A 56,683-nucleotide genomic window follows, 5' to 3' on the forward strand; every position below is an offset into this window, starting at 1 on the left:
CGGGGCTGACGCGGCTCGACCGACGCGGCCCGACCGACGCGGCCAGGCGGACGCGCCGGGGCGATCCGACGCCACCACCGGAATTCGACCTCTGGTTTATGCGCCATGGCGCACGAACCAGAGGTCGAATTCGGGCGGGTCAGGGCTGCGGGCGGTTGAGGGCGCTGCAGACCGCGTGCAGCGAGGCCCGCACGGTGGAGGAGTTGATGCCCACGCCCCACCTCACCTCGCCGCCGACAGCGCACTCGACGTAGGCGGCGGCGAGCGCGTCCTCCCCGGCGGAGAGGGCGTGCTCGGCGTAGTCGAGCACCCGGATGTCGTGGCCCAGGGCGTTCATGCCGTCCACGAAGGCCGAGATGGGGCCGTTGCCGTGCCCGGAGATCTGCCGGTCCTGGCCGTCGACCGTGACGCTCGCCTCGAGCCGGACGTCGTCGGCGTCACCCTCCACGTGCGAGCTGGTGAAGTCGTGCAGGACGATCGGCCCGTCCTGCTCGAGGTATTCGTGCTGGAAGGACTCCCAGATCTGCGTGGGGGTCATCTCCCCGCCCTCGGTGTCGGTGTGCCGCTGGACCGCCTGGCTGAACTCGATCTGCAGGCGCCGGGGCAGGTCGAGCTTGCGCTCGGTCTTCATGACGTAGGCCACGCCACCCTTGCCGGACTGGCTGTTGACCCGGATCACGGCCTCGTAGGTGCGCCCGATGTCCTTGGGGTCGACGGGCAGGTAGGGCACCTCCCACCGGAACGCGTCGACCTCGGCACCAGCGGCGGAGGCGTCCCGCTCCATCGCCTCCAGGCCCTTCTTGATCGCGTCCTGGTGGCTGCCGGAGAAGGCGGTGAAGACGAGGTCGCCGCCGTAGGGGTGCCGCTCGGGCACGGGCAGCTGGTTGCAGTGCTCCACGGTGCGCCGGATCTCGTCGATGTCGGAGAAGTCGATCATCGGGTCGACGCCCTGGCTGAACAGGTTCATACCCAGGGTCACCAGGCAGACGTTGCCGGTGCGCTCACCGTTGCCGAACAGGCAGCCCTCGATCCGGTCGGCGCCCGCCAGGTATCCCAGCTCGGCAGCGGCCACGCCGGTCCCACGGTCGTTGTGGGGGTGCAGCGACAGGATCACGTGCTCCCGGTGGTCCAGGTGGCGGCTCATCCACTCGATGGAGTCGGCGTACACGTTGGGCGTGGCCATCTCCACCGTCGCCGGCAGGTTGATGATGACCGGGGTCTGCGCCGTCGGGACGAAGACCTCCATCACCGCGTTGCAGACGCGGGCGGCGAACTCCAGCTCGGTGCCGGTGTAGGACTCGGGGGAGTACTCGTAGAAGACGTCCGTGCCCGGAGGCAGCTGCTCCTCGTACTTCTTGCAGGCGCGCGCACCGCGCACGGCGATGTCGACGATCTCGTCCTCGCTCGCGCCGAAGACGACCCGCCGCTGCAGCGTGGACGTCGAGTTGTAGAGGTGGACGATGGCCTGCCGGGCGCCGGCGATGGCCTCGTAGGTGCGCTCGATGAGGTGCTCCCGGGCCTGGGTCAGGACCTGGATCACCACGTCGTCGGGGATCAGGTCCTCCTCGATGAGCATGCGGACGAAGTCGAAGTCGGTCTGGCTGGCGGCCGGGAAACCGACCTCGATCTCCTTGTAGCCCATGCGCACGAGCAGCTCGAACATGCGGCGCTTCCGGTCCGGGGTCATCGGGTCGATGAGCGCCTGGTTGCCGTCACGCAGGTCGACCGCGCACCACCGTGGTGCCTCGGTGATGGTGCGGCTCGGCCAGGTGCGGTCCGGCAGGTCGACCGCCGGGAAGGGGGCATACCGGTCGATCGGCATGCCGCTGGGCTGCTGGGGGTTGGGGTGATGCACCGCAGAGGTGTCGGTGGTGATGACGCTCACGAGAGGATCTCCTCGCTGGGGGCTGGTGGGCTGGTGTCCGTGGCAGCAGCGACTCCGCAGCGAGGGCCGGACCTAGGAGGTCTCGCTGCGGCAGCCGAGGAGGAGCAGGTGAGTCATCGCCTGCGACTCTAGCTCATGACGATGACGTCGCGTCAACCCGGGACCGCGCGTCGCGCCGCTCCGCGACCACGCTGGTGAGGACGGTGACCGCGAGGATGCCGACGATGACCAGCAGCGAGGCCAGGGTGGGGACGGTCGGCACGCCCTCCCAGACGCCGTGCGCCCAGTGCAGCACGAGCTTGACGCCGATGAAGGCCAGGATGAGCGACAGGCCGTAGCCCAGGTGGCGCAGCTGCCCCAGCGCCCCCTCGAGCACGAAGTAGAGGGCGCGCAGGCCGAGCAGGGCGAAGGCGTTGGTGGCGAAGACCAGGTAGGGGTCACCGGTGATGCCGTAGACCGCGGGCACGGAGTCGACGGCGAAGACGACGTCGGTGCCGAGGATCGCCAGGGCGACCAGCGCGAAGGGGGTGAGCGCCCGGCGGCCGCCCTCCCGCACGGTGAAGCGGGTGCCCCGGTAGTCGTCGGTGACGGCGAAGAAGCGACGGGTGAGGCGGACGGCAGGCAGCTTGGCCACCTCCACGTGGCTGTCCGTCCGGGCGTCCTTGAGCACCTTCCAGGCGGTCGCCAGCAGGATGAGACCGAAGACGAGGAAGGTGACGGCGAAGTTGGCGATGAGGGCTGCGCCCAGGGCGATGAAGATGCCGCGCAGGACCAGCGCGCCGATGATGCCGATGAGCAGCACCCGCTGCTGCAGCTCGCGGGGCACGGCGAAGGCGCTCAGGATGAGGATGAAGACGAAGAGGTTGTCGACCGACAGCGACTTCTCGACGAGGTAACCGGTGTAGTACTCCAGCCCGGTCTGGCTGCCGAAACGCTGCCAGATCCAGAGCCCGAAGAGCAGCGGCAGCGCGAGGTAGAAGACCGACCAGGCCAGCGCCTCCTTCATCGACACCGCGTGCGGCCGCCGGGTCAGGACCATGTCGAAGGCCAGCAGCAGGACCACCCCGCCGAAGGTGATGGCCCACAGCACCGGGTCGGCGATGCTGCTGGTGGAGGTGGTCTCGGCCGGGGCCAGGGGCAAGAACATCACGAAGGGTCCTCTCGATCACGACGCGCGGATCGAGGTCTCTTTCACCCTGGCACCAGGCGCGCGCCGAGCGGGGCTCGGGCCCCGCGTAGTGGCCGACGCGACGTTCGGGAAATACTCCCCTCGAAGGGGCAACGATAGGAACGGCCGGGGCCGGGTGTCAACGTGGCGCCTCGTCTGCCGTATGCCGCCTGTCCCTGCCGCGCGCCGCGACGGCGCCCCTGCCGTATGCCGCCTGTCCCTGCCGCGCGCCGCGACGGCGCCCCTGCCGTGCGCCGCCTGCCGAGAAGGTGCCCCCGCCGCTCGGGGTCAGTCCACGGCGTAGGTGACCGTCGGCTTCCAGGAGGGACGGCCGCGCTCGAACGCCGCGATGTCGTCCTCGTGGCCCAGGGTCAGGGAGATGTCGTCCAGGCCGTTCTCCAGCCGCCACGCGACGTAGTCGTCCACCTGGAAGGGCGCGGTGATGTCGCCGCAGACGACGCCGCGGCCCGGCAGGTCGACGGTGATCTGGGTGCCGGGCTCGGCCTCGAGCTGCTTCCAGATGAGCTCGATGTCGCCCTGGTCCAGCTGCGCCGTGAGCAGGCCCTGCTTGCCCGAGTTGCCGCGGAAGATGTCGGCGAACCGGCTGGAGAGCACCGCGCGGAAGCCGTACTGCTGCAGCGCCCACACGGCGTGCTCGCGGCTGGACCCGGTGCCGAAGTTGGGACCGGCGACCAGGACGCTGCCCGCGCCGTAGGTCGGCTGGTTGAGGACGAAGTCGGGGTCCTCGCGCCAGCGCGAGAAGAGGCCCTCCTCGAAGCCGGTGCGCGAGACCTGCTTGAGCCAGTGCGCGGGGATGATCTGGTCGGTGTCGACGTCGGAGCGCCGCAGCGGCACGCCGATCCCCGTATGCGTGGTGAACGGCTCCATCAGACCAGTGCTCCCTGGGTCGTGCCGGCAGGGCTCAGGTCGGCCGGGCCGGAGAGCGTGCCGCGGACGGCGGTGGCCGCCGCGACCGCGGGCGACACGAGATGGGTCCGCCCGCGTGCTCCCTGACGACCCTCGAAGTTGCGGTTGGAGGTCGAGGCGCAGCGTTCCTCCGGGGAGAGCTGGTCGGGGTTCATGCCGAGGCACATGGAGCACCCGGCGAGCCGCCACTCGGCCCCCGCGTCGACGAAGACCTGGTCCAGCCCCTCGGCCTCGGCCTGCTGCCGCACCGCGTGCGACCCCGGCACGACGAGCACCCGCACCCCGGGAGCGACGGTGCGGCCCCGCAGGACGTCGGCAGCCAGCCGGAGGTCCTCGATCCGCCCGTTGGTGCACGAGCCGAGGAAGACCGCGTCCACGGCGATCTCCCGCATGGGTGTCCCGGCCTCCAGCCCCATGTAGGCCAGGGCCCGGCGCGCGGTGTCCTGGGCGTCCTCGTCACCGGCGTCGGCCGGGTCCGGCACCGCCTGACCGAGCTGCACCGACTGCGCCGGGTTGGTGCCCCAGGTGACGTAGGGGCTCAGGCTGCTGCCGTCGATGACGACCTCGGCGTCGAAGACCGCGTCGTCGTCGGTGCGCAGCGCGCGCCAGGCCTCCACCGCGGCGTCCCAGTCGGCCCCGGTCGGTGCGTGCGGGCGACCCTGCACGTAGTCGAAGGTCGTCTGGTCCGGGGCGATCATGCCGGCCCGGGCCCCCGCCTCGATCGACATGTTGCAGATGGTCATCCGGCCCTCCATCGACAAGGCCTCGATCGCCGGTCCGCGGTACTCCAGCACGTAGCCCTGCCCGCCACCGGTGCCGATCCGGTTGATGACCGCGAGGATGATGTCTTTGGCGCCCACGCCGTCGGGCAGCGAGCCCTCGACCGTGATCGCCATCGTGCGGAACGGCCGCAGCGGCAGCGTCTGGGTGGCCAGCACGTGCTCCACCTCCGAGGTCCCGATGCCGAAGGCGAGCGCCCCGAAGGCGCCGTGCGTCGAGGTGTGGCTGTCCCCGCACACGATGGTCATCCCGGGTTGCGTCAGCCCCAGCTCGGGGCCGATGACGTGCACGATGCCCTGCCCCAGCCGGCCCCGCTCGTGGTGCACGATGCCGAACTCCTCGCAGTTGGTGCGGAGCGCGTCGAGCTGCGTGCGGGAGGTCAGGTCCGTCACCGGGCCGAGCGTGGTGGGGACGTTGTGGTCCTCGGTCGCCAGCGTGAGGTCCGGGCGCCGGACCGGGCGGCCCTTCTCGCGCAGCCCGTCGAAGGCCTGCGGGCTCGTCACCTCGTGCACGAGGTGCAGGTCGATGTAGAGCAGGTCCGGCTCGCCCTCGACGGAGCGCACCACGTGCTGCTCCCAGAGCTTCTCGGCCAGGGTCCGTCCAGCTCGTTCGGACACGGTCCGACCCCTTCCATGTCGCCGTGGTGGCGGGTGAGAGACAATGCGCTCAACTGTAAGCCCAGTCGTTGACGTGACGTCACGGAGGTCGTCTGTGCCCACCCGCTCCCATTCCCTCGCCGTCCTGCCGGGAGACGGTGTCGGCCCGGAGGTGACCGCCGCCGCGCTGGAGGTCCTCGACGCCGCGCAGCAGCGTTTCGGTTTCACGACCGAGCGCACCGTCGTCCCCCTGGGCGCCGAGCACTACCTCGAGACCGGCGAGCTGCTCACCGAGGACACGGTCGCGCAGCTGCGCGAGCACGACGCCATCCTCTTCGGCGCGATCGGCAGCCCGAAGGTGCGTCCGGGAATCCTCGAGCGGGGGATCATCCTCGCGCTGCGCGGAGCCATGCGGCAGGCGGTCAACCTGCGCCCGGTCCGGCTCTACCCCGGCGTCCCGACCCCGATCGCCGGTCTGGAGCCGCAGCGCTGCGACCTGGTCATCGTGCGGGAGAACACCGAGGGCGCCTACGTCGCGCAGGGCAGCACCGTGCACCGCGGCACCCCGGCCCGCACCGCGGTGCAGGAGTCGGTCAACACCTGGTATGCCGTCGAGCGCGCCGTCGAGTTCGCCTACCGGCTGGCCTCGGTGCGGCGCGGGCGGCTCACGCTGTGCCACAAGACCAACGTGCTGGTCGAGGCCGGGTCGCTGTGGCTCGACGTCATGGAGGAGGTCGGGCAGCGCTTCCCCGACGTGGAGACCGACTACGTCCACGTCGACGCGATGTGCATGCACCTGCCGGTGAGCCCCGAGCGCTTCGACGTCGTCGTCACCGACAACCTCTTCGGCGACATCGTCACCGACCTGGGCGCGGTCGTACAGGGCGGCCTGGGGGTCGCCGCCAGCGGCAACCTCAACCTGGAGGGGACCGGCACGAGCATGTTCGAGCCCATCCACGGGTCGGCGCCGGACATCGCCGGTCGGGGCTGGGCCAACCCGGCAGGCGCCTGCCTCTCGCTCGCGCTCCTGCTGGGCGAGCTCGGCGAGGGCGAGGCCGCCGCCACGGTGGAGGGCGCCACCGCCGCCGTGCTGGGGAAGCTGCCGGCGCTGGCCGGGGAGGCGATGGGCGCGAGCACCGGAGAGCTCGGTGCGCGGATCGCCGCAGCGGTCGCCGAGGGGAGCACGAGCCCGGTCCCGGGCAGCCTCATGGGCCAGCTGGCCCGGGTGAGGACTGCGTGAACGACCTCTACCCCGCCCGGGCGACCATCGACCTGGACGCCATCGCGCACAACGTGGGGGTCCTGCGGGAGCGCGCGGGCTCGGCGGAGGTCATGGCCGTCGTCAAGGCCGACGCCTACGGCCACGGGCTGGTCCCGAGCGCCGGGCGGCGCTGGCCGGGGGCGCGGCGGCGCTGGGCGTCGCCCAGCCCTACGAGGCCCTGGCGCTGCGCGCCGCCGGGGTGGAGGCGCCCGTGCTGTGCTGGCTCACCGCACCGGGGACCGATCTGGGCCCGCTGGTCCGTGAGGGTGTGGAGGTCGCCGCCTCGGCCCGCTGGACGCTGGACGCCGTGGCAGCGGCGGCCCGGGAGCAGGACCGGGTGGCCGTCGTCCAGCTCAAGGCCGACACCGGCCTGGGGCGCAACGGCGCCTATGCCCTGCCGCTCCGGTCGGGCCCGGACACGGACTGGTCCGACCTGGTGGCGCACGCCGCTGCGCTCCAGGCAGAGGGCGTGCTGCGGGTGCGCGGTGTCTTCAGCCACTTCGCGCACGCCGACGCGCCCTCCCACCCCACGGTCCGGGGGCAGCAGGAGACCTTCGCCCGGGCCGTCGCCGTGGCGGAGGAGGCGGGGCTGCGCCTCGAGGTCCGGCACCTGAGCAACTCCGCGGCGACCCTGACCACCCCGGAGGCCGCCTGGGACATGGTGCGCCCCGGCCTCGCCGTCTACGGGCTGACGCCGGTGCCCGAGGTGGGCTCGGCGCAGGACTTCGGGCTCCGGCCGGCGATGCGGGTCGTCGCGCGCTCCGTGCTCGCCAAGCGGCTGCCCGCCGGCCAGGGGATCTCCTACGGGCACGCCTACGCCCCGTCGCGCGAGACCACCGTCCTCGACGTCCCGATCGGGTATGCCGACGGCATACCCCGTCACGCCTCCGGTGCCGGTCCGGTCCAGGTGCGCGGGCAACGGTTCTCCGTCTCCGGCCGCGTGTGCATGGACCAGTTCGTCGTGGACGTCGGCGACCTGGACGTCGACGACGGCGAGGAGGTGGTGCTGTTCGGTCCGGGAGACGACGGGGAGCCCACCGCGCAGGAGTGGGCCGACGCCGCGGGGACCATCAGCTACGAGATCGTCAGCCGTCTGGGGTCCAGGGTGCCGCGCGAGCACGTCGGGGCGATCGCCAGATGACCCCGGAGCACGAACGGCGGTGGACGCTGCCGACGGCGCAGGACACCCGGGACCTCGGGCGCGAGCTGGGCGCGGTGCTCCGCGAGGGCGACCTGGTGGTGCTCACCGGCGACCTCGGGGCGGGGAAGACGACCTTCACCCAGGGGCTGGCCGAGGGTCTGGGCGTCCGGGGCCCGATCACCTCGCCGACCTTCGTCATCGCCCGGGTGCACCCGTCGGTGACCGGGGGGCCGGACCTCGTGCACGTCGACGCCTACCGGCTCTCCGGCGGCGCCGAGCTGGACGACCTCGACCTGGACGCCTCGCTGGAGGAGTCGGTGACGGTGGTCGAGTGGGGGGAGGGGCTGGCCGAGAGCCTGGCCGCGCAGCGGCTCGAGGTGCTGCTGCAGCGCTCCGGGAGCGAGGACGAGGAGGAGCAGGAGCGCGTCGCGGTGCTGCGCGGGGTGGGGGAGCGCTGGGCCGACGGACTCGCCGAGGTGGGGCAGGAGCGATGAGCGCACCGACGATCCTCACGGTATGCACCGGCAACGTGTGCCGCTCCCCGCTGCTGGAGCGGATGCTCCAGCGCGACGTCGACGGCGCGCACGGACCCGGACGCGTCGCCGTCCGCTCCGCCGGGACCGGGGCGCTCGTCGGCGCGCCCATGGACGAGCGGTCGGCCGAGATCCTTGTCGGGCTGGGTGGCGACCCGACCGGGTTCGTGGCCCGGCGGCTCACCGCCGAGCTGGTGTCCGACGCCGCTCTCGTCCTCGCCGCGACGCCGACGCACCGCTCGCAGGTCGTCCAGCTGGACCCCCGTGCGCTGCGGCGGACCTTCACCGCGCAGGAGTTCGCCGGGCTGGTCGCGGCCGTGCCGGACGAGGACCTCCCGACGTGGGAGGAGCCGGCCACGGCTCTGGCCGAGCTGTGCACGGCGGCCCGGGCCGCCCGGGGCGCCGCGACCCGCCCGGCCGGCGAAGGTCTGGTCGATCCCTACCGGCAGCCGGACGCGGTCTACGACCGGCTCCGGGCCCAGGTGGTGGAGCTCAGGCCGCTCCTCGCCCGCGGTCTCGCCCGCTGAGCCGGGAGGGTTCCGGGCGCAGCAGCCGGGGCCAGCGGCGCGGGCGTCGGCGGGGCAGCCGGAGCAGCGCGACGGCGACGAGGGCCTGCGGTTCGAGGTGCCCCAGCTCGCGGGAGTCGGTGCCGTGCCCGTCGGAGAGCACCCAGAGCGCTCCGTCGTGACGGATGCCCGCCAGCCGCTTGACCGCCAGGGGCCGGGGCCTGCCGGCGTGGTCCGGCGGCAGTCGGACCACGACGACGGAGCCAGGACGCGGCCGGCCACCGTGGCGGACCAGCAACCGGTCACCGGGCGCCAGGATCGGCAGCATCGAGGATCCGGTCACGCGCGCCACCCCCACCGCGCCGGGGTGTCCCCACGTGTCACTCACACGCGGTAGGGTAGCGAGCGACCCAGGGGTGACATCGGGTCGACGATGGGATGAGCACGAGATGTCCAAGGAGCGGACATTTTCTGCGTGTGGGGTAGACGCCATCGTGGGTGGGTGCTTTACTGTGAGGTAGGTAAAGATTTAGTAAGGTCAGGCTGATAGGGGATCGGCCGCATACCGCAGGGACAGGATGGGAATTGCCGTGACCGTGATCGCAGGCACCGCAGCACGTGAGGCGTCGGGGACGTCGATGAGAACAGTCGACGCCAGCTACCCCTTCGTCATCCCGGACTCGCTCCAGGGGATGGTGGACCGACCGAGCGGCGGTCGCAAGACGCCGCACCGTGCCCGGCGCTACCTCGCGCCCTACCTCAGCACCCTCAAGGTGCTCGACCTCGTGCTCATCACCGTGGCGGTCCTGGCCGCTACGTGACCCGCTTCGGGCTGGACGAGTCCATGCAGCGGGTCTCCGGCATCGGCTACGGCTACATCGCCTTCACCCTGGTGCTCGTCTGGGTGCTCGCCCTCCACGTCCAGCGGGCCTACGACGGCCGCACCGTGGGCCACGGGGTGCAGGAGTACCGCCAGGTCTTCGCCGCCTCCACCTGGGTCTTCGCCGCCGTCGCCATCGTCGGCTTCGCCTTCCGGCTCGAGATCGCCCGTGGCTTCGTGATCGTGGCCTTCCCGCTGGGGACGTTGATGCTGCTCGCCGGCCGCTGGGGCGCCCGGCGCTGGCTGGTGGCCCGTCGCAAGAGCGGCCAGCTGTCCGACCGCGTCATCCTCGTCGGTGACGCGAACCACGTCGCCGGGCTCGTCACCGCGCTGCGCCGCAGCCCGGACGCCGGCTACAACGTCCTGGGCGCCTGTGTCGACGACGCCGAGGGCACGGTGCAGGGCGTGCCGGTGCTCGGCCCGGAGTCGGACGTGCTGCTCCAGGCCCTGGACCACCACGTCGACGTCGTGGCGGTCTCCTCCTCGGCCGGCCTCGGGACCACCGGGCTGCGCCAGCTCGGGTGGGCGCTGGAGTCCACCGACATCGACCTCGTCGTCGCCCCCGGCATCATGGACGTCGCCGGTCCCCGCGTGCTCACCCGCCCGGTGCAGGGCCTGCCGCTCATCCACGTCGAGGCCCCGCGCTTCGTCGGTCCCGAGCGGGTGCTCAAGAACGTCATGGACCGGCTCATGGCCCTGGCGGTCACGCTGGTCCTGCTGCCGGTCATGCTCGCCGTGGCGCTGGCGGTCAAGCTCGAGGACCGCGGCCCGGTGCTCTTCCGTCAGGAGCGCATCGGCCAGGACGGTCGCAGCTTCTCGATGTTCAAGTTCCGCAGCATGGTCATGGACGCCGAGGCCCGGCTCGCCGAGCTGAGAGACTCCAACGAGGGCGCCGGCCCGATGTTCAAGATGCAGCGCGACCCGCGGGTCACCCGCGTGGGCGCCTTCATCCGGCGCTACTCTCTGGACGAGCTGCCCCAGCTGCTCAACGTGCTGCGCGGCGAGATGAGCCTGGTCGGACCCCGTCCGCCGCTGCCGCGCGAGGTCGCCGAGTATGCCCGTGACACGCACCGCCGTCTGCTGGTGCGGCCCGGCATGACCGGCCTGTGGCAGATCAGCGGCCGCAGCGACCTCTCCTGGGAGGAGGCGGTGCGCCTCGACCTCTACTACGTGGAGAACTGGAGCCCTCTCCTCGACGGCATGATCATGTGGCGCACCGCGCGGGTCGTGCTCGGCTCCGAGAGCGGCGCCTACTGAGCGAGCCCGCCTCGGCTAGGGTGCCTGGGTGAGATCCCGCGTCGCCTATCTCGGCCCGGCCGGCACCTTCACCGAGCAGGCCGTGCGCCAGTGGGACGTCGGTCGAGCTCACGAGGCGTGGCCGGCGCCCACCGTTCCGGCCGCGATCGCCGCGCTGCGCGAGGGCGACGCCGAGGCGGCGGTGGTCCCCTTCGAGAACTCGGTGGAGGGGTCCGTGCCCGCCACCCTCCAGGCCCTCCTCGAGGACGCCCGGGTGCGGATCTGCGAGGAGATCCTCGTCGAGGTGCAGTTCGACCTCCTGGCCCGCGGCAGCACCACCCTCGGCCAGGTCGACGTCGTGGCCACGCACCCGCACGCGGCGGCCCAGACCAGGGACTGGTTGGCGCAGCACCTGCCGCGGGCCGAGCTCGTCCAGGAGTCCTCGACCGCGCGCGCCGCGCAGGCGGTGGCCGAGGGGCGCTACGACGCCGCGATCGCCTCGCCCGAGGCAGGGGCGGCCTACGGGCTCACCCCCCTCGCCCGGCGGATCGCCGACCGGGACGGCGCCCTGACCCGGTTCGTCCTGCTGCGCCGTGACGCACCGGTGCCCCCGCCGACCGGGGCGGACCGCACCACCCTCGTCGCCCTCATCTGGCAGAACCGGCCGGGCGCGCTCCTCGAGCTGCTGGAGCAGTTCGCCGTCCGGGGGATCGACCTGACCCGGCTGGAGTCCCGCCCGACCGGTGAGGGCCTGGGGGAGTACTGCTTCTGGATCGACGCCGACGCGCACCTGTCCGAGGCACGGATGAGCGAGGCGCTGCTGGGGCTGCGGCGCACGTGCCGGGACGTGCGCTTCCTCGGCTCCTACCCCCGCGCAGACGGCCGGCTGCCCGCGGTGCCCTTGCACGCGGACGAGCAGGCGTACCGCGAGGCGCGGGAGTGGCTCGAGAGCCTGTGACCCGGTCCGGCGCCGCTCAGCGGTCCAGCTGGAGCCAGCGGGTCCAGCCGCCGTTGAGGACGAGCCAGGCCATGAGGCCGTAGCCCGCCTGGCCGGGGTGCACGGTGTCGCCGGCGGCGAGGTCGGACTGCCATTGGTCGTGGCTGAGCAGGGGGGCGAAGCAGTCGACGTAGGGCACGCCGCGGCGGGCGCAGACGTCGGCGAGCGCGTCCGCGAGCACCTGCAGCTTCGCGTTGACCTCGGCGTCCAGCGTGGGCGTCGGGCCGACGACGAAGGTGGCGATGCCCGTCGAGCTGGCCTCGTCCAGCACGTTCGCCAGGTTGAGGCGGGAGCGAGCCGTCGTCACCCCCTGGTCGACGTCCTCGGCCCCGACCCCGATGACGAGGCGACGCTCGGAGCGTCCGGCCCAGCGGGGCGGGCACTCCGCGCGCCAGCGGTTCATGACGTCCGCCGAGCTCGACCCGCGCACCCCGAGGTTGTAGCTAGTGAGCGACCCCCCCTCCGCGGTGCCGCTGAAGTCGGTGCGGCCCACGACACGGTTGACCCAGCCGAGCGCGCGCGGGTCGCCGTAGCCGGCCACGAAACCGTCGCCGACGAAGCACAGACCGACGTCCCGCGGGCCGTCCGCGACCTGGAAGTCGGCGCTGGGGGTGTATTCCAGCTCCACCCGCCCCTCGCGCTCAGCGCTGCTCACTGCTCACCTTCCTCGTCGTGGGTCAGGGCACGGTGCCACGACTGGGTGACGTACTTCGTCTCCCAGCCCAGTGAGCGGTAGAGCCCGTCGGCACCCGTGGGGGAGTCGGCGTCGACCTCCAGGCCGACCGAGGCACGACCGCGCGCGGCCGCGTCGGCGATCACCGTGCGCAGCAGCCCCTTGGCCACACCACGGCCTCGCGCGCGACGGTGGACGCGATGTAGTCGATGTAGGAGCTGTCCGGGCTCGCCGTGCCGTCCTCGCCGACGCCGCCGCGGCTGATCGAGGCCACCACGGCCCCGGCCGGCTCGCCGTCCACCGTGGCCAGCCACCAGTGGTCCCACCGGTGACCGGGGTCCTCGCGGAGCCGGGCGACGAACTCCTCGAAGGTCTCGCGGTAGGAGTTGAAGTGGTCGGCGAAGGACTGCTCCAGGACGAGGTGCACCGCGCGCAGATCCTCCTCGTCCGGCATACCCCCCCCGTCGTCCTGGCGCACGCGATGGATCTGGACCCCCTCGCGCAGCTCCGGTGACCCGGCGTCCTCGTCCGGGTCCACGGGGCGGGTCATCTGCCACCAGTCCCGGACGTGGTCGTAGCCCGCCGCACGCAGCCAGCGCTGCTGTCGCTCGTCGTCCGCGAAGGCCCCGGAGTCCAGCTGGGTGCGGTCCATGGCGCGCTCCGCGAGCAGCTCCCGGCCGAGCTCCTCGACCCGGGCGAAGGCCCACTCGGCGAGCGGGTCGGCCTCCTCGTCCGGCAGGTCAGGGTCGAGGGTGACCCCGACGAGCACACGACCGGCGGCGCGGTCGTGCAGGCTCAGCCACGCGCGGGCATCTCCTTGGGCGTCCCGGACCATCTCGTGCCGGTGCGTGCTCGCCCCGCGTCCGCTGACCTCGGCCCGGACGGTGTCGCTCTGCGCGCCCGGCCAGCCGCGGGCCTCGCGCTCGTGCCGCCGGAGCAGCCGCACCAGGTCGTCGAGATCCTCCTCGCCCGGGGTCGACGCCGTCAGGCCGTCCGGGAGAGCGACGGGGCCGGTGGCGGTCCCGCTCATGCGCGACCGGAGAAGGCCTCGTCGTGCAGGGCTGCCTGCTCGACGGCGTGCACCTTGGCCGACCCGGTGGCCGGGGAGGCCGAGGCCGGGCGGCTGACGACGCGCAGCGGGCGGTCCTCGCCGTGCTGCTGCAGCGCCTCGGGCAGGTTGAGCGCCATGAACGGCCAGGCGCCCTGGTTCTTCGGCTCGTTCTGCACCCACACCAGCTCTGCCTCGGGGTACTGCGAGGTGAGATCGGCGAGCTGCTTGCCGGGCACCGGGTAGAGCTGCTCCACCCGCAGGATCGCGGTCCGCTCGTCCTCGCGCTTGGTGCGCTCGTCCTCGAGGTCGTAGACGAGCTTGCTCGAGGCGAGCAGCACCCGCTCGACCTTGCTCTTGTCCAGCTCCACGCGGTCGGGCAGCACCGGCTCGAAGGTGCCCTCGGTGAAGTCCTGCACCGAGCTGGCGGCGGCCTTGAGCCGCAGCATCGCCTTCGGGGTGAAGACGATGAGCGGGCGCCGCGGCCGTGCCATCGAGTGGGCGCGCAGCAGGTGGAAGTAGGACGCCGGGGTGGAGGGGTAGGCCACCTTCATGTTGTCCTCGGCGCACTGCTGCAGGAAGCGCTCGATCCGGGCCGAGGAGTGGTCCGGCCCCTGACCCTCGTAGCCGTGCGGCAGCAGCAGGACCACCGAGCTGCGCTGGTCCCACTTCTGCTCCGAGGCGCTGATGAACTCGTCGACGACGACCTGGGCGCCGTTGACGAAGTCGCCGAACTGCGCCTCCCACAGCACCAGCGCGTCGGTCTTCTCCACCGAGTAGCCGTACTCGAAGCCCATGGCCGCGAACTCCGAGAGCAGCGAGTCGTAGACCTCGAAGGTGGCCTGTTCCTTCGCGAGGGAGTGCAGCGGTGTCCAGGTCGAGGCGGTGTCGTTGTCGGTGAGGACGGCGTGCCGCTGCACGAAGGTGCCGCGGCGGCTGTCCTGCCCGGCGAGCCGGACCGGCGTCCCGTCCTGGACCAGGGAGCCGAAGGCCAGCAGCTCGGCCATGCCCCAGTCGATCCCACCCTCGCGGGTCATCTCCTGGCGCGAGGTCAGCAGCTTGGCCAGCTTGGGGTGGACCGTGAAGCCCTCCGGTGGGCTGCCGAAGGCGTCGCCGATGGCCTCGACCGTGCTCTTCTCGATCGCGGTCGGGCGCTGCGGTGCCGCCTGGTCGCCCTCGTCCTGCGCGTGCGGACGCTCCAGGCCCCCGCCGCCCTCGTCCTCCTTGAGCGCTTTCTTGGTCTCGGTGAAGACGTTCTCGAGCTGCTTCTGGTAGTCGCGCAGCGCCGCCTCGGCCTCGTCGACCGTGATGTCGCCGCGACCGATGAGCGACTCGGTGTAGAGCTTGCGGACCGAGCGCTTGGCCTCGATGAGGTCGTACATCAACGGCTGGGTCATCGAGGGGTCGTCGCCCTCGTTGTGGCCCCGGCGGCGGTAGCAGACGAGGTCGATGACGACGTCGGTGCCGAACTCCTGGCGGAACTCGTAGGCCAGCTCCGCCACCCGCACGACGGCCTCGGGGTCGTCCCCGTTGACGTGGAAGATCGGGGCCTGCACGGTCCGCGCGAGGTCGGTGCAGTAGACCGAGGAGCGGGAGTGCTGCGGTGCCGTGGTGAACCCGACCTGGTTGTTGATGACCACGTGCAGGGTCCCGCCGGTCCGGTATGCCGGGAGCTGGGACATCTGCATCGTCTCCAGCACCACGCCCTGGCCGGCGAAGGCGGCGTCCCCGTGCATGAGCACCGGCATCACCGTGCTGGGGTCCGCGCCGGTCTCCCGGCTGAGGCGGTCCTGCTTGGCCCGGGTGATGCCCTCCAGGACGGGGTTGACCGCCTCCAGGTGGGAGGGGTTGGCCGCGAGGTAGACCCGGGTGGTCTTGCCGTCCTCGGTGGTGAACTCACCCTCGGTGCCGAGGTGGTACTTCACGTCACCGGATCCATGCACCGAGCCGGGGGACTGCTTGCCCTCGAACTCGCGGAAGATCTGGCCGTAGGACTTGCCGGCGAGGTTGGCGAGCACATTGAGGCGGCCGCGGTGGGGCATACCGATCGTCACCTCGGTCAGCCCGTCGTCCGCGGCGCGGTTGAGCACCTTGTCGAGCAGCGCGATCACCGACTCGCCACCCTCGAGGCTGAACCGCTTCTGGCCGACGAACTTGGTCTGCAGGAAGGTCTCGAAGGCCTCCGCCGCGTTGAGTCGGCGCAGGATCCGCAGCTGCTCGGCCGGAGCCGGCTTCTCGAACGGGACCTCGAGCTTCTTCTGGAACCACCGGCGCCGGTCGGGGTCCTGGATGTGCATGTACTCCACGCCGACGGTGCGGCAGTAGGTGTCGCGCAGGATGCCCAGGATGCGCCGCAGGCTGAGCCGCGGCTTGCCGCCGAAGCCGCCGGTCGGCACCTCGCGGTCCAGGTCCCAGAGCGTGAGCCCGTGGTTCTCGATGGCCAGGTCCGGGTGACGGCGCTGGCGGTACTCCAGCGGGTCGGTGTCGGCCATGAGGTGGCCGCGGACCCGGTAGGCGTGGATGAGTTCCTGGATGCGGCTCGGCTTGGAGATGTCGTCGTCGTGCGTGGCCGCGATGTCGAGGTTCCAGCGGATCGGCTCGTAGGGGATCCGCAACGAGGTGAAGATGTCGTCGTAGAAGCCGTCCTGCCCCAGCAGGAGCTGGTGCATGATCTTGAGGAACTCACCGGACTGCGCACCCTGGATGATGCGGTGGTCGTAGGTCGAGGTGAGGGTGAGGATCTTGCTCACGGCGTTGGCGACGATCCGCTCGCTCGCCGCACCCTGCCACTCCGCGGGGTAGTCCAGCGACCCGACGCCGATGATGGCGCCCTGCCCCTTCATGAGCCGGGGCACGGAGTGCAGCGTGCCGATGCCGCCGGGGTTGGTGAGGCTGATCGTCGTGCCCTGGAAGTCCTCGATGGTGAGCTTGCCGTCGCGCGCCTTGCGCACGACGTTCTCGTAGGCGCTCCAGAAGTCGTAGAAGCTCATCGCCTCCGCGCTCTTGATGCTCGGCACGAGCAGCTGGCGGGTGCCGTCGGACTTGGGCACGTCGATGGCCAGGCCGAGGTTGACGTGCGCGGGCTCGACGAGGGTCGGCTTGCCGTTCTCCACGGAGAAGCCGTTGTTCATCGCCGGCATCGACTTCAGCGCCCGGACCATGGCGTAGCCGATGAGGTGGGTGAAGCTGACCTTGCCACCACGCTGCGCGCGAGATGGTTGTTGATGACGGTGCGGTTGTCGATGAGCAGCTTGGCGGGCAGGTTGCGTGCGCTGGTCGCGGTCGGGACCTCCAGCGAGCTGTCCATGTTGGACACCACCCGCGCCGCCGCCCCACGCAGCGGGACGAGCGTGACGTCCTCCTGCGGGCCGCTCTTCTTCGGGGCAGGGGCCTCGCGGGACATCGGCGCCTTGGCGCCCTTGTCCTCATTATTGCCGCCACCGCCGCTCTTGTCCTTGCCGCTGCTGCTGCCGCCGCTCTTCCCCCCGTCGGTCTTGGTGTCCGGGGTGCTCGCCTTGTCGTCGTCCTTGGGCGTGGGCTTGCTCATGTCCTGGGAGCTCGCCTCGCCGTCGGTGCTGCCCTTGCCCTTGCTGCTGTCCTCATCCTTGCCGGACTTCGTGGACCTGCCGCCGGAGGTGGACGACCCCTTCTCCCGCGGCGGTGCCGGCGCGACCTTGGGTCCGCTGGCGGGCGCGGTGCGGGTCGAGGCCCCGCCGTTGCTGTCGGCGGACCGGCGGCTCGGCTGCGCCGAGGACGACGAGTCCTTCGACCCGGCGCCGGCCCCCGACCCGTTGCTGCCGGAGGAGCCGTTCTCGAAGTAGCGACGCCAGGCCGGGTCGACCGACCCGGGATCCTCGTCGAACTGCTCCCGCATGTCCTCGACGAGCCACTCGTTGGCTCCGAAGTCGACGGTGGTGTCGCTGCTCTGCGGGTTGGCCACGGGGTCTGCGCCTCATCTCACGTCCGGGGACTGCCGCACGCGCGCCGACAAGCGCACGCGCCGCCCTCAGCCTATCTCCTGCGTCACGGAAACGCAGGAGGTGGTCCGAGGGCGGCGCGGGCGCGTCAGGCGACGTCGCGACGGGTGGTGACGACCCACCCGATCACCGTCATGACCAGGGCGTAGCCCAGCAGCACCAGCGCACCCACCCACCACGTGAGCAGGTCACCGCCGCCGAAGACCGCGGCGGCCTCGGCGTCCACGCCGGCGAAGAGGTCGAGGGCAGCCGTCGTGGCCTGGCTCGGGAAGTAGCGCGCGGCCTCGGCCACGGGGTCGAGGAACTGGATGAGGAAGCTCAGCAGCGGCTCGACGAGCAGGGCGATGGCGATGCCCGCGAAGAGGGCCATGACCTGGTTGGTGATGAGCACGCCGAGCCCGAACCCGATGAGGCCCCAGAGCACGAGGACGAGGAGCAGCCGCAGCAGGGTCAGCACCAGACCGCCTGCGTCGGGGAAGAGGGCGACGTCGCCGGAGAGCAGGATGAGCCCGCCGCCCACGAGGCTGCCCGCGATGAAGGCCAGCCCGTTGAGGGTGACGACGACCGCCAGGGCGAGCAGCTTGCCCAGGATGAGCCGGCCCCGCCGCGGGGTGCTCAGCAGCGTGCCGGTGATCGTCTGGTGCCGGAACTCCCCGCTCATCGACAGGATGCCGAGGACGAGGGCCAGCAGGTAGCCGAACTGGAAGCCGCCGGTGTAGACCAGCCGGGCGATCGCGGTCTCACCGAAGGCCTCGACCGGGGCGATCGTCTGCCCGTCCGGCCCCGGGATCTCGCCGAAGCTCACGAGGGCGAAGCCCTGCAGCGCGGCGAAGAGACCACCGACGAGGAACATCGCCACCGGCATGGTCCAGGAGATGCGGGTGGTGCTGGTCTTGCGCAGCTCGGCGCGCACGAGCGTCATCATCAGGCGGCCTCCGTCCCGGTCGAGCGGTTGCGGTTGCGGTGCTCGGGCGACTCGGTCAGCTCCAGGAAGAGCCGCTCGAGGTCGGTCCGGAGCGGTCTGAGCTCGTGCACCGGCTGCCCCGCCGCCAGCGCGACGTCGCCCACGGCGGCCAGGTCGCCGGTGTGGACCCGCAGCGCGCCCTCGCCCTGGTCGGGCGCGACCTCGACCTGCAGCCCGGCCTGCTCCAGGGCGTGGCCCAGCACCCGGATCGGCGGTGCGCGCCAGCACGGCCGGCTCGCCGTGCAGCTCGTCCATGGTGCCGCGGCGCACCAGCCGGCCGTTGGCGATGATGACGACGTCCTCGACGGTCTGCTCGACCTCCCCGAGGAGGTGGGAGCTGACGAGCACGGTCTTGCCCTGCTCCGCGGCCAGGTGGCGCATGAAGCCGCGCATCCACCGGATACCCTCGGGGTCCAGGCCGTTGGCCGGCTCGTCGAGCAGCAGCACGTCCGGATCGCCGAGGAGCGCCGCCGCGAGACCGAGCCGCTGGCGCATCCCCATCGAGTAGCCACCGGCCTTCTTGCGGGCGGCCGCCGGGATGCCGACCAGGCCAAGCAGCTCGTCGACCCGGGAGTCCGGTATGCCGTGCGTGGCGGCGAGGACCCGGAGGTGGTTGCGCCCGGTGCGCCCGGGGTGGAACCCGGTCGCCTCCAGGGCCGCCCCGACCGTGGTCATCGGCCGCGGCAGGTCGGCATACCGCCGCCCGCCGATGAGCGACTCACCCGCCGTGGGGGAGATCAGCCCGAGCAGCATCCGCAGGGTCGTCGTCTTGCCGGCGCCGTTGGGTCCGAGGAAGCCGGTCACCCGCCCGGGGGCCACCTCGAAGGTCAGGTCGTCCACGGCGGTGAAGCTGCCGAAGCGTTTGGTCAGTCCCCGGACGCTGATCCCCGTCCCCGGCGTCTGCTGCGCATCTGGTGTCGTCATGCGTCCAGTCAACCAGCGCGCGGGGAGGTCGGGCATCAGACCCCGGTCGGAGATCGGGCGGGCCCGCGTCCTCCCTGAGTCGGAACCGGTCGGGCCCTCAGTCGATCCGGACCGCGACGGTCTTGGTCCGGGTGAAGCCGGCGAGCGCCTCGATCCCCTTCTCCCGGCCGTAGCCCGAGGCCTTGACCCCGCCGAAGGGCAGCTCCACCCCGCCTCCGGCGCCGAAGGTGTTGACGAAGACCTGGCCGGCCTCCAGCGCTCCCGCGAGGCGGTGCGCCCGGGACAGGTCGCGGGTCCACAGCGCCGCGATGAGCCCGTATGCCGTGCCGTTCGCGAGCGCCAGCGCCTGCGCCTCGTCCTCGAAGGGCGTGGTGACCAGCACCGGCCCGAAGACCTCCTCCTGGGCGATGGGCTCCCGGGGGTCCACGCCGTCGATGAGCGTGGGGAGCCAGAAGGCGCCGTCCGCGCCGCGGTCGGTGGGAGCCGAGCCCCCGACGACCAGCTCGCCGCTGCGGGCGCCCTCGACGTAGCCGCGGACCCGCTCCTGCTGCCGCAGCGAGACGAGCGGGCCGAGGTCCGGGTCGTCCAGCCCGCGGCCCAGCGTGGTGGCGCGGAAGCGCTCGGCGACGGCGTCGACGAGGTCGCGCCGGACCGAGGAGTGCACGACGAGCCGGGAGCCGGCCGAGCAGGTCTGTCCGGCGTTCTGCAGGATGCTGCGGGTGATGGCCGCGGCCGCGGCCTCGAGGTCGGCGTCGGCGAAGACGACGTGGGCGGACTTGCCGCCTAGCTCGAGCACGGCCGGCACCACCCGCTCGGCGGCGGCCCGGGCGACCGCGCGGCCGGTCTCCGTGGAGCCGACGAAGCCCAGGTGGGCCACCTGCGGGTGGGCGGTGAGGGCGGCCCCGGCCTCCGCGCCCAGCCCCGGCACGACGCCCACCACACCGTCCGGCACGCCGGCCTCCGTCGCGAGCGCGGCGAGCGCGAGGGCGGTCCGGGGCGTCTCGTCCGCGGGCTTGAGGACGACGGCGTTGCCGGTCGCGGCGGCAGCGCCATGGAGCGGGAGGCCAGCTGCAGCGGGTAGTTCCAGGCGACGACGCTACCCACGACGCCGTAGGGCTCGCGCCGGGTGTAGGCGTGCAGCTCCGGCCCCAGGGGGATCGCGTCGCCGTAGAAGGCCTCGACGACCCGGCCGTAGTAGCGCAGGTAGCGCGCCGCCACCGTCGCGTCGGCGCGGGCCTGGGACAGCGGCTTGCCGGTGTCCTCGGACTCGGTGCGGGCCAGCTGCTCCCGGTCGCGGTCGACCAGCGCGGCCCAGCGGGTCAGAGCGTCGGCGCGGTGCTCGGGGGAGGTCGCCGCCCACGCCGGCTGGGCCCGCGCCGCGGCCCGCACCGCCCGGTCGACCTCGTCCGGACCGGACCGCGCGACCTGCCCCAGGACCGAGCCGTCGGCGGGGTCGATGTTGTCGTAGGTCTGCGCGACCGGGAGCTCGGTGCCGTCGACGAGGGGGAGCGCGGTGGGCATACCGGTCACGGTATGGCCCGGACCGGGGTGGGCTCGAGCGGGCTCACCGCAGGTGCAGGGTCGGGCCTCCCCCCGCGGCCGGCACGGTCCGGCCGATCAGGGTGCCGACGCCGTCCGGCACCTCGCCGACGAGCAGCAGGCCGCCGCTGGTCTGGGCGTCGGCGAGGAGGAGAAGGTCGTCCTCGTCGACGCCGGCGCCGGTCTCGAGGTGGGGCCGCACCCAGTCCAGGTTGCGCCGGCTCCCGCCGGGCAGGTAGCCCGCCGTCAGGCTCTTCCGCGCGCCGGGGATCGTGGGCACGGCGGTGACGTCGATCTCGGCCGCGACGCCGGAGGCGCGGCACAACTTCCACAGGTGCCCCAGCAGCCCGAACCCGGTGACGTCCGTGCCGGCGCGCACCCCCGCGCCGACGGCGGCGGCCGAGGCCTCCCGGTTGAGGGCCGTCATGGTCGCCACCGCCTCGGGGAAGACCTCGCCGGTCCGGCCGTGGCGGTTGCTGAGGATGCCGGTGCCGAGCGGCTTGGTGAGCGTGACGGGCAGGCCGGGGTCCGCGGCGTCGTTGCGGATCAGCGCGTCGGCGCGGGCGGTCCCGGTCACGGCGAGTCCGTAGAGCGGCTCGGGGGCGGTGATGGAGTGACCGCCGGCGAGCGGGCAGCCCGCGAGGGCGGCGACCTCGGCGCCGCCGCGGAGCACCTCGCGGGCGAGGTCGTCGTCGAGGTCCGAGGGCCAGCCGAGCAGGTTGATCGCCAGCACCGGGGTGCCGCCCATGGCGTAGACGTCGGAGAGCGCGTTGGCGGCCGCAATCCGGCCCCAGTCGGTGGGGTCGTCGACGACGGGGGTGAAGAAGTCGGCGGTCGACAGCACGGCGGTCCCGCCGTCCAGCCGCACGGCGGCCGCGTCGTCGCCGTGCTCCAGCCCGACGAGCAGCCGGTCGGCGACGTCACCGTCCGGGGTCTTCAGCCCGTCGACGAGCCGTTCCAGGCGCGGCCGGGATCTTGCAGGCGCAGCCGCCGCCGGCGGCCAGCGCGGTGAGTCGCGGGGCGGTCGAGGGTTCTGCGGTCGTGCGCTCGGGCATACCGGGACTCTAGGAGACGTGGACGGGGCCTTCTGGGGCGCGGCGCCCAGATCGCCACGTCCACCCTGCGCAGCGGATCAGGTGAGCAGCGTGCGGGTGCCCTCCGGGTCGCGTCGGGTATGCCGCGCGCGTCCAGGTGCTCGAGCAGCGCGATCGTCACCCGCCGGCTGACACCAAGGGCTTCGCGCGCCGCGCTCGTCGTCCATGGCTGCGGCAGGTCGGCGAGCGCCCTCAGGGCCCGGGCCGGGGCGTCCGGGCCGAGCAGCACCTCGCCCGGCAGCCGGAGCAGCGCACCGCGCGCGCTCGCGGTCGCGATCTCCCGCCGTCCCACGCCCAGGACCTCGATCTCGGGCCGGGTGGGGGCGTCCAACGGGTCGTCGGCGAGCCGCCCCAGGAGCGCGGCCAGGCCCGGCGGGTCGCCCGGGAGCGCCCCCGAGGTCGTCGTGGGTCCGGGGCTGCTGCCGGGCGAGGGCCCTACGCGGTCGTCGCGGACCACCAGGCTCGCGCGTGCCGCGACCGCCTCCAGCACGAGCCGGTCGGGCACCCCGACCTGGCGGCGCAGGGTCGCCAAGGTGGTGCCGAGCGGCAGCCAGGGGTCGAGCGGGTCCGCGGCCGCCCGGTCAGCCACCAGCGTGGTCAGCGCCCCCACCCACAGGTCGGCGGTCGCCGCAGCGACGCGGCGGCCGCCCAGCTCCACGCCGGTGACTGCGCTCGTCGCCACGGCGTCCGTCCCCCGCGTCGGCGCGCGGTCCGCACCCCGTGACGCTCCGCCCGACGTGTCCGCGCCCGGAGATCCGCGCAGAGCCGCCGCCCGCCGCCGGGCGGCGCCGCTGCGCCGCAGCGGCGGGGCCACCGGGTCGAGCACCTCCGCCCCGACGATCGCCCCCTCGCGGCCCGGGTCCCGCAGGATGAGGCGGTCGCCCAGCACGAGCGGCAGCGGGAGCTCGGTGTGCAGCCGGGCGTGGTGCCCGTCGAGGGTGCGCAGCCTGCCGGGCACGGAGACCGTCCCGGCGTGCACCGTCACCTGGGCGGGCAGGGCATCGACGCCGTCGTCGAGCAGCACGTCGCTGGTGTCCGTGCGCCACCACGGCCGCTTCGCGCCCAGCAGCGACTGTCCCCGACCGACGTCGGACAGGTCCACCCCGCGCAGGTTGAGCGCGACCCGCGCCGCGCCCTCCACGCGCCCGACGTCCTCACCCAGGGTCTGGACCCCGCGCACCACCACCTCGCGGGGCCGCGACCCGTCGGGCGGGGTCAGCAGCAACCGGTCCTGCGCCGCGACCGTCCCCGCGGGCAGGGTCCCCGTGACGACGGTGCCGGCGCCGCGGACGGTGAAGGCACGGTCGATCCAGAACCGGACCGGCGCGTCGGCGGGCGGAGCGGGCATCCCCGCCGCGCAGGAGTCCAGCAGCTCGCGCAGCTCGACCAGACCGGCGCCGGTGCGGGCCGACACGGAGGTCGCCGGGATGCCCGCGAGGCTCGTCCCCACGAGCCGCTCCCGCGCCTGCCCCAGCGCGACGGTCGGGTCGGCGAGATCCGCACGGGTCACCGCGAGCACCCCGTGCCGCAGCCGCAGCGCGTGCGCGGCACGCAGGTGCTCCTCCGACTGCGCGCTCCAGCCGCCGTCGGCGGCGACGACGAGCAGGACCGCGGCCACCGGCCCCAGACCGCTGAGCATGTTGCCGATGAAGCGGCGGTGACCGGGCACGTCGACGAAGGCCAGGGCGCCGGAGCGGGGGAGCGCGGTCCAGGCATACCCCAGGTCGAGGGTGAGGCCGCGGCGGCGCTCCGCCTCCCAGCGGTCCGGCTCCATGCCGGTCAGCGCGCGGACCAGGGTTGACTTGCCGTGGTCGACATGACCCGCGGTGGCGACGACGGTCATCGCCCGGGCTGCGCCGCGCGGGCGGCGGCGACCACGGCCCGCACGAGCACGTCGTCCTGCTCGGTCGGCACGCACCGCGGGTCGAGCAGGCAGACCCCGTCGTGCACCCGCGGGAGCACCACCGGGCGCCCGGCCCGCAGCGGGGCCGCCAGCGGCTCGGGCACGGCGACCGCCCAGCCGGCCAACGGTATGCCTGGCGCGCCACCACCGCCCACGCGCCCGTCGTGCGGGACCACCTCGGCGGTGATCCCGTGGTCGCGCAGCGCGGCGGCGAGACGCTCGGCACGCTCGCGCAGCTGCCCGTCCCGGGCCCGGCGGGCCAGCGTCACCGGCGTGGTGGCACGCTCGCGCACCGTCGCGGCGAGCGCGGCGAGGGTGAGCTTGTCGACACGCAGCGCGCGCGCCATCGGGTGGCGGCGCAGCCGGGCCACCAGGTCGGCCCGGCCCAGGACGACCCCGGCCTGCGGGCCGCCGAGGAGCTTGTCGGCGCTCGCGGTGACCAGCCCGGCCCCGGCGCGCAGCGTGGTGCGGGCATCCGGCTCCTCGGGCAGGTCGACGTCCGGCTCGAGCAGGCCGCTGCCGAGGTCCACGACCAGCGGCCGCTGCCGGGCGTCGGCGAGCCCGGCCAGGTCGGCCACGGGGACGCTGCTCACGAAGCCCTCCACCCGGAAGTTGCTGGGGTGCACCTTGAGCAGCGCGCCGACGTCCGCGCCGGTCCGGTCCAGGGCCTGCTCGTAGTCGCGCAGGTGGGTGCGGTTGGTGGTGCCGACCTCGCGCAGCCGTGCCCCGCCGGACTCGACGAGGTCGGGCAGCCGGAAGCCGTCGCCGATCTCGATCATCTCGCCCCGGCTCACGACCACCTCGCGACCGGCGGCGAGCGCGGTGGTGGCCAGCAGCAGCGCGGCCGCGCCGTTGCCCACGACGAGCGCGTCCTGCGCCTCGGGCACCGCGGCGAGCAGCGCCTCGAGAGTCCCTGCCCCTCGCCGCCCGCGGCGCGGTGGTGAGGTCGAGCTCGACGTCGGTGTAGCCCGCCGCGTCGACGAGGGCCGCCCGGGCCGCCTCGCTCAGCGGTGCACGACCGAGGTTGGTGTGCACGACGACACCGGTGGCGTTGAGGACCGGCCGCGTCCCCGGGCCCGGGTCGAGCGCCGCCAGCTGCGCCGCGACGGTCCGTACGACCGCGCCCGGGTCGAGGTCACCGGCACGGGCACGTCGCTGCACGTCGGCGACGAGCGGCACCGCCCTGTCACGTCCCACCTCGGCCACGTGCGGGGAGACGGCGGGGTCGCGCAGCACCGCGTCGGTGGAGGGTATGCCGCGGCGCGGGTCGACCACCCGCCTCACCCCGCCAGCGTCCGCCGCAGGTGGCGATACCACTCGCTGGTGAAGACGTCGCCCGGGTCGTGCTCGTGCTTCTTCTTCAGGAAGGCGGGCAGCCGCGGGTGGGCGGCGAGCAGCTGCTCCCGGGTCGCCCAGCGGTGGTAGGTGAGGTAGAACGACCCGCCGCGCTCCAGCGCCCGGTCGATGATGCGGCGGAAGTCGTCGGCGGCCTTGGTGATCCCCGCCTCGTCGTGCTGGACGTGCAGGTTGACGATGATGCAGGCGCGCAGCCCCTGCGCCCACGGCAGGAAGCTCTCCTCGTCGAGCTCGATGAGCCGCACGGTGCCGTAGATGCACTCGACCTCGTGCGCCCGGAAGTCCTCGCGGCAGGCCCGCATGAAGGAGCTCAGCTCGGTGCGTGGCACGTAGACCTCGGTGATCATCTCGCTGGCCGGCGGGCCGTCGAGCGAGTCGTGGTAGCCGTCGACGTAGACCCCGAGCTGCTGCCGGTCGGAGCGGTAGACCTGCCCGTCGGTGCCCAGGTAGTGCTCGGAGTAGAGGTCGAAGGCCCGGGCCTTGTCGGTGTGCGCGAGGGTCAGCAGCTGCTGCCACCGCTGCGCCGTGAGCTCGCGAGGGTCCGCGGTGAGCGGGACGTCGTCGGGCACGGGGGCATACGCCGCGAGCACCCCGCGGTCCAGGAAGCCCGGGGCGGCCGGGTCGGTCATGAACTGGAAGTCGCCGTAGGTGTAGCCGCGACCGAGGCGCTCCTCGAAGGAGGTCTCGATCTCCTGCAGGTCGACGACCTCGACGTCCCGGCGCAGGTGCTGGCGCCGCACGAGCCGCAGCGTCACCTCGGTGATCACCCCGAAGAGGCCGTAGCCGCCGATGGCCAGCGCGAACAGGTCGTAGTCCTCCTCCCGCGAGCAGTGCCGCACCTCGCCGTCGGCGTCCACGAGGACGAAGGACTCGACGTCGTCGACGAAGGGGCGGAAGCGCAGGCCGCGACCGTGCACGTTGGCCGACAGCGCCCCACCGAGGCTCAGCCGGTCGGCGCCGGTCTGTTTCTGCCGGAAGGTCAGGGGTGTGTCGAGCCCCGCCGACCGGCGCTCCAGCTCGGCCACCAGCGCGGGCCACTGGATCCCCGCCCCGACCGTCAGCAGGCGACGCTCCGGGTCGAAGGAGCGCACCCCGGTGAGCCGGGAAAGGTCGAGCTGCACGGCGTCGGCGCCGAACTGCTGGCCGCCCATGGCGTGCCGCCCGCCGCACACCGAGACCGGCAGGCCCCGGTCCCGGGCCGCGCGCACGGCGTCGACCACCTCGGCGGTCGAGGTCGGCTCCAGCAGGGTGCGCACCCGGGTGGCGTTGAGCCGGGAGTGCAAGTCGTTGAGGGTCACGGGCTGGTCCGGCACCGGCATACGGCTTCTCCTTCCGCGAGGTCCCCCTCGAGCCCGAGCGGGTCGAGGTAGCGCGTGCGCAGGTCGGCGCCGTCGAGGATCTCCTCGACCTCCAGCCCGAGCGGGGCGGCGAATCCGGGGACCGCGTCGACGGGCAGTCCCCAGGTGAAGGGCTCGTGCTGGCGGTCCAGCCAGGTGTCGACCCACCCACCGGCGCGGTGGAAGCGCAGCCGACCGGCGTCGTCCGGGTGCACGAAGGTCCAGAGCACCTGCGAACCGGTCGGGAGCTGCGCGCAGGCGCCCAGGACGTCCCGCACCGCCTCCTCGGTGAGATACATGCTCACGCCCTCGAGCACGACGACGGTGCGCAGCACCCGGTCGAGCTCGTCGACGTCCCGCAGCGAGCGGGTGGACAGGTCGACCGGGAGCAGCCGGAGGTTCGCCGGTATGCCCTTGCCCAGCGCCCGCCGCTTGACCGCCTGGGTGGCCGGGTGGTCCACCTCGACGCACCGGACGTGGGGGAGGTCGCTGGCGACCCGGGTGGCGAGCGTGTCCAGCCCGACGCCGAGGACGAGGAGCTGCTCGGCCCCCTCGGCGACGGCGGGGAGCAGGTCGCGCTCGCGCGGTCGGCGGGAGAGGAAGACGGTGCTGAGCGCCACGAGGAGGGCGGTGCTGCTGGTGCGACCCTGCTGCACGGCCACCACCCCCTCGCGGCGTCGATGTCGCGGGGCAGCCTAGCAAGGCGGGAGGAGCGGAGGCGGACAGGAATCGAACCTGCCAACGACGACGAGTCGCCGTTCCGCGGGGTTGAAACCCGGGGGGCCCACCAGGAACCCTGACACCTCCCTCGCAGACCTGTTGCCTGCGCACCCTCGGTGAGGAGGGGAGCGCCCCCGGCAGGATTCGAACCTGCGCACCCGCCTCCGGAGGGCGGTGCTCTATCCCCTGAGCTACGGGGGCAACAGCCGACCACTCTAGCAGCGCCCGTGGGGTGGCCGAAATCCCGGTTCAGGCCCGGCATACCGCGCCCCTAGACTGGTGCGGGTGACCCCTGAACAGCTCGCTGCAGCGATCCATGCCGTGCTGACCGAGGCCGTCGGCACCGGCGACCTGGCCCTCGCCGAGGCCGACCTGCCGGCCGTCGGGGAGCTGCGCGTGGAGCGGCCGCGCAGCCGCGAGCACGGGGACTGGGCGAGCAACGTCGCGATGCAGCTGGCCAAGCGCGCGGGTATGCCCCCGCGCCGGCTCGCCGAGATCGTCGCCGGGCGGCTGCAGCGCGTCGACGGGGTCGCGGCGGTCGACGTCGCCGGGCCGGGCTTCCTCAACATCACGCTGGACGCCGCGAGCGCGGGTGAGCTGGCCCGAGGCATCGTCGAGGCGGGTGAGGCCTACGGACGGGGAGAGACCTTCGCGGGGGAGCGCATCAACCTGGAGTTCGTGTCCGCCAACCCGACCGGGCCGATCCACCTCGGAGGCACCCGGTGGGCCGCGGTCGGGGACGCGCTCGGCCGGGTGCTGGAGGCCAGCGGCGCGGAGGTGACGCGGGAGTACTACTTCAACGACCACGGCGCGCAGATCGACCGTTTCGCCCGGTCTCTCCTCGCCGCGGCCCGGAAGGAGCAGGCCCCCGAGGACGGCTACGCCGGTGCCTACATCGACGACATCGCCGCCGAGGTCGTCCGGCAGCACCCTGAGGTGCTCGAGCAGGACGAGGCGCAGGCCCAGGAGACCTTCCGGCAGGCCGGCGTCGCGCTGATGTTCGACGAGATCAAGGCCTCGCTGGAGCACTTCGGGGTGAACTTCGACGTCTTCTTCCACGAGAACTCGCTGCACGAGTCCGGGGCGGTCGAGCGGGCCGTCCAGCGGCTGCAGCAGCAGGGGGAGATGTTCGAGCAGGACGGCGCCCTGTGGTTGCGCACGACCGCGCACGGTGACGACAGGGACCGGGTCGTCATCAGGAGCGACGGACGACCCGCCTACATCTCCGGGGATCTCGCCTACTACCTCGACAAGCGGGAACGCGGCTGCGACCGCGCCATCATCATGCTCGGCGCCGACCACCACGGCTACGTCCAGCGGATGATGGCGATGTGTGCGGCCTTCGGCGACGAGCCGGGGGTCAACCTCGAGATCCTCATCGGCCAGCTGGTCAACCTCGTCAAGGACGGGCGGCCCGTCCGGATGTCCAAGCGTGCGGGCACCGTCGTCGTCCTCGAGGACCTCGTCGGGGCGGTCGGCGTGGACGCCGCGCGCTACGCGCTGACCCGGAGCTCGTCGGACACCAGCATCGACATCGACCTGGACCTGCTGGCCCGCCGGACCAATGACAACCCCGTCTTCTACGTGCAGTACGCCCACGCCCGTACCTGCAACGTCGCCCGGCTCGCCGGCGAGGACGGGGTGCGTCGCGAGGACGGCTTCGACCCGGCGCTGCTGGACCACCCGACCGAGTCGGTCCTCCTTGCAGCGCTCGGGGACTTCCCCCGGGTCGTGGCGCAGGCGGCCCAGCTGCGCGAGCCGCACCGGGTGGCGCGCTACCTCGAGGACCTCGCGGGCCACTTCCACAAGTGGTACGACGAGTGCCGCGTCCGGCCGATGAGCGCCGACGAGGAGATCACCGACCTGCACCGCACCCGCCTGTGGCTGAACGACGCCACCCGGCAGGTCCTCGCCAACGGGCTCACGCTTCTCGGCGTCACCGCGCCCGAGCGGATGTGAGCCGGGGCGCTGCCCGGCTGCGCTCGCACGCACCGTGACCGACCCGTCCCCGACCCCTGGAGCACCCACGTGTCCTCGTCCACCTCGACCTCCGCGACCTCGTCAGGGTCCTTGCCGCTGCGCGTCGCCCTGCTCGGCGGCGGGACCGTCGGCGCGGCCGTCGCCCGCGCCTGCTGCAGCACCCCGACCGGTATGCCGCCCGCCTGGGCCGCCCGGTGGAGCTGCGGGGCGTTGCGGTGCGCGACACCCGGCGGGAGCGGGAGGGCATACCCTCCGCGCTGCTGACCGACGACCCCGGCACCCTGGCCGAGCGCGCCGACGTGGTCGTCGAGGTGATGGGTGGCCTGAAGCCCGCCGGTGAGCTGATCGGTGGCGCGCTGCGCCGCGGCGTCCAGGTGGTCACGGCCAACAAGCAGCTCATCGCGCGTGAGGGCGTGGAGCTGCACGCGCTGGCGCAGCAGCACGGCGGCGGGCTGCACCTCGAGGCGGCGGTCATGGCCGCGGTGCCGGTGATGTCGGTGGTGCGTGAGGCCCTGGCCGGGGACGAGATCACCCGCATCCGGGGCATCGTCAACGGCTCGACCAACTACGTCCTCGACCTCGTCGCCCGGGAGGGGGTCCCCTTCGCCGACGCCGTGCGCCAGGCCGGTGAGCTGGGCTACCTCGAGGCCGACCCCACCGAGGACCTGGAGGGACTCGACGCCGCGGCCAAGATCGCCATCCTCGCCCGGACCGCCTGGGGTGTGCCCGCGCCGCTGGACGAGGTCGACGTCACCGGGATCTCGGGGCTGACCGACGCCGACTTCGCCGCGGCCGCCGAGCAGGGCGGGGTGCTCAAGCTGGTCGCGACCGCCGAGCGGGTCCCGGGGGGCCGGGTGCGCACCACGGTGCGCCCCGAGGTGCTCCCGGCCGCCGACCCGCTCGCCCAGGCCCGCGGCGGCACCAACGTCGTCGAGCTGGACGCCGCCCTGGCCGGACCGGTGCGGCTCGTCGGGGCCGGAGCCGGCGGGGACGAGACCGCCTCCGCCGTGCTCGCGGACATCGTGCGGGCCGGCCTCGCGGTCGCGGGCTCGTGACCGGTCGGTCCGGTATGGATCGGCGCGCCGTGCGTGTTATCTTGAGGGCGTCTCGTGACACACGCCGACCGGTTCTGGCCGGCTCCGAGGCACCTCACACGCACGGGCCTTGCGACCATCAGTGACGTGTCCTGATCCGTAGGCCGCACTCCGGTCCAATCCCGTGCGAGACCGACCGTGGTGCCGTCCACGCGCACCACGACACCTCAGACCCCGACACGGCACAGGCCGAGGGGGAAGGAATCCCACGTGACTGAGATCACCGACGCCGGCGCGACCCGCACGGGCGCGCTGAGCACCCTGCGCCTGGCCGAGCTGCAGCAGCTCGCGTCCGGCATGGGCATCACCGTGAACCCCAAGATGCGCAAGGCCGACCTCGTGTCCGCCATCCGGGAGCGGCGTGGGGGCGCTGCCTCCAGCAACGGTGCGGCGCGTCCGGAGGCCGGCCAGGACCGGTCCGCCGACGACACCCGTCCGTCGCAGGAGCGGCCGGCCGTGCAGGACGGCGGCGCCACGGGTCTGGAGGCCGCGCTCGACCGCGCCCAGGCCGAGCGGGAGGAGACCGGCGCCGCGGGCGGCGGGTCCCGCACCCGCCGCAGCCGCCGGGGCGGGTCCTCCTCGGGTGCGCCGCGCTCGGCGCAGGAGCGCGGGCAGGAGCAGGCCCAGGACCAGGTTGGCGCCACGCAGGCCGAGGAGCGCGGGGACCAGCGCCGTGACGACCGCGCCGGCGGGTCGGCAGACCGCCAGGGCGAGCAGCGCGACCGGCAGCAGGGGCAGCGCGACCGCCAGGGCGACGGCGGCCAGCAGTCCCGCCAGGGCGACCAGGGCGGGCAGTCCCGCCGCGACCAGGGGCAGCACGGCGACAGCCAGGGCCAGCGGGCCCAGGGCGAGAACGACCGTGACGGCTGGGACGACGACGAGGGCGGCCGCCGCGGGCGCCGTCGCAACCGCAACCGCAACCGCGACCGCAAGCGGGGGCGCGGCGGTCAGCAGGGTGGTGGCGGCGGAGGCCAGCAGGAGGCCGAGAGCTACACCGAGGAGGACGTGCTCGTCCCCGTCGGCGGTGTCGTCGACCTGCTCGACAGCTACGCCTTCATCCGCACCACCGGCTACCTGCCCGGCCCGACCGACATCTACGTGCCGATGGGCATGGTCAAGCGCCACGGTCTGCGCAAGGGTGACGCGGTCACCGGAGCGATCAAGGCACCGCAGGAGGGCAGCGACGCCGGGCAGCACACCGTGTCCTCGACCGGCAACAAGCGGGACAAGGGCAAGTTCAGCGCGCTCGTGCGGCTGGACAGCATCAACGGCCAGGAGGCGGAGCAGGCGCGCCGCCGGCCGGAGTTCTCCAGCCTCACCCCGCTCTACCCGCAGCAGCGGCTGCGGCTCGAGACCGAGCAGAAGAACCTCACCACCCGTATCATCGACCTGGTCGCCCCCATCGGCAAGGGCCAGCGCGGACTGCTGGTGGCGCCGGCCAAGGCGGGCAAGACCCTGATCCTGCAGGCCATCGCCAACGCGATCACCACGAACAACCCCGAGGTCCACCTCATGGTCGTCCTCGTGGACGAGCGCCCGGAGGAGGTCACGGACATGCAGCGTGCGGTCAAGGGCGAGGTCATCTCCTCGACCTTCGACCGCCCGGCCAGCGACCACACGACGGTCGCCGAGCTGGCGATCGAGCGGGCCAAGCGCCTGGTCGAGATGGGGGGCGACGTGGTGGTGCTCCTGGACTCCATCACCCGCCTGGGCCGGGCTTACAACCTGGCGGCCCCGGCCTCGGGCCGCATCCTGTCCGGAGGTGTCGACTCCGCCGCGCTCTACCCGCCGAAGAAGTTCTTCGGCGCCGCGCGCAACATCGAGAACGGCGGCTCGCTGACCATCCTGGCGACCGCGCTCGTGGAGACCGGCTCCAAGATGGACGAGGTGATCTTCGAGGAGTTCAAGGGCACCGGCAACATGGAGCTCAAGCTCGACCGCCAGCTGGCCAACCGCCGGATCTTCCCGGCGGTCGACATCAACGCCTCCGGCACGCGGCGCGAGGAGATCCTCATGAGCTCGGAGGAGCTCAAGATCATGTGGAAGCTGCGCCGGGTCCTGGCGGCGCTCGACCAGCAGCAGGGAATCGAACTGCTCATCGACCGGTTGAAGAAGACGAAGCACAACTACGAGTTCCTCACCCAGGTCCAGCAGACCAGCTCGGTCCGGCTGGACGACGAGGACTGAGCGGTCCGCCGGACCGTCCAGATCACGTAGACTGATCCGCTGGCCCACCGGTTCACGTCCGCGCAGCCGCGCGGGCGACCCGGGGACACACGCCATCCCGAGGAGAGACATGCAGAAGGACATCCACCCGGAGTACGTCGAGACCCAGGTCACCTGCACCTGCGGCGCGTCGTTCACCACCCGGAGCACCGCCACGTCCGGCCGCATCAACGCCGACGTCTGCTCCAACTGCCACCCGTTCTACACGGGCAAGCAGAAGATCCTGGACACCGGCGGCCGCGTGGCCCGCTTCCAGGAGCGCTACGGCAAGAAGGCCGCCAGCTAGGACCCGTGCAGCGCCGGTCCCGCGAGATGCTCGCGGGGCCGGCGTTCGCCGTTCCCGGCGATCTGGACCGACGTCACCCAGGAGGACACGGTGTTCGACTCCGCCCGACCGCTGCTCGAGGAGCACGCGGACATCGAGCGGCAGCTCGCCGACCCCGCGGTGCACGGAGACCCCTCGGCGCTGCGGCGGCTGAACAAGAGGTATGCCGCCCTCGGGCCGGTCGTCGCGGCATACCGGTCCTGGGAGGCGGCGACCGGTGACCTCGAGGCTGCGCGCGAGCTGGCGCAGGAGGACCCGGCCTTCGCGGCCGAGCTGCCCGACCTGGAGCAGGCGGCCGGCGACGCGGCGGAGCACCTGCGGCGCCAGCTCGTGCCGCGCGACCCGGACGACGACCGCGACGTGATCCTTGAGGTCAAGGCCGGGGAGGGCGGCGAGGAGTCCGCACTCTTCGCCGCGGACCTCATGCGCATGTACCTGCGTTACGCCGAGCGGCGGGGCTGGCGGACCGAGATGCTCGACGCCACCCCCTCGGACCTCGGTGGCTACAAGGAGGCCCGAGTGTCGGTGGCGGCGCCGGGCACGCCGCAGCCGGGAGACGCGCCGTGGGCCCGGCTGAAGTACGAGGGCGGCGTCCACCGGGTGCAGCGGGTGCCGGTCACCGAGAGCCAGGGTCGGGTGCACACCTCGGCGGCCGGGGTGCTCGTCATGCCCGAGATCGAGGACCCGGCCGAGGTCGACCTCGACCCGCACGACCTCAAGATCGACGTCTTCCGCTCCTCCGGACCCGGCGGGCAGTCGGTCAACACCACCGACTCGGCCGTCCGGATCACGCACCTGCCGACCGGCCTCGTCGTCTCCTGCCAGAACGAGAAGAGCCAGCTGCAGAACAAGGAGTCGGCCCTGCGCGTGCTCCGCGCGCGCCTGCACCAGGTCGCGGTGGAGGAGGCCGAGGCGGCGGCCAGCCAGGCCCGGCGCAGCCAGGTGCGGACCGTGGACCGCAGCGAGCGCATCCGCACCTACAACTTCGGCGAGAACCGGATCGCCGACCACCGCACCGGCTTCAAGGCCTACAACCTGGACCAGGTGCTCGACGGCGACCTCGACCCGGTGGTGCAGTCCGCCGTGGACGCGGACGAGGCGGCGCGGCTGGACGCCGTCGGCCGGCGGTGACCGTCGACGAGCTGGTCCGCGCCGCCACCCGGCGGCTGGCCGGCGCGGGGGTGCCGAGCCCGGGGGTCGACGCCGAGCTGCTGCTCGCGCACGCGCTCGGGCAGGACGTCTCCCAGGTCCGGCGTGGCCGGGTGCTGCGCGAGAGCGTCGGGGCGCAGGCGCACGCCCGCTTCCTCGAGCTGGTGGTCCGACGCGCGGAGCGGGAGCCGCTCCAGCACCTCACCGGCACCGCGCACTTCCACGGGCTGGACCTGGGCGTGGGGCCGGGGGTCTTCGTCCCGCGTCCCGAGACCGAGACGCTGGTCGACCTCGCGCTGCGGCACCTGCCACCGCTGCGGGAGCCGGTCGTCGTCGACCTGTGCACCGGCAGCGGGGCGGTCGCACTCGCGATCGCCGTGGCCCGACCGGACGCCCGGGTGGGCGCCGTGGAGCTGGCTCCCGAGGCATACCGTTATGCCCGCGCCAACGTCGCCGCGCTCGGTGCCGACGTCGACCTGCGGCTGGGGGAGGCGCAGGAGGCCTTCGCCGACCTGCTGGGCCGGGTCGACGTCGTGGTGAGTAACCCGCCCTACATCCCGCCGGACGCCGTGCCGGTCGACGTCGAGGTGCGCGAGCACGACCCGGGGCTGGCGCTCTACGGCGGTGGGGCCGACGGGCTCGAGGTCCCGGCGCAGGTGGCGGCCCGTGCCTGGGACCTGCTGCGTCCGTCCGGCGCCCTCCTCATGGAGCACGCCGACGTCCAGGGTGACGCCGTGGTCGAGCTGCTCACGGGGGCGGGCTGGGAGTCGGTGCTCGACCACGAGGACCTCACCGGGCGTCCCCGGGTGGTGAGGGCAACGCGTCCCGCCCGCTGAGGCACGGTCCCTGCACGAAGTCGACCTTGGGCTCCGTCGCCATCGCGGCGAGATTCAGGGTCGAATTCCGGTGGGTCAGAAGCTGAAGGTCAGAAACTGACGATCAGAAGATGAAGATCAGCAGGGCGATGATGAGCAGGATGCCCACGATGGTCCAGATGAGGTTGCTTCCACGCATACGGTCCACGTCCTTCAAATCGGGCGGGCGCCGGGTGGCCGCCCGCGTCGGGAATGCTCCAGCCAACTGCCGCCTGCTGACCCCTGCAAGTCGAAGCGCCCCGGCCCGGTCGTGGGAAGATGGTTCGGCTCCACGTCCCTGCCCGATCCCGGAGGCCCCATGTCCGCCACGCCGCTGCAGGACCGCCTGCTCGACTGCACCGCGGAGCAGCGTGAGGCTTCCCTCTCGCGTGCTGCCGAGGTGGTCCGCGAGGGCAAGGTCGTGGTCCTGCCGACCGACACGGTCTACGGCGTCGGGGCGGATGCCTTCGATGTCGTCGCGGTGGCCATGGTCCTGGCGGCCAAGCACCGCGGGCGGGAGATGCCCCCACCCGTGCTGGTGCCGAACCCGCGCACGGTGGACGGCCTGGCGACCGACCTGCCGATGTATGCCCGCATCCTCATGCGGCAGTTCTGGCCCGGCCCGCTCACCCTCGTGCTGCGCGCCCAGCCGTCGCTGCAGTGGGACCTGGGCGAGACCAACGGCACCGTCGCCCTGCGCATGCCGGACGACGAGATCGCCCTGACGCTGCTGGCGGAGGTCGGGCCGCTCGCGGTCACGAGCGCGAACGTCACCGGCCGGCCAGCCGCCACGACCGCGCAGGAGGCGCTGGACCAGCTCGGGGGCGCGGTCGCGGCCTACCTCGACGGTGGGCCGCGGACCGGCGGTGAACCGTCGACGATCGTGGACTGCACCGGTGAGGAGCCGGTGGTGCTGCGGCGGGGAGCGCTGGGTGCCGAGGACCTCCGGGCCGTGCTCGGCACCACCGTCCTGCACGACTCACCGGAGGCCGCAGGCCGCGCGCAGGCCGGCGGGGACCCGTCGCAGGCAGCGCCCGACGCTGCCGCCGGGGGAGCGAGCGAGGACCAGGCCGCGCTGGTCGGCTCGATCACGCCCAGCGGTGTCGTGGCGGTGCGGGACGCGGTGCGCACCATCCCGGCGCCCTCCTCCGCGGCGTCCTCGTCCCCGGGGTCTACCGGCCACCCCCTAGAGTGAGGCCCATGACGACCCGTGTGAGTCCGGACACCTACTACGGCCCCTCGTTCTCCGCGCTGCTGGAGCAGGACCCGGACATCGCCGGGCTCCTCGTCTCCGAGCTGGACCGGCAGCGGGCCGGGATCCAGCTCATCGCCAGCGAGAACCAGACGAGCCCGGCGGTCCTCGCCGCCCTCGGGTCCACGCTGTCCAACAAGTACGCCGAGGCTACCCGGACGCCCGCTACTACGGCGGGTGCGCCGAGGTCGACACGGTGGAGAAGCTCGCGATCGAGCGGGCCAAGGAGCTCTTCGGCGCCGACCACGCCAACGTGCAGCCGCACTCCGGGGCGAGCGCCAACCAGGCGGTCTACGGCGCCTTCGCCTCCCCGGGGGACACCATCCTGGCCATGTCCCTGGACCACGGCGGGCACCTCACGCACGGCTTCAAGGTGAGCTTCTCGGGCAAGTGGTTCAACGCCGTGCACTACGGCGTCGCCCAGGACACCGAGGACATCGACTACGACCAGGTCGAGGCGCTGGCCAAGGAGCACCGGCCCAAGATCATCCTCGCGGGCGGCTCGGCGATCCCGCGGCTCATCGACTTCGAGCGATTCCGCGCGATCGCGACGAGGTCGGCGCGATCTTCTGGGTGGACGCCGCCCACTTCATCGGGCTGGTCGCCGGCAAGGTCATCCCGTCGCCGGTGCCCCACGCCGACATCGTGTCGTTCACGACGCACAAGGTGCTGCGCGGTCCGCGCGGCGGGGCGATCGTCTGCAAGGAGGAGCACGCCACGAAGATCGACCGCGCGGTCTTCCCCATGATGCAGGGTGGCCCGCTCATGCACGGTGTCGCCGGCAAGGCGGTCAACTTCGCCGAGTGCATGACCCCGGCCTACCAGGCCTATGCCCAGCAGGTGCTCGACAACGCCGCCGCGCTGGCGGGTGCGCTCGACGCCCGCGACATCCGTCCCATCACGGGAGGGACCGACACCCACCTGTCCCTGCACGACCTGCGCGGCGTCGGGGTCACCGGCCGGGACGCCGAGGCCCGCTGCGACGCCGCGGGGATCGTGCTCAACAAGAACGCCATCCCGTTCGACCCGGAGAAGCCCAACGTGGCCTCGGGCATCCGGGTGGGCAGCCCCTCGGTCACCACGCAGGGCATGGGCACCGAGCAGATGGGCACCATCGCCGACCTCATCCACCGGGCCGTCACCGAGACCGACGGCGACCCGGAGCACCCGGTGGCCCGGGAGATCCGGGCCCAGGTCGGCGAGCTCGTGACGTCCTACCCCGCCTACCCCGAGCCCGCCGCGGGCTGACTCGGGACGGGGCCGCGCGGCACACCGCCGTCGCGAGCCGCCGAGAGGGGAGAGGCGCCGGTGCGCGAGTTCATGATGGTGCTGCTGACGGCAGCGATCGTGACCTACCTGGCCACCCCCCTGGCCCGCCGCCTCGCCCTGCGCGTGGGCGCCATCACGGCGGTGCGCGACCGCGACGTCCACTCGGTGCCGATCCCGCGGCTCGGCGGAGTCGCCATGCTGCTGGGCTTCGCGGCGGCGGTGCTGCTCGGCTCCCAGCTGCCCTACCACGGGCAGCTCTTCGAGGCGACGCCCCGACTCTTCGGCGTGCTGGCGGCCGCGGTCCTCATCACCGCGCTCGGGGCCATGGACGACATCCGCGAGCTGGACTGGCTGACCAAGCTCGCTGGCCAGATCCTCGCCGGCGGGATCATGGCCTTCTACGGCGTGCAGCTGGAGTCGCTGCCGATCCTGGGCGTCACGGTCCTCCCCGAGCCGGTCATGGTGACGTTGACCGTCCTGGTGGTCGTCATCTCCACCAACGCGGTGAACTTCATCGACGGGCTGGACGGACTGGCGGCCGGCATCGTCCTCATCTCGGCCGCCGCGTTCTTCGGCTGGACCTACCTGGCGAGCCGCAACTTCGACCCGCCCAACGTCTTCTCCGAGGCCACCTTCATCAGCGCCGCGCTGGTCGGCGTCTGCCTGGGCTTCCTCCCCCACAACTTCCATCCCGCCCGGCTCTTCATGGGGGACGCCGGCGCGCTGCTGCTCGGCCTGCTGCTGGCAGCCGCGACGATCTCGATGACGGGGTCCGTGGATCCGAGCTCCTCGGTCGCCAGCGTGTCCGCGGCTACCGCCATCCTGCTCCCGATACTCATGCCGCTGGCCATCCTCGCGCTGCCTTTCCTCGACATGGTCCTGGCCGTGCTGCGCCGCACGCGCGCCGGGCAGCTGCCGTGGAAGCCAGACCGGGGCCACCTGCACCACCGGATGCTCGACATCGGGCACAGCCACCGGCGGGCGGTGATCCTGCTCTACCTCTGGGCGCTGCTCGTCGCGGCTGGCAGCGTCTCCTTCGCCTACCTGCCGTTCTGGGTGTCCCTGGTCGGCATCCTCGGGCTGCTGGTGCTGGCGGTCGGCCTGACCCTGCGCTCCGCCCCCGAGGCGGTGACGGATGGCTCGCGTCCGTAGGGCCGTGACCAGCGGGTTCGTCGCGTCGTCGGTGCTTGTGATAACTTTCACAAGCACCGACGACCCCGCCTCAGACCCGGAGCCGTGACGCCATGACCTCGACACCCGCCGCGACCGCCAGCCGCCCGGCTGCGCGGACGATGCTGGTGGCCGGCCTGGCCGGAAGCCTTCCGCTGGTCGTCGTGGTCCCGTTGCTCGCCTGGGCCGCAGCAGGGGAGTGGGCCGGGGTGTCGGCCCTGATCGGGGCGGTGCTGTCGGTCGTCGTCTTCGCCCTCGGGGTGGTGGGGATCAGGGGCGTCCTCGCCGGCCCGACGGCCAGCACCATGGCCGGCGCCTTCGCGGTCTTCGTGGTGCAGATGGCCGCGCTGGCCGGGGTCATCTGGGCGCTGGGGCAGACGGCCTGGCTGGTCATCGTCCCGCTGGTGGTGGCCTTCGTGCTGGTCGGGCTCGTCTTCCAGGTCGGGCTGGTCGTGGGATACCTGCGGTCCCGCTCCGAGCTGGACCTCCCGACGGTGGCGAGGACCTCGTGAGGACCCCGTCGCCGCACGGCGGTCACGAGCCGGAGGTCGAGGGTATGAGCGCCCAGACCGACCTCGCCACCGGCGCCATCGCCTACCTGCTCGCCGGGCCGGCCGGTTTCGGCCTCGTCGGCCTCGGGCTGGACCGGTGGCTCGGCACCGTCTTCCTGCTGCCCGTGGGCGTGGTGGTCGGCATGGTGGCGTCGATGTACGTCATCTGGCTCAGGTACGGTAGGTCATGACGCCGGTGCCCGGGCCAGTCCCTGCCCGCCCGCAGGGCCCGATGTCCCCGAACAACTGTGTGGAGGAGAACGCGTGAGTGCGACCTTGACGGCCGCTGGCCTCGCCCTGCCGATGGCGGGGGACGACAGCCACTTCCCGCCCACGCCGGGAGACTTTTGGCAGCCGATGTTCGCCATCCCGGGCACGGACTACTACTTCACCCGGCCCATGGCTCTGGTCGCCATCGCCACGGTCGTCCTCATGGTCTGGCTATGGATGACCACCCGGCGCGCCGCCATCGTCCCCGGCAAGGGGCAGTGGATCACCGAGCAGGTCTACAACTTCGCGCGCAACGGCATCGCGCGGGACATGATCGGCAGCAAGGACTTCATGCCCTTCGTGCCGTTCCTCTTCTCGCTCTTCGTCTTCATCCTCCTCAACAACCTCTTCGGCATCATCCCGCCGTTCCAGAACCCGGCCATGGCGCGGATCGGCTTCCCTATCGGCCTGACGCTGCTGGTCTACGTCGTCTACCACTGGGTGGGGTTGCGCAAGGCCGGGAGCGTGATGGCCTACCTGGGCGGCATGCTGCCGAGCGGGCTGCCGGGCTGGATCAAGCCCTTCATCCTCTTCCTCGAGCTCATCACCTTCTTCATCACCCGGCCGCTCACGTTGGCGCTGCGACTCTTCGGCAACATGTTCGCCGGACACATGTTGCTCGTGGTCTTCATCGTCGGAGGGTGGTACCTCTTCAAGACCTACGAGCCGGGCCTGATGTTGGTGGCCCTCCCGGCCTGGGGGCTTGGCCTGCTGCTCACCGTCTTCGAGGGGCTGATCCAGTTCCTGCAGGCCTACGTCTTCACCCTGCTCGCCGCCTCCTACATCGGCGGCGCGCTCGCGGACGAGCACTGAGCCCGTCCCGCTGCCCGACCACCACAACTGAATACGCACTAGAAGCCTCCGGAGCCCTGCGGGCGCCGGGACCTCAACAGAAAGAGAAACTGACGTGACTGGTGACATCACCCTGCTCGGCTACGGCGTGTCCACGATCGGCCCGGCCATCGCCGTGGGTCTGATCTTCGCCGCCTACATCAACGGCGTCGCTCGCCAGCCCGAGGCGCAGGGCAAGCTGCAGCCGATCGCCATCCTCGGCTTCGCGCTGGCCGAGGCGCTGGCCATCTTCGGCCTGGTGCTCTTCTTCATCGCCTACTTCACCGGCTGATCACCCGCCCCACCCGACACCCGTCCGCCGACCGGTCCCCCCGGTGACGGACACGCACACGTGAGGAGCCGCTCGTGGACTACACCACGATCGTTGCGGGCGCGCTGAGGGCCGCGGCCGAGGAGGACGCCGCCGAGCCCATGGGCGCCGGCGAGAACGCCATCCCGATCCTGCCCTACGTGCCGGAGCTGATCTTCGGCCTGATCGCCTTCGCCATCCTGTTCTTCTTCGTGAGGAGCAAGATCGTCCCGAACCTGGAGAAGGCCTACGCCGACCGGACGTCCGCGATCGAGGGCGGCATGGAGCGTGCCGAGAAGGCGGAGGCCGAGGCCGCCGCCGCCAAGCGGAAGTACGAGGAGCAGCTCGGCGACGCCCGGGCCGAGGCCGCGCACATCCGTGAGAAGGCCAAGGAGCAGGGCGCGCAGATCATCGCCGAGATGCGCGAGCAGGCGGGCGTCGAGGCCGCGCGCATCACCGAGACCGCGCACAAGCAGGTCGAGGCCGAGCGCCAGCAGGCCATGGTCCAGCTGCGGGGCGAGGTCGGACAGATCTCGACCGCCCTGGCGAGCAAGATCGTCGGGGAGTCCCTCGACGACGAGGCGCGCCAGCGCAGCATCGTCGACCGCTTCCTCGCCGACCTCGACTCCGGCGCCATCGCCCCGGAGAAGGCCGGCGCGGGCGACGAGGCACGCTGATGGACAGCGCCTACCGCCGCTCCATGCACGGGGCCCGAGAGGGCCTGCAGGAGGTGCTGCAGCACGACGGCGGCGCGATCGACACCAGCCGCCTGGGGGAGGAGCTGTGGGCCGTCGCCCGTCTCGTCGACAGCAACGCCGTCCTGGCCCGCACCCTGGCCGACCCCTCGCGCGAGGGGTCGGAGCGCGCCGCGATCGCGCAGCGGCTGCTGAGCGGCAAGATCGGTGACGGGGCGCTGCACGCCGCGAAGGCCACGGTGTCCCAGCGCTGGTCCGGCGTGACCGACCTGGCGACCGCGCTCGAGCGGGTCAGCGTCGAGGCGCAGCTCGTGCACGCCCAGCGGGCCGGTCGGTTGGACCAGGTGGAGGACGAGCTCTTCCGCTTCAGCCGCATCGTGGAGTCCACCCCCGACCTGCAGTCGGCCCTGGGCGACCGGCGCGCGCCGGTCGAGGCCAAGCGCTCGCTCGTCGGGCGGCTGCTGTCGGTCAAGGCCGCGCCGGAGACCGTGACGCTCGTGGAGCAGGCCGCGGTCGGTGTCCGTGGGTCCCGTGTCGAGCGCACGCTCACGGCATACATCGAGCAGGCCGCCGAGCTCCAGGACCAGGTGACGGCGGTCGTCACCACCGCGGTGCCGCTGCGGCCCGATCAGGAGGAGTCGCTGCGCTCCACCCTGAGCCGGCAGTACGGCCGCGCGGTCCGCACCAACGTGGTCATCGATCCCGGTGTCGTCGGTGGCATCCGGGTGGAGATCGGCGACGAGGTCATCGACGGCACCGTGAGCCACCGGCTCGACCAGGCCAGACGCCTCATGACCGGCTGACCGCACCCACCGACAGACGACGACAGACCCCACAGCACCGGCCCACCCACAAGCCCGGGCCACGACGAGGAGAAGACACATGACGGAGCTTTCGATCCGTCCCGAGGAGATCCGGGACGCCCTGGACCAGTTCGTCCAGTCCTACGAGCCGGGCACGGCCTCCCGCGAAGAGGTCGGCCGGGTGGTCGACGCCGGTGACGGCATCGCCCACGTCGAGGGCCTGCCCTCGGTGATGACCAACGAGCTGCTCGAGTTCGCCGACGGCACGCTCGGGCTGGCGCTCAACCTCGACGTGCACGAGGTCGGCGTCATCGTCCTCGGCGACTTCTCCGGGATCGAGGAGGGCCAGGACGTCCGCCGCACCGGTGAGGTGCTCTCGGTGCCCGTCGGCGACGGCTACCTGGGCCGCGTCGTCAACCCCCTGGGCCAGCCGATCGACGGCCTGGGCGACATCGAGACCGAGGGCCGCCGCGCGCTGGAGCTGCAGGCTCCCGGCGTCATGGCTCGCAAGTCGGTGCACGAGCCGCTGCAGACCGGCATCAAGGCGATCGACTCGATGATCCCGATCGGCCGCGGCCAGCGGCAGCTCATCATCGGCGACCGCCAGACCGGCAAGACCACGGTGGCGATCGACACGATCCTCAACCAGAAAACCAACTGGGAGTCCGGCGACCCGGACAAGCAGGTGCGCTGCATCTACGTCGCGATCGGCCAGAAGGGCTCGACCATCGCCTCGGTGCGCGGCACGCTGGAGGAGAACGGCGCGCTGGACTACACCACCGTGGTGGCCGCGCCCGCCTCGGACGCCGCCGGCTTCAAGTACCTCGCGCCCTACACCGGCTCGGCCATCGGCCAGCACTGGATGTATCAGGGCAAGCACGTCCTCATCGTCTTCGACGACCTGTCCAAGCAGGCCGAGGCCTACCGCGCCGTGTCGCTGCTGCTGCGCCGTCCGCCGGGCCGCGAGGCCTACCCGGGCGACGTCTTCTACCTGCACTCGCGGCTGCTCGAGCGTTGCGCCAAGCTCTCGGACGAGATGGGTGCGGGCTCGATGACCGGGCTGCCGATCATCGAGACCAAGGCCGGTGACGTGTCGGCCTACATCCCCACCAACGTCATCTCCATCACCGACGGCCAGATCTACCTGCAGGCGGACCTGTTCAACTCCAACGTCCGTCCGGCGATCGACGTGGGTGTCTCGGTCTCCCGCGTCGGCGGCGCCGCGCAGATCAAGGCGATGAAGTCGGTCTCCGGCCGGCTCAAGGTCGACCTGGCGCAGTTCCGGGAGATGGAGGCCTTCGCGATGTTCGCCTCCGACCTCGACGAGGCGTCGAAGGCCCAGCTGGAGCGCGGTGCCCGCATGGTCGAGATCCTCAAGCAGCCGCAGTCCTCGCCGGTCTCGGTCGAGGAGCAGGTGGCGATCATCTGGGCCGGCACCAACGGCCACATCGACGAGGTGCCCGTGAGCGACGTGCGCCGGTTCGAGACCGAGTGGGTCGAGTTCCTGCGCCGCGAGCACGACGGCCTGCTGGACGGCGTGCGCGAGACCGGCAAGCTCGGGGACGACACCGAGCAGGCGCTGGCCGACGCCATGTCGGCCTTCCAGTCCGAGTTCACCCCGGACGACAGCGCCGAGGTCGGTCTCGGCTCCGCCGAGGAGGACCCGGCCGAGGCCATGGACGATGACGAGGTCGGCCAGGAGCAGCTGACCGTCCAGCGCAGCTGACGCGCCGGGCATACCAGCTGACCGAACGACCACCATCGAAGACGAGAGAGGCGAGATATGGGAGCGCAGCAGCGGGAGTACCGCCAGCGCAGCCGGTCCGTCCAGTCGACCAAGAAGATCACCCGCGCGATGGAGCTCATCGCGGCCTCCCGGGTGGTCAAGGCCCGGCAGCGGGTCGCGGAGACGACGCCGTACGCCCGGGCGATCACCCACGCGGCGTCGGCCGTGGCCACCCACGCCGACGTCGACCACCCGCTCACCACACAGCGGGAGGCGCCGAAGCGGGCGGGGGTGCTGGTCATCACCTCCGACCGCGGCCTCGCCGGGGCCTACGCCGCCAACGTGCTCAAGCGCAGCGAGCAGCTGCGTGAGCTGGTGCAGGACTCCGGCATGGAGTTCGTGCCCTACCTGACCGGGCGCAAGGCGGAGTCCTACTACAACTTCCGCAGCCGCCCGTTCGAGGACTCCTGGAGCGGCTTCTCGGACTCCCCGACGTTCGACGTCGCGCAGGAGATCTCCGAGCGGCTGATCGGCGAGTTCGTCAAGGGTTCGCAGGAGGGTGGCTTCGACGAGCTGCACCTCGTCTACACCCGGTTCGTCAACATGGTGACCCAGGAGGTGCAGGTCACCCGCCTGCTGCCGCTGGAGGTCGTGGAGGACGCGGCGCCGAAGACCCCGGAGAACGGCTTCCCGCTCTACGATTTCGAGCCGGACGCCGCCGAGGTGCTCGACGCGCTCCTGCCGCGCTACATCACCTCCCGGGTCTGGAACGCGCTGCTCCAGTCCGCAGCCTCCGAGCTCGCCGCCCGCCAGCGGGCGATGAAGTCGGCGACGGACAACGCCGAGGAGCTCATCAAGACCTACACGCGTCTTGCCAACCAGGCCCGCCAGGCCGAGATCACCCAAGAGATCAGCGAAATCGTGGGCGGCGCGAGCGCCCTCGCCGACGCCAAGTGAGAGGAAGCACGCAGCCATGACTGCCACCACCGAGGCTCCCACCACGGAGCAGACCCAGGCGCCGCGGGTCGCCTGGCCCGGATCATCGGCCCCGTCGTCGACGTCGAGTTCCCCCCGGGGCAGATGCCGGCGCTCTACAACCTGCTGAAGACCGAGGTCGAGATCGACGGGGAGACCAAGACCGTCAACCTCGAGGTCGCCCAGGACATCGGCGACAACATGGTCCGCGCCATCTCCTTGCAGCCGACCGACGGCCTGGTCCGCGGCGCGCAGGTGCAGGACACCGGCGGCCCGATCACCGTGCCCGTGGGCGACGTGACCCTGGGTCACGTCTTCAACGCCACCGGCGACGTGCTCGACCTGCCCGAGGGGGAGACCCTCGAGGTCAACGAGCGCTGGGGCATCCACCGCCAGGCCCCGGCCTTCGACCAGCTGGAGTCCAAGACCCAGATGTTCGAGACCGGCATCAAGGTCATCGACCTGCTGACTCCGTACGTCCAGGGCGGCAAGATCGGCCTGTTCGGCGGCGCCGGCGTCGGCAAGACGGTGCTCATCCAGGAGATGATCGCCCGCGTCGCCCGGGACCACGGTGGTGTGTCGGTCTTCGCCGGCGTCGGAGAGCGCACTCGTGAGGGCAACGACCTCATCGTCGAGATGGAGGAGGCCGGCGTCCTCGGCCAGACCGCGCTCGTCTTCGGCCAGATGGACGAGCCCCCCGGCACCCGGCTGCGGGTCGCGCTGTCCGCCCTGACGATGGCGGAGTACTTCCGCGACGTGCAGAAGCAGGACGTGCTGCTCTTCATCGACAACATCTTCCGCTTCACCCAGGCCGGCTCCGAGGTCTCGACGCTGCTCGGGCGTATGCCGTCCGCGGTGGGCTACCAGCCGAACCTCGCCGACGAGATGGGCACGCTGCAGGAGCGGATCACCTCGACCCGTGGTCACTCGATCACCTCGATGCAGGCGATCTACGTGCCGGCCGACGACTACACCGACCCGGCCCCGGCGACCACCTTCGCCCACCTGGACGCGACGACCGAGCTGTCCCGCCCGATCGCCTCGCAGGGCATCTACCCGGCCGTGGACCCGCTGACCTCGACCAGCCGGATCCTCGACCCGCGCTACATCACCCAGGAGCACTACGACACCGCGGTCCGGATCAAGTCGATCCTGCAGCGATACAAGGAGCTGCAGGACATCATCGCGATCCTCGGTATCGACGAGCTCTCCGAGGAGGACAAGATCCTCGTCGGCCGCGCCCGTCGCATCCAGCGGTTCCTGTCGCAGAACACCTACGTCGCCAAGCAGTTCACCGGTATCGAGGGCTCGACCGTGCCGCTGAGCGAGACCATCGAGGCCTTCACCAAGGTCGCGGACGGCGACTACGACCACCTCCCCGAGCAGGCCTTCTTCATGTGTGGTGGGCTCGAGGACGTCGAGCGGCAGGCGGCCGAGCTGGAGAAGAACAGCTGACCGCAGGCGCCACCGTCTGATCGTCACCGGACAGGCCTTGTGTCCCCCGCGCCGGGGGCACAAGGCCTGTCCAGTGCCCACCGAGCGCCGCGAATGGTTGCTCTCCTGCCCACCGAGCGCCGTGAATGGTTGCCGTGACCTCGAGGAGGCCCTGACCCATGTGGACCGTGCACGGTGACGGACACCGGATCGCCCCGGGCGAGGTGGTCGGGCCGCAGGAGCGGCTGGCCTGGCTGCCGACCGTCGGGATCGGGATGCAGCACGTGGTGGCGATGTTCGGCGCCACCTTCCTGGTGCCGCTCATCACCGGCTTCCCACCGAGCACGACCCTGCTCTTCAGCGGGCTCGGCACGATGCTCTTCCTGCTCGTCACGGCGGGCCAGGTGCCGTCCTACCTCGGGTCCAGCTTCGCCTTCCTGGCCCCGATCGCCGCAGCCCAGTCGCAGCACGGCCCGGCGGGCGCCCTGGGCGGGGTGGTCATGGCCGGTGTCGGCCTGGCGGCGGTCGGTCTGGTCGTCCAGCTCGTGGGGCACGGGTGGGTCGCCCGGCTCATGCCGCCGGTCGTCACCGGCGCGATCGTCGCGCTCATCGGGCTCAACCTCGCCCCGGCCGCCTGGGGCAATGTCGAGCAGGCCCCGGTGACGGCGCTGGCGACCCTCGTGGCGATCCTGCTCTGCACGGTCCTCTTCCGCGGGCTGCTCGGCCGGCTGTCGATCCTGCTCGGCGTGCTGCTCGGGTATGTCGTCGCCCTGCTCCGCGGCGAGGTCGACACCTCCGCGGTGGCCGAGGCGCGCTGGCTGGGCCTCCCGCCGCTCATGGCACCGGAGTTCCACCTCGGCGTGGTCGGGCTCTTCCTGCCCGTCGTGCTGGTCCTCGTCGCCGAGAACATCGGGCACGTCAAGTCGGTGGCGCAGATGACCGGGGACTCGGCCGACGCGCTCGACCACCTGCTGGGTCGCACCCTGCTCTCGGACGGCCTCGCGACCACGCTCGCCGGCGCGGTGGTGGTTCGGGGACGACGACCTATGCGGAGAACATCGGCGTGATGGCGGCGACCCGGGTCTACTCCACGGCGGCCTACTGGGTGGCCGCGCTGACAGCGGTCGCACTGGCCTTCCTGCCGAAGTTCGGGGCCCTCATCCAGACCGTGCCCGCGGGTGTCCTCGGTGGGGCGGCCACGGTGCTCTACGGCATGATCGGCGTCCTCGGGGTGAGGATCTGGGTTGAGCACCGGGTCGACTTCGGCAACCCGATCAACCTGGCGACGGCGGCGGTCGCCCTCGTCGTCGGGATCGCCAACTACACCTGGTCCGCCGGGGCCCTGACGTTCGAGGGCATCGCGCTCGGCACCGCCGCCGCACTCCTGGTCCACCACGGCATGCACGCGGTCAACCGGCTGACCCGGGCGGTCGAGACCGGACCGTCGGCCGGTGCCGAGGCCGCGGCGCGAGCCGGTAGACTCGACGACCGAACCACCCACCCGAAGGGACATCACTCGTGAGTGCACTGCAGGTCGAGCTCGTCGCCGCGGAACGCAAGGTCTGGGAGGGCGAGGCGTCGATGGTGAGCGCCCGCAGCATCGAGGGCGACCTCGGCATCCTGCCCGGTCACACCCCGGTGCTGGCGGTCCTGGTCGAGGGGCAGGTCCGCATCCAGACAGGTGGGTCGGCGCAGGAGGTCACCATCGACGGGGGATTCCTCTCCGTCGACGAGGACAAGGTGGTCATCGTCGCCGACCGGGTCGACGCCGGCTCGCTGGCCGCGAGCTGAGGGCATACCTGACCGTATGACCGCATCCCTCGTCCTGGTGCTCCTGGCCGTCGTCGGCGGCCTGGTCATCCTGGGACTGGGGCTGTTCTCCTTCCACCTGGCGGCGCAGCGCGGCAGCACCTGCCCGTCGATGCCCGCCGCCTACCGCGCCGGTGGCGACGCCGACGCCGAGTCTGACGGGTGGCGCCGGGGCACGCTGCGCTTCACCGAGGACCGCCTCTCCCTCAAGGGACGGGGTGGTCTGTCCGTCGGGCCGTGGATGCGTGGCAACCTCGACCTGGGCGTGGCCGGTCCGCTGGACCCGCAGGACGCCTCCGACCTCGGTGGGACCCACCTCATCCGGGTGCCGGTGCGCTACGGCACCGCACGCTTCGAGCTGGCACTCGGCGAGCAGCACTACACCGCGCTGCGCTCCTGGGTCGAGGCGGTCCCCCCGGGCTGGAACTCCCAGGTCGCCTAGGACTGCTCCCGGCCGCCGCCGGGCTGCCAGAGCACCTCGCCGGTGCCGGTCGTCGCTGCGACGCGGGCGAGGATGAAGAGCAGGTCGGAGAGCCGGTTGAGGTAGGTCGCGGTGAGTGGGTTGACTCCGCCCTCGCCCTTCTCCGCGCCCTCGCCCGAGGCTGGTCGCCGTACTCCCCGAGGGCTGCCCAGGTGGACCGCTCGGCGCGTCGGGCGACGGTGCGCGCCTGGTGGAGCAGGGCCGCCCCGGCCGAACCACCGGGCAGGACGAACGAGCGCAGCGTCGGCAGGTCGGCGTTGTAGCGGTCGCAGTCGGCCTCCAGCTCCTCGACCCACTCGGCCCGGACGCGCAGCGGCTCCCAGGGGTAGCTCGCCCGCAGCGGCATGCACAGGTCGGCCCCGACGTCGAAGAGGTCGTTCTGGATGCGGGCGAGGGTGCTCCGGATCTCCTCCGGAAGGTCACCGCAGGCCAGCGCGACCCCGATCACCGAGTTGGTCTCGTCGGTGTCCGCGTAGGCGGCCAGCCGCACGTCGGTCTTGGACGTCCGGCCGTTGTCGCCCAGCGCGGTGCTGCCGTCGTCGCCGGTGCGGGTGTAGATGCGCGTCAGGTTGACCATGACCCGCATGCTGTCACGCCCCGCTCCGCGTGGCTCAGGTGACCAGGGTCGCCGCGACCCGACGGTCGTCCGCCGCCGCCGTGAGCACGCCGTCCGGCGCCCGCAGGGCGGCGCCGACCCCGCCGAAGTACATCGAGCTCGGCGGGTGCTCGAACCGGGTCAGCCCGGCGGCGTCGAGGCTGGCGGCGATCGCCTCGTCGCTCTCGTGGTCGATCCGGGTGCTCCCGTCCTGCATCCGGCGCGGGTGCATCCGGGGGCGGTCCACCGCCGTCTGGAGGTCCTCGCCGTGCCGGGCCATGTGGGTGAGCACCTGGGCCAGTGCCGTCGTGATCCGGTCGGCGCCGGGGGTGCCGATGGCCAGGACCGCGCCGTCGTCGCGGCGGGCGGTCGTCGGGGCCATGTTGGAGGCGAGCCGGGTGCCGGGTGCCAGCGCGTGCAGGCCGAGCCGGTTGAGCTCCAGCTCGCCGAGGGAGTTGTTGGCGACCAGGCCGGTGCCCTGGATCGTCATGCCCGAGCCGTAGCCCGCCGACGCGGTGAGCGCGCACGCCATACCGTCGCCGTCCACCACCGACACGTGTGCGGTCGAGGGCGAGGTCGGCAGCCCGGTCGCCCCGATCTGGTGCAGCGTCTGCAGCAGCTCGGCGCCGGCGGCCTCGAGGTCCTCGGCGGTGTCGATCCGGTCCAGCCGGATGTCGAGCACCTCCTTCATCACCAGCGCGGCCTGGGCCGGCTCGATCTCGCCGCTGGTCGCCCCCAGCAGCCGCAGCAGCGCGGTGAGCACCGGGCCGCCGATCGACGGCGGAGGGTTGCAGCCGAGGTCCCACGGGCCGAGGCGGCTGCGCAGGGCGGTCCGGACGACCGGTTGGTATGCCTCGAGGTCGGCGAGCGAGAGCAGGCCGCCGCGCTCGCGCATGTCGGCGTCGATCGCCCGGGCGACGTCCCCGCGGTAGGCCGTGGCGGCGCCCTCGGCGCCGAGGTGCTCCAGGGTGTCGGCGAGCACGGGGTCGGCGACGTGGTGCCCGACCGGCGGTGGTCCGCCGTCCACGGTGAGCAGCGCGCGGGTCGCCGGGTCCCAGGCCAGGATCGTGTCGGTCACGAGGACGAGGTAGGACTGCGCGGTGCGGCCCAGCGGGTAGCCGCGGCGCGCGGCGTCGGCCGCGGGCTGCATGAGCTCGGACCAGGGCGCGGCACCGAAGCGCTGGTGCGCCCAGCCCATGGCCGCGAGCATCCCCGGGGTGGCGACCGAGCCGGGTCCGACGTAGGTGACCATGCCGCCGCCGTAGTCGGAGGCGGCCTCGATGAGCCCGGCCCCGCGGACGTCGGCGCTCATGCCGCGGCCGGGCATCTCGACGTTGCCGTCGACGACCACCGGGTCCGCGCCGTCGGCCCACACGTTGATGAAGCACCCGCCGAGCGTGGAGATGACGCCCGGCTCGGTCACCGTGGCGGTCATCATCGCTGCCACCGCCGCGTCCACCGCGGTGCCGCCGGAGTCCAGGGCGTGCCGGGCGGCCTCGGTGGCGTAGGTGTTGGGGGCGGCGATCGCGGCGGGACGGGTCACGGTCCGATTGTGCCGCAGGGCGAGGGTGCTCCCGCCGGAGCCACTCCGAGCCCGGGCCGGCGGCTCTGGCAGGGTGTGCGGCGTGACGACTGCTCCCGCGCGGCCCGTGGACGGGGCCACCCCGTCCCGCGTCGGCAGGGTGGCGGTCGTGGTGGCCGTGCTCGCGGCCGGCTGCGGCTGGGCGCTCGTGCTCCGCCACGGCTTCCCGCACGGCGACGACGTCCTGCACGCGATGGCCGGCCAGCGGCCGGGCGACGTGCGGACGGTGGAGGGCTGGCTGGCGTCGTGGCACTTCGACTACTCCTGGCGCAACGGCCGCGCGGCCGACGCGGTGGCCCGTCTGATCCTGCTCGGGGGCCGCCCCGGGGCCGCCGTGGTCGGGACGCTCGTCATGGTGCTCATGGGGCTGGCCACCTGGCCCTGGCTGCGGATGGCCGGCGGGTCCCGGCGCCTCGTCGCGTCCTGGGCGGCCCTCGGGCTGGCGCTACCCTTCCTCGCCGTCCAGGCGCACTCCTGGCTGACCGGCGAGGGCCTGCTGTGGGTGTCCGGCCTGGCCAACTACCCGCTCGCGACGCTGTCCTTCCTCGTCGCCGCCGCGGCCGTCAGCGGCGCGCTGCGCGGGCGGGGCGCCTGGCTGGCACTCCCCGTGGTCCTGTATGCCCACATCGGCCACGAGGTGTCGGCCGTCGCGACCCTCGTGGTCACCCTGCTGGCGCTCGCGCTGCGCCGGCCCGGCCGTGGGCAGCGGGGCACCTGGGCCGCAGTGGTCGTCTCCCTCGCCGCTTCGCCGTCCTGGCCACCGCCCCCGGGCTGTGGCGCCGGACCACCGAGGAGGACCTCGTGCTGCCGCTGCTGCAGACGCTGTCGCGGACCACGCTGATGTTCGCCTCCCTCACCCTCGGCTGGTGGCTGGTCCTCGGGACCCTGGCGGTGGTCGGCGCCGTGCTCGCCGGGCGCGGCACCCGCTGGGTCGCCGTCGTGACCGGCCTGGCCGCCTGGGTCGCGCTGTGGCTCGTCCGCCGCCGGTGGCCCCGGCTCGCCGACCTCTGCGCCGACGCCGACACCGCCGTCCCGGCGACCGCCCTCGCCGTGCTCACCATCTGCGCCGCCGCGGTGCTCCCGGTGAGCGTGCTGGCCCTGACCGTCCACGCGTGGGGGGTGCGGGCGGCATACCCCGTCCTGGCGCTGACCGGTGCGGCCGTGGTGGCGGCCGGCGTGCCGATCGTGGCGTCGGTGTGCGGGCAGCGCGCGTTCTTCCTGCCGACCACGGCGCTGGTGCTGGCCGCCGGTTGTGCGCTGCGGCTCGTCCTCGGTGCGCTGGCGGACCGCGGGGTCCGTGGGGAGCGTGCCGCCCGCTCGCTGCTCGTGCTCGGCGTGCTCGGCGCGGTCGTCTCGGCGGGCGCCTACGTCGCGGTCACCTCCTCCCGGGCGGCCCGCAACGCCGCGGCCTACGACGCCTTCGTGACCGAGGTCGAGGCGGCGCGGTCCGCCGGCTCCGGGGAGGTCGTCGTGCCCGAGCTGCCGGAGGAGGGGTATGCCTACCGCCGCGCCTTCTACCTCGCGCGCTACGCCTGCGACCTCCGCCACTTCTACGACCTGCCGACGGGGTCCTGCTGACCGACCCCGAGCGCCGCGATGACCGCGCGACCACCCGGACGACCGGCTGCGAGACGACCTGGCAGCGCACCCTCAGTCGGGCGGGGCAGCGGGCTGCTCCCGACCAGCCGTGAGGACGTAGCGGGTCAGGACGAAGGTCAGCGGCACCGCGGCGATGCCCATGATCAGGGTGGCGTAGCGCTCGTCCACGCCGGCGGCCTCGACCAGCAGCACCGAGCCCACCGTCGTGAACGTCAGGTTGACCACGGTCGTGAGGGGGTAGGCGAGGAAGCGGCGCCAGGTGGGGCGCACCCCGAAGGTGAACAGGCTGTTGGCGAAGAAGGAGAAGACCACCGCCCCGGACCAGCCGAGCAGGTGCGCCGGGACATAGGGCATACCCAGCAGGAGCAGGCGGTAGAGCAGGTAGTAGACCGCCGTGTTGGCGACCCCCACCAGCACGAAGCGCAGCAGCGACCTCATCCGACCCCGCCGGTGCCGTCGTCACTGCCTCCGTCCTCGTGCCGGATGACCTCTTGCACGAGGTAGCTCGGACGGGCCTTGACCTCCTGGTAGATCCGGCCGACGTACTCGCCCATGACGCCCACGGCGAGCAGCTGGACGCCGGACAGGCCGGTGATGACCGCGATCGTCGTGATGTAGCCGGGCTGGGTGACGCCGTGCAGCAGGTAGCCGACGAGCAGCCAGACCAGGTAGGCCACGGCCGCCAGGACGGCCCAGCCGCCGAGGTGCATGAGCAGGCGCAGCGGACGGGTGTTGAAGGCCAGCGCCCCGTCGATCCCGTAGTTGAGCAGCGAGCGCAGCGTCCAGGCCGACCGGCCCTCGCCGCGCGAGACGTTGCGGTAGCTCACCGTCGCGGTGGGGAAGCCGACCCAGGAGAAGAGCCCCTTGGAGAAGCGGTTGCGCTCGGGCAGCGCGAGCAGTGCGTCGAGGAACGCCCTGCTCATGACCCGGAAGTCGCCTACGCCGTCCTGGATGCGGACGGTCTCGATGAGGCCGTTGATCAGCCGGTAGTAGAGCCGGGAGAGCACCGAGCGCACGAAGGGGTCCTCGGCGCGGTCGCGGCGGGCCACGACCTGCTCGGCGTCGGTCGTCGTGAGCAGGGTGTACATCGAGGCCAGCAGCTCGGGCGGGTGTTGCAGGTCGCCGTCGAGGAGCGCGACCGCGTCCCCGGTGGCCGCCCGCAGCCCCGCGAGCATCGCGGCCTCCTTGCCGAAGTTGCGCGACAGCCGCAGCACCACGGTGGAGGGGTCGGTGTCGGCGAGCCCCCGGGCGAGGTCCAGCGTGGCGTCGGTCGAGCCGTCGTCGACGAGCACCACCTCGAGCCCTCCCTGGCCCAGGCCCAGGCCCGCGGCGACCTCGTGCAGCCGGCCGTGCAGCTCGACCAGGGTGCCTCCTCGTTGAGGCACGGGACCACGACGGACAGGGCAGGCATGCCGCTCACGCTAGCTCAGAAGAGACGGGCCTCGGCGTCGTCCAGCCCGCGCAGCGCCTCGTAGTCGAGGGTGACGCAGCGGATGCCGCGGTCGCCCGCGAGCACCCGCGCCTGCGGCTTGATGAGCTGCGCCGCGAAGACCCCCTCGACCGGGGCCAGGTGGGGGTCCCGGTTGAGCAGCTCGAGGTAGCGGGTGAGCTGCTCGACCCCGTCGATGTCGCCGCGACGCTTGATCTCGACGGCGATCGTGGCGCCGTCGGCGTCCCGGCACAGGATGTCGACCGGCCCGATGGCCGTCGGGTACTCCCGCCGCAGCAGCGTGTAGCCGTCGCCGAGGGTGCCGATGTGCTCGGCGAGCAGCGCCTGCAGCTGGGCCTCCACGCCGTCCTTGACCAGGCCCGGGTCGATGCCCAGGTCGTGGCTGGTGTCGGAGAGCACCTCGTGGATCTTCACCCGCAGCGTGTCCTCGCGCTTGGCGTGCGAGACCTGCCAGACCTGCTCCACGCCCTGCTCGGCCTCGACCTCGTCCGGCTCGGTCGTGGCCATCGCGCACGGCGGCGCCATCCAGTTGAGCGGCTTGTAGGACCCGCCGTCGGAGTGGATGAGGACCGACCCGTCGGCCTTGACCATGAGCAGCCGGGTGGCCAGCGGCAGATGGGCCTCGAGGGCCCCGTGGTAGTCCACCGAGCACCGGGCGATGACGACGCGCACGGGCCTCACCCTAGCCGTCGGGACGCGTGACATGATCGCGGTATGCGTCAGATCACCACGGTCGGGGTCATCGGGCTGGGCACCATGGGTGCGGGCATCGTCGAGGTCTTCGCGAGAGGGGGGCTGGAGGTCGTCGGGGTGGAGACCACCGAGGAGCTCGCCGAGCGCGGGCGGGGGATCCTGCAGGCCTCGACCGACCGGGCGGTGGCCAAGGGCAGGCTCGACGAGGCCGAGCAGAGCGAGATCCTGGGGCGCGTCACGATCACCACCCGGATGGAGGACCTCGCCCCGGCCGACCTGGTCGTGGAGGCGGTGCCCGAGGTCATGGACCTCAAGCACCAGGTGTTCTCCACCCTCGACGGCATCGTCGCGCAGGACGCCGTCCTGGCCTCCAACACCTCCAGCCTGTCCATCACCGCGATCGCGGCGGGCACGGCCCACCCCGAGCGGGTCGTCGGCATGCACTTCTTCAACCCCGCGCCGGTGCTCAAGCTGGTCGAGGTCATCACGACCGTGCGCACCGAGGACTCGGTGCGGGACGGGGTGGTCGAGCTCTCCGAGCGGATCGGCAAGCGACCGGTGGTGGTCGCCGACCGCGCCGGCTTCGTCGCCAACTACCTGCTGTTCGGCTACTTCGTCTCCGCGCTGCGGATGCTGGAGCAGGGGCACGTGTCGCGCGAGGACCTCGACACCGCGATGCGGGTCGGCGCCGGCCTGCCGATGGGCCCGTGCACCCTCATGGACCTCGTCGGGCTGGACGTCTGTCACCACATCGGCGACGTCATCTATGCCCACAGCCGCAGCCCCATGCACGCGCCGAGCGCGATGCTGGAGCGGATGGTCACCGCCGGCCTGCTCGGCCGCAAGAGCGGAGCGGGCTTCTACACCTACGCCAAGCCCGGCAGCGGGCAGGTCGTGCCGGACACCGACGACGGGCCTGCGCCGGCAACAGCCGCGGTCTCGGCGGTCGGCGTGGTCGGCGCCGGGGAGATCGCCGATGAGCTGGTCTCCCGGCTGCGCGACGGAGGGTATGCCGTGACCCAGGTCTCCGACCCGCAGGACACCGAGGAGCTGCGGGGTCTGGCGGACGTCGGGGTCGTCGTCGAGGCGCACCAGATCGAGGCCGCCGGGGCGCTGGGCGAGGAGGAGACCGGGTCGCGCCCGCGCCGGTGCCGGGGCAGGAGCTCTGGGAGGTCCTGGGCGAGATCTGCGGCCCGGAGACCGTGCTGACCACCGTCAACGAGGACCTCGCCGTGGCCGTCGGCGCGCTGTCCGGGCGACCCGAGAAGGCCGCGGTGCTGCGCATCCACGCGCCGACCGGCAACGGCCAGGCCGTGGAGATCGGGCGCTCGAGCGCGACCGACGACGCCACGGTCGCCACGCTGCGCGCCCTGGTCACCAGCATCGGTGCCGAGCCGGTCGTCTGCCGGGACCGCCCGGGCCTGGTGGTGGACGCCCTCCTCATGCCGCACCTCATGGACGCCGTCCGGATGCTCGACGAGGGCTATGCCGGCGTGGCCGACATCGACACCGCGCTGCAGCACGGGCTGGGCTACCCCGTCGGACCGTTCGCGATGATCGACCAGATCGGGGCCGAGGAGGTCCTCACCGTGTGCGAGGAGCTCACCGAGGCTGGAGGACTGCCCCGCGAGTCGGTCGAGCCCTCCCCGCTGCTCATCGAGCACGTGCTGCTCGACCGTCCGTTCACGGGCTGAGCGTGCCCCGGTCCAACCGGCCGCGCCGCGGGGGCAGACCCCGGCGCCCGGCCGGGGCGGGTGGCGGGGGAGGTGGCCTGCCGCCGCGCCGCGGGCCCGAGGAGGTCCGCTACGCCGGGCAGGTCTGGGCGGTGCGGCAGGTCCGCCCCAACGACAGCGGCCGGAGCTACCGCTGCCCGGGCTGCCAGCAGGAGGTCGGCGCCGGCGTCGCGCATACCGTCGCCTGGCCGGTCGACGGGATGCAGCAGGCGGAGAACCGGCGGCACTGGCACACCGTCTGCTGGTCCGCCCGCGAGCGCGGCCGTCCCGGCGGCTCCTTCGCCTAGGAGGGCGCTGAACAAGGCGCGATCGCGGGGCGGGTTTGGCGTGAAGGGGCTGGCGGAGCGCCACCAGGGCCGTCTTGCGGCGGTGGGGTCAGCAC

The 56,683-nt window shown here is 72.7% G+C and carries 48 protein-coding genes, 2 tRNA genes and 10 pseudogenes (1 of these 60 cut by a window edge); 34 read left to right on the forward strand and 26 right to left on the reverse strand.

Annotated features, from left to right (window positions below):
- On the forward strand, positions 1–9 hold the 3' end of the coding sequence (locus BJF80_RS00270; protein ID WP_075810775.1) for a VOC family protein. The gene continues 450 nt to the left of window position 1, outside the view; only the last 9 of its 459 coding nucleotides appear in the window; its start codon lies off the left edge, out of view; its stop codon occupies positions 7–9.
- Between the two features lie 130 nt (positions 10–139).
- On the opposite strand, the gene leuA is transcribed toward BJF80_RS00270, so the two are convergent.
- From leuA to leuC, 4 genes are all read right to left on the reverse strand, one after another.
- Entirely contained in the window at positions 140–1,822 is a 1,683-nt protein-coding gene (gene leuA / locus BJF80_RS00275) for a 2-isopropylmalate synthase (RefSeq protein WP_075810810.1), read from the reverse strand.
- 196 nt (positions 1,823–2,018) lie between these two features.
- Entirely contained in the window at positions 2,019–3,032 is a 1,014-nt protein-coding gene (locus BJF80_RS00280) for a TerC family protein (RefSeq protein WP_075810776.1), read from the reverse strand.
- Positions 3,033–3,341: 309 nt separating this feature from the next.
- The gene (gene leuD / locus BJF80_RS00285) at positions 3,342–3,941 is read right to left on the reverse strand and encodes a 3-isopropylmalate dehydratase small subunit (protein ID WP_075810777.1); all 600 of its coding nucleotides are present in this window, start codon (positions 3,939–3,941) and stop codon (positions 3,342–3,344) included.
- Positions 3,941–5,377, reverse strand: a complete 1,437-nt coding sequence (gene leuC, locus BJF80_RS00290) for a 3-isopropylmalate dehydratase large subunit (RefSeq protein WP_075810778.1) — start codon at positions 5,375–5,377, stop codon at positions 3,941–3,943. The genes leuD and leuC overlap by 1 nt, the downstream gene beginning before the upstream one ends.
- Positions 5,378–5,420: 43 nt before the next feature.
- Here leuC and BJF80_RS00295 point away from each other — a divergent pair, with 43 nt between their 5' ends.
- The 4 genes and pseudogenes from BJF80_RS00295 (at position 5,421) to BJF80_RS00310 (ending at position 8,818) form a co-directional block, all read left to right on the forward strand.
- On the forward strand, positions 5,421–6,596 hold the full coding sequence (locus BJF80_RS00295) for a 3-isopropylmalate dehydrogenase (RefSeq protein WP_083673368.1): 1,176 nt from the start codon (positions 5,421–5,423) through the stop codon (positions 6,594–6,596).
- Positions 6,593–7,758: pseudogene (gene alr / locus BJF80_RS00300) on the forward strand (alanine racemase). Before BJF80_RS00295 ends, alr begins: the two are co-directional and overlap by 4 nt.
- On the forward strand, positions 7,755–8,252 hold the full coding sequence (gene tsaE, locus BJF80_RS00305) for a tRNA (adenosine(37)-N6)-threonylcarbamoyltransferase complex ATPase subunit type 1 TsaE (protein WP_075810780.1): 498 nt from the start codon (positions 7,755–7,757) through the stop codon (positions 8,250–8,252). Before alr ends, tsaE begins: the two are co-directional and overlap by 4 nt.
- Positions 8,249–8,818 (forward strand): arsenate reductase/protein-tyrosine-phosphatase family protein, encoded by a 570-nt coding sequence (locus BJF80_RS00310; protein WP_066637798.1) that lies wholly within the window; start codon positions 8,249–8,251, stop codon positions 8,816–8,818. The genes tsaE and BJF80_RS00310 overlap by 4 nt, the downstream gene beginning before the upstream one ends.
- On the opposite strand, the gene BJF80_RS00315 is transcribed toward BJF80_RS00310, so the two are convergent.
- On the reverse strand, positions 8,784–9,185 hold the full coding sequence (locus BJF80_RS00315; protein WP_075810781.1) for a S24 family peptidase: 402 nt from the start codon (positions 9,183–9,185) through the stop codon (positions 8,784–8,786). The two genes, BJF80_RS00310 and BJF80_RS00315, sit on opposite strands and share 35 nt — an antisense overlap.
- A 250-nt stretch (positions 9,186–9,435) precedes the next feature.
- Between BJF80_RS00315 and BJF80_RS19145 the strand changes: the two genes are divergently transcribed.
- The 3 genes from BJF80_RS19145 to pheA are packed head-to-tail and all read left to right on the forward strand — an operon-like array spanning position 9,436 to position 11,871.
- Complete coding sequence (locus tag BJF80_RS19145; protein ID WP_202817117.1) at positions 9,436–9,618, forward strand: hypothetical protein; 183 nt, start codon at positions 9,436–9,438, stop codon at positions 9,616–9,618.
- On the forward strand, positions 9,615–10,934 hold the full coding sequence (locus BJF80_RS00320) for a sugar transferase (protein WP_202817118.1): 1,320 nt from the start codon (positions 9,615–9,617) through the stop codon (positions 10,932–10,934). The genes BJF80_RS19145 and BJF80_RS00320 overlap by 4 nt, the downstream gene beginning before the upstream one ends.
- A gap of 28 nt (positions 10,935–10,962) precedes the next feature.
- Complete coding sequence (gene pheA, locus BJF80_RS00325) at positions 10,963–11,871, forward strand: prephenate dehydratase (RefSeq protein ID WP_022924419.1); 909 nt, start codon at positions 10,963–10,965, stop codon at positions 11,869–11,871.
- A gap of 16 nt (positions 11,872–11,887) precedes the next feature.
- On the opposite strand, the gene BJF80_RS00330 is transcribed toward pheA, so the two are convergent.
- The 15 genes and pseudogenes from BJF80_RS00330 to BJF80_RS00390 form a co-directional block, all read right to left on the reverse strand.
- Positions 11,888–12,565: a GDSL-type esterase/lipase family protein gene (locus BJF80_RS00330; protein ID WP_075810782.1), complete on the reverse strand. Its 678-nt coding sequence runs from the start codon at positions 12,563–12,565 to the stop codon at positions 11,888–11,890.
- Positions 12,562–12,753 (reverse strand): N-acetyltransferase, encoded by a 192-nt coding sequence (locus tag BJF80_RS19495; RefSeq protein WP_237767354.1) that lies wholly within the window; start codon positions 12,751–12,753, stop codon positions 12,562–12,564. Before BJF80_RS19495 ends, BJF80_RS00330 begins: the two co-directional genes overlap by 4 nt.
- Positions 12,726–13,613: a GNAT family N-acetyltransferase gene (locus BJF80_RS00335; RefSeq protein WP_237767355.1), complete on the reverse strand. Its 888-nt coding sequence runs from the start codon at positions 13,611–13,613 to the stop codon at positions 12,726–12,728. Before BJF80_RS00335 ends, BJF80_RS19495 begins: the two co-directional genes overlap by 28 nt.
- Positions 13,610–17,505 (reverse strand): annotated as a pseudogene (locus BJF80_RS00340) (multifunctional oxoglutarate decarboxylase/oxoglutarate dehydrogenase thiamine pyrophosphate-binding subunit/dihydrolipoyllysine-residue succinyltransferase subunit). The gene BJF80_RS00335 and the pseudogene BJF80_RS00340 overlap by 4 nt, the downstream one beginning before the upstream one ends.
- A 191-nt stretch (positions 17,506–17,696) precedes the next feature.
- The gene (locus BJF80_RS21725; RefSeq protein WP_083673359.1) at positions 17,697–18,533 is read right to left on the reverse strand and encodes an ABC transporter permease subunit; all 837 of its coding nucleotides are present in this window, start codon (positions 18,531–18,533) and stop codon (positions 17,697–17,699) included.
- Complete coding sequence (locus BJF80_RS21730; RefSeq protein WP_527251110.1) at positions 18,533–18,775, reverse strand: DUF8746 domain-containing protein; 243 nt, start codon at positions 18,773–18,775, stop codon at positions 18,533–18,535. Before BJF80_RS21730 ends, BJF80_RS21725 begins: the two co-directional genes overlap by 1 nt.
- A 178-nt stretch (positions 18,776–18,953) precedes the next feature.
- Positions 18,954–19,532 (reverse strand): annotated as a pseudogene (locus tag BJF80_RS21735) (ATP-binding cassette domain-containing protein); the annotation flags it as partial.
- A gap of 61 nt (positions 19,533–19,593) precedes the next feature.
- Positions 19,594–21,017 (reverse strand): annotated as a pseudogene (locus BJF80_RS00355) (aldehyde dehydrogenase family protein).
- A 43-nt stretch (positions 21,018–21,060) separates the two neighbouring features.
- Positions 21,061–22,090: pseudogene (selD, locus tag BJF80_RS00360) on the reverse strand (selenide, water dikinase SelD).
- A 130-nt stretch (positions 22,091–22,220) separates the two neighbouring features.
- Positions 22,221–23,972 (reverse strand): annotated as a pseudogene (locus tag BJF80_RS17380) (SelB domain-containing protein); the annotation flags it as partial.
- Positions 23,969–25,349 (reverse strand): annotated as a pseudogene (selA, locus tag BJF80_RS00375) (L-seryl-tRNA(Sec) selenium transferase). The pseudogenes BJF80_RS17380 and selA, both read right to left, overlap by 4 nt.
- Positions 25,313–26,707, reverse strand: a complete 1,395-nt coding sequence (locus tag BJF80_RS00380; protein WP_075810784.1) for an FAD-binding oxidoreductase — start codon at positions 26,705–26,707, stop codon at positions 25,313–25,315. The pseudogene selA and the gene BJF80_RS00380 overlap by 37 nt, the downstream one beginning before the upstream one ends.
- Positions 26,683–27,381 (reverse strand): class I SAM-dependent methyltransferase, encoded by a 699-nt coding sequence (locus BJF80_RS00385; protein ID WP_158068447.1) that lies wholly within the window; start codon positions 27,379–27,381, stop codon positions 26,683–26,685. Before BJF80_RS00385 ends, BJF80_RS00380 begins: the two co-directional genes overlap by 25 nt.
- Before the next feature lie 57 nt (positions 27,382–27,438).
- Positions 27,439–27,532 (reverse strand) — tRNA-Sec (locus tag BJF80_RS18640).
- 42 nt (positions 27,533–27,574) lie between these two features.
- Positions 27,575–27,646, reverse strand: a tRNA-Arg gene (locus tag BJF80_RS00390).
- 84 nt (positions 27,647–27,730) lie between these two features.
- Between BJF80_RS00390 and argS the strand changes: the two genes are divergently transcribed.
- The 6 genes from argS to prmC all read left to right on the forward strand — a co-directional run bounded on the left by argS (position 27,731) and on the right by prmC (position 35,055).
- A complete protein-coding gene (gene argS, locus BJF80_RS00395; protein WP_075810786.1) occupies positions 27,731–29,404 on the forward strand; it encodes an arginine--tRNA ligase in 1,674 nt (557 codons plus the stop codon).
- 173 nt (positions 29,405–29,577) lie between these two features.
- Entirely contained in the window at positions 29,578–30,480 is a 903-nt protein-coding gene (locus BJF80_RS00400; protein ID WP_269087358.1) for a homoserine dehydrogenase family protein, read from the forward strand.
- Positions 30,481–30,729: 249 nt separating this feature from the next.
- Positions 30,730–32,706, forward strand: coding sequence for a transcription termination factor Rho (rho, locus tag BJF80_RS00405; protein ID WP_075810788.1), 1,977 nt, complete (start codon positions 30,730–30,732; stop codon positions 32,704–32,706).
- Positions 32,707–32,815: 109 nt separating this feature from the next.
- Positions 32,816–33,031, forward strand: a complete 216-nt coding sequence (rpmE, locus tag BJF80_RS00410) for a 50S ribosomal protein L31 (RefSeq protein WP_075810789.1) — start codon at positions 32,816–32,818, stop codon at positions 33,029–33,031.
- Positions 33,032–33,121: 90 nt separating this feature from the next.
- Positions 33,122–34,201, forward strand: coding sequence for a peptide chain release factor 1 (prfA, locus tag BJF80_RS00415; RefSeq protein ID WP_075810790.1), 1,080 nt, complete (start codon positions 33,122–33,124; stop codon positions 34,199–34,201).
- A complete protein-coding gene (gene prmC / locus BJF80_RS00420; protein ID WP_075810791.1) occupies positions 34,198–35,055 on the forward strand; it encodes a peptide chain release factor N(5)-glutamine methyltransferase in 858 nt (285 codons plus the stop codon). Before prfA ends, prmC begins: the two co-directional genes overlap by 4 nt.
- Before the next feature lie 103 nt (positions 35,056–35,158).
- Here the strand turns inward: prmC and BJF80_RS18645 are convergent, their stop codons facing one another.
- Positions 35,159–35,299, reverse strand: a complete 141-nt coding sequence (locus BJF80_RS18645; RefSeq protein ID WP_158068448.1) for a hypothetical protein — start codon at positions 35,297–35,299, stop codon at positions 35,159–35,161.
- 93 nt (positions 35,300–35,392) lie between these two features.
- Here BJF80_RS18645 and BJF80_RS00425 point away from each other — a divergent pair, with 93 nt between their 5' ends.
- The 15 genes and pseudogenes from BJF80_RS00425 to BJF80_RS00495 all read left to right on the forward strand — a co-directional run bounded on the left by BJF80_RS00425 (position 35,393) and on the right by BJF80_RS00495 (position 48,610).
- Positions 35,393–36,268, forward strand: a complete 876-nt coding sequence (locus BJF80_RS00425) for an L-threonylcarbamoyladenylate synthase (protein WP_075810792.1) — start codon at positions 35,393–35,395, stop codon at positions 36,266–36,268.
- 5 nt (positions 36,269–36,273) lie between these two features.
- Positions 36,274–37,573, forward strand: a pseudogene (gene glyA / locus BJF80_RS00430) (serine hydroxymethyltransferase).
- Positions 37,574–37,633: 60 nt separating this feature from the next.
- On the forward strand, positions 37,634–38,746 hold the full coding sequence (locus BJF80_RS00435; RefSeq protein ID WP_075810793.1) for a glycosyltransferase family 4 protein: 1,113 nt from the start codon (positions 37,634–37,636) through the stop codon (positions 38,744–38,746).
- Positions 38,747–38,838: 92 nt separating this feature from the next.
- The gene (locus BJF80_RS00440; RefSeq protein ID WP_075810794.1) at positions 38,839–39,276 is read left to right on the forward strand and encodes a hypothetical protein; all 438 of its coding nucleotides are present in this window, start codon (positions 38,839–38,841) and stop codon (positions 39,274–39,276) included.
- 44 nt (positions 39,277–39,320) lie between these two features.
- Entirely contained in the window at positions 39,321–39,506 is a 186-nt protein-coding gene (locus BJF80_RS00445) for a hypothetical protein (RefSeq protein ID WP_075810811.1), read from the forward strand.
- A gap of 73 nt (positions 39,507–39,579) precedes the next feature.
- Positions 39,580–40,398, forward strand: coding sequence for a F0F1 ATP synthase subunit A (gene atpB, locus BJF80_RS00450; RefSeq protein ID WP_237767357.1), 819 nt, complete (start codon positions 39,580–39,582; stop codon positions 40,396–40,398).
- A 94-nt stretch (positions 40,399–40,492) separates the two neighbouring features.
- Positions 40,493–40,708, forward strand: coding sequence for an ATP synthase F0 subunit c (locus BJF80_RS00455; protein WP_075810795.1), 216 nt, complete (start codon positions 40,493–40,495; stop codon positions 40,706–40,708).
- Positions 40,709–40,848: 140 nt separating this feature from the next.
- The gene (locus BJF80_RS00460) at positions 40,849–41,403 is read left to right on the forward strand and encodes a F0F1 ATP synthase subunit B (protein ID WP_075810813.1); all 555 of its coding nucleotides are present in this window, start codon (positions 40,849–40,851) and stop codon (positions 41,401–41,403) included.
- On the forward strand, positions 41,403–42,224 hold the full coding sequence (locus BJF80_RS00465) for a F0F1 ATP synthase subunit delta (RefSeq protein WP_075810796.1): 822 nt from the start codon (positions 41,403–41,405) through the stop codon (positions 42,222–42,224). The genes BJF80_RS00460 and BJF80_RS00465 overlap by 1 nt, the downstream gene beginning before the upstream one ends.
- Before the next feature lie 79 nt (positions 42,225–42,303).
- Positions 42,304–43,950 carry a F0F1 ATP synthase subunit alpha gene (gene atpA, locus BJF80_RS00470; protein ID WP_075810797.1) on the forward strand — a complete coding sequence of 549 codons (1,647 nt, stop codon included), beginning with the start codon at positions 42,304–42,306 and terminating at the stop codon, positions 43,948–43,950.
- Between the two features lie 57 nt (positions 43,951–44,007).
- On the forward strand, positions 44,008–44,907 hold the full coding sequence (locus tag BJF80_RS00475) for a F0F1 ATP synthase subunit gamma (RefSeq protein ID WP_075810798.1): 900 nt from the start codon (positions 44,008–44,010) through the stop codon (positions 44,905–44,907).
- A 123-nt stretch (positions 44,908–45,030) separates the two neighbouring features.
- Complete coding sequence (gene atpD / locus BJF80_RS00480; RefSeq protein WP_414899260.1) at positions 45,031–46,380, forward strand: F0F1 ATP synthase subunit beta; 1,350 nt, start codon at positions 45,031–45,033, stop codon at positions 46,378–46,380.
- 158 nt (positions 46,381–46,538) lie between these two features.
- Positions 46,539–47,881 (forward strand): annotated as a pseudogene (locus BJF80_RS00485) (uracil-xanthine permease family protein).
- Positions 47,878–48,150, forward strand: a complete 273-nt coding sequence (locus BJF80_RS00490) for a F0F1 ATP synthase subunit epsilon (protein ID WP_075810800.1) — start codon at positions 47,878–47,880, stop codon at positions 48,148–48,150. The pseudogene BJF80_RS00485 and the gene BJF80_RS00490 overlap by 4 nt, the downstream one beginning before the upstream one ends.
- Before the next feature lie 16 nt (positions 48,151–48,166).
- Entirely contained in the window at positions 48,167–48,610 is a 444-nt protein-coding gene (locus BJF80_RS00495; protein WP_075810801.1) for a DUF2550 family protein, read from the forward strand.
- Here the strand turns inward: BJF80_RS00495 and BJF80_RS00500 are convergent.
- Positions 48,607–49,226 (reverse strand): annotated as a pseudogene (locus BJF80_RS00500) (cob(I)yrinic acid a,c-diamide adenosyltransferase). The gene BJF80_RS00495 and the pseudogene BJF80_RS00500 overlap by 4 nt on opposite strands.
- Positions 49,227–49,260: 34 nt before the next feature.
- Complete coding sequence (locus BJF80_RS00505; RefSeq protein ID WP_075810802.1) at positions 49,261–50,787, reverse strand: gamma-glutamyltransferase; 1,527 nt, start codon at positions 50,785–50,787, stop codon at positions 49,261–49,263.
- An 82-nt stretch (positions 50,788–50,869) separates the two neighbouring features.
- On the opposite strand from BJF80_RS00505, the gene BJF80_RS18040 reads away from it, so the two are divergent.
- Positions 50,870–51,667, forward strand: a complete 798-nt coding sequence (locus BJF80_RS18040) for a hypothetical protein (RefSeq protein ID WP_143553917.1) — start codon at positions 50,870–50,872, stop codon at positions 51,665–51,667.
- Positions 51,628–52,404 (forward strand): hypothetical protein, encoded by a 777-nt coding sequence (locus tag BJF80_RS18045; protein ID WP_075810804.1) that lies wholly within the window; start codon positions 51,628–51,630, stop codon positions 52,402–52,404. Before BJF80_RS18040 ends, BJF80_RS18045 begins: the two co-directional genes overlap by 40 nt.
- Positions 52,405–52,476: 72 nt before the next feature.
- Here the strand turns inward: BJF80_RS18045 and BJF80_RS00520 are convergent, their stop codons facing one another.
- From BJF80_RS00520 to nucS, 3 genes are read right to left on the reverse strand one after another with little or no spacing between them, the layout of a single operon-like run.
- Positions 52,477–52,863: a GtrA family protein gene (locus tag BJF80_RS00520; RefSeq protein WP_075810805.1), complete on the reverse strand. Its 387-nt coding sequence runs from the start codon at positions 52,861–52,863 to the stop codon at positions 52,477–52,479.
- Positions 52,860–53,810, reverse strand: coding sequence for a glycosyltransferase family 2 protein (locus BJF80_RS00525; RefSeq protein ID WP_202817119.1), 951 nt, complete (start codon positions 53,808–53,810; stop codon positions 52,860–52,862). The genes BJF80_RS00520 and BJF80_RS00525 overlap by 4 nt, the downstream gene beginning before the upstream one ends.
- A 41-nt stretch (positions 53,811–53,851) precedes the next feature.
- Positions 53,852–54,547: an endonuclease NucS gene (gene nucS, locus BJF80_RS00530; RefSeq protein ID WP_022924383.1), complete on the reverse strand. Its 696-nt coding sequence runs from the start codon at positions 54,545–54,547 to the stop codon at positions 53,852–53,854.
- Positions 54,548–54,589: 42 nt separating this feature from the next.
- Here nucS and BJF80_RS00535 point away from each other — a divergent pair, with 42 nt between their 5' ends.
- From BJF80_RS00535 to BJF80_RS00540, 3 genes are read left to right on the forward strand one after another with little or no spacing between them, the layout of a single operon-like run.
- Positions 54,590–55,777, forward strand: a complete 1,188-nt coding sequence (locus BJF80_RS00535; protein ID WP_083673363.1) for a 3-hydroxyacyl-CoA dehydrogenase family protein — start codon at positions 54,590–54,592, stop codon at positions 55,775–55,777.
- On the forward strand, positions 55,717–56,262 hold the full coding sequence (locus BJF80_RS17395) for a 3-hydroxyacyl-CoA dehydrogenase family protein (RefSeq protein ID WP_083673364.1): 546 nt from the start codon (positions 55,717–55,719) through the stop codon (positions 56,260–56,262). The genes BJF80_RS00535 and BJF80_RS17395 overlap by 61 nt, the downstream gene beginning before the upstream one ends.
- A gap of 2 nt (positions 56,263–56,264) precedes the next feature.
- Complete coding sequence (locus tag BJF80_RS00540; protein ID WP_075810806.1) at positions 56,265–56,588, forward strand: Rv1322 family protein; 324 nt, start codon at positions 56,265–56,267, stop codon at positions 56,586–56,588.
- Positions 56,589–56,683: the final 95 nt, after the last annotated feature.

This window comes from Serinicoccus sp. CUA-874 (assembly GCF_001942225.1).
Classification (GTDB): domain Bacteria; phylum Actinomycetota; class Actinomycetes; order Actinomycetales; family Dermatophilaceae; genus Ornithinicoccus; species Ornithinicoccus marinus.

Bases quoted from the DNA above. Each gene is read 5' to 3' on its own strand.
- leuA (WP_075810810.1), bottom strand. From the start codon at position 1,822: ATGCCGATCGACCGGTATGCCCCCTTCCCGGCGGTCGACCTGCCGGAC.
- BJF80_RS00280 (WP_075810776.1), bottom strand. From the start codon at position 3,032: ATGTTCTTGCCCCTGGCCCCGGCCGAGACCACCTCCACCAGCAGCATC.
- leuD (WP_075810777.1), bottom strand. From the start codon at position 3,941: ATGGAGCCGTTCACCACGCATACGGGGATCGGCGTGCCGCTGCGGCGC.
- BJF80_RS00295 (WP_083673368.1), top strand. From the start codon at position 5,421: ATGCGCTCAACTGTAAGCCCAGTCGTTGACGTGACGTCACGGAGGTCG.
- tsaE (WP_075810780.1), top strand. From the start codon at position 7,755: ATGACCCCGGAGCACGAACGGCGGTGGACGCTGCCGACGGCGCAGGAC.
- BJF80_RS00310 (WP_066637798.1), top strand. From the start codon at position 8,249: ATGAGCGCACCGACGATCCTCACGGTATGCACCGGCAACGTGTGCCGC.
- BJF80_RS19145 (WP_202817117.1), top strand. From the start codon at position 9,436: ATGAGAACAGTCGACGCCAGCTACCCCTTCGTCATCCCGGACTCGCTC.
- BJF80_RS00335 (WP_237767355.1), bottom strand. From the start codon at position 13,613: ATGAGCGGGACCGCCACCGGCCCCGTCGCTCTCCCGGACGGCCTGACG.
- BJF80_RS21725 (WP_083673359.1), bottom strand. From the start codon at position 18,533: ATGATGACGCTCGTGCGCGCCGAGCTGCGCAAGACCAGCACCACCCGC.
- BJF80_RS00380 (WP_075810784.1), bottom strand. From the start codon at position 26,707: ATGCCGGTGCCGGACCAGCCCGTGACCCTCAACGACTTGCACTCCCGG.
- rpmE (WP_075810789.1), top strand. From the start codon at position 32,816: ATGCAGAAGGACATCCACCCGGAGTACGTCGAGACCCAGGTCACCTGC.
- BJF80_RS00425 (WP_075810792.1), top strand. From the start codon at position 35,393: ATGTCCGCCACGCCGCTGCAGGACCGCCTGCTCGACTGCACCGCGGAG.
- BJF80_RS00440 (WP_075810794.1), top strand. From the start codon at position 38,839: ATGACCTCGACACCCGCCGCGACCGCCAGCCGCCCGGCTGCGCGGACG.
- BJF80_RS00445 (WP_075810811.1), top strand. From the start codon at position 39,321: ATGAGCGCCCAGACCGACCTCGCCACCGGCGCCATCGCCTACCTGCTC.
- BJF80_RS00460 (WP_075810813.1), top strand. From the start codon at position 40,849: ATGGGCGCCGGCGAGAACGCCATCCCGATCCTGCCCTACGTGCCGGAG.
- BJF80_RS00465 (WP_075810796.1), top strand. From the start codon at position 41,403: ATGGACAGCGCCTACCGCCGCTCCATGCACGGGGCCCGAGAGGGCCTG.
- atpA (WP_075810797.1), top strand. From the start codon at position 42,304: ATGACGGAGCTTTCGATCCGTCCCGAGGAGATCCGGGACGCCCTGGAC.
- BJF80_RS00475 (WP_075810798.1), top strand. From the start codon at position 44,008: ATGGGAGCGCAGCAGCGGGAGTACCGCCAGCGCAGCCGGTCCGTCCAG.
- atpD (WP_414899260.1), top strand. From the start codon at position 45,031: ATGCCGGCGCTCTACAACCTGCTGAAGACCGAGGTCGAGATCGACGGG.
- BJF80_RS00495 (WP_075810801.1), top strand. From the start codon at position 48,167: ATGACCGCATCCCTCGTCCTGGTGCTCCTGGCCGTCGTCGGCGGCCTG.
- BJF80_RS00520 (WP_075810805.1), bottom strand. From the start codon at position 52,863: ATGAGGTCGCTGCTGCGCTTCGTGCTGGTGGGGGTCGCCAACACGGCG.
- BJF80_RS00535 (WP_083673363.1), top strand. From the start codon at position 54,590: ATGCGTCAGATCACCACGGTCGGGGTCATCGGGCTGGGCACCATGGGT.